The following is a 57,671-nucleotide window of genomic DNA, read 5'->3' as shown; positions in this document are numbered from 1 at the left end:
TTCTGGGGTAGGTCCCGTTGTTGGTAAAGTAGGTTCCCCATCACTGTAAACAATATCCGGAAAATCAGTACCACTACAGTTGAATCCGAGATTTACAGGTGCATAGGGGTGGTTTAATAAATGTTGTTCTACCAAAGGAATATCAACACACAGCCATTCCGCCAGTACTGTGGCATAGAGATCCCTAAAGTCCATCGTAAACTCAAGGTTACCGCGACCATCGGGATTGTCCAAGGTAGGATGTTCCCCAACAAAGGCACTGCCGTTTAGGCCGGAGCCAAAGAAAAGTGTTGGAGCGGCCTTACCGTGATCGGTACCATTGGAACCGTTTTCGAAAATTCGTCTTCCGAATTCGGAAAAAGTCATGCTCAAAACCTTCTCATCCTGTTGGGTAAAGGCAATATCATCGTAAAAATTATCCACGGCAACCGACAAATTGGTCATTAGGCGTTCATGGGTCAAGGGCTGGTTTCCGTGGGTATCAAAACCTCCCATAGAGATCATATATACCTTGGTGCCCAGATTCCCTTTGATCAATCGTGCTAAAATGGCCAATTGCCTAGCAAAACCATTGTCTTGGTATTCCACTTGGTTTTGGCCACGCATATAGGCCTCATGGATTATTCCTGCATATTCATTGGTGACGTTCGATACGCCCCTAAGAAACTTGATTTGATCGGAATACATACAATCATCAAAAAGGGCTTCATCTACGGAATATTGTAGGCCTGTTTCGGCGATTTGCTGTAATTGGTCAACATTATTGGTCACAAAGGCGTAGTTGGTTTCCTCACCTTCAAAAACAAGACTACCATAGTTTCCGACTTGTATGGCAGCAGGGCCATCGGTAGGTCTACTTCCGGGAAAATCGGATAGATAATCGGGATATAGATGTTCAAAATGCCTGCCCATCCAACCCGTGTCCTCTCCTGAGAACCCAGTGGTATTGATATCGGTGCTTCCAAAGATATCAGTTCCCGTAAAGTGGGAAAGGCTTTGATTTTGGTACCCGACACCGTGTACCGCTTTAAATTGGCCATCGCCCCACATGGGCTCCAGCGATTTCATATAGGAAGGTACCCCGAATTCATCGGTTAGTTTCAATACCTTACTTTCAGGAATATAAATATTGGGCCTTGCATTGGCATAGGAATCATATTGTTCCATGGGGATAACCGTACTTAAACCATCATTACCACCATTCAACCTGATAAGGATAAGGATATTGTCGGTTTCAGCCGCGGCTATGGCAGAGGTCAATGGGGATGGGGCAGAGGCTGTTAACATCTGTGATCCCAATAGCATTGATCCAGAGCCTGCTATGCCTAGTGCCTGTAAAAAGGAACGTCTGCTCCAGGCCTTATGTTCGTGATCATGGCCCTCATGTTCTAAGCCTTTAAATGGAGTTTTATCGTGAGTATCGCACATAATCGTAGGTTTATTTTAGTTGAAATTCTGGTTGTCTTGAAAGATGACGTAAAAGCAAGTGTACCTGTGATGGAACGGATGCCGAAATATTCAAAATCCATTGTGATGTTCCACCATCCACGAAATCGGGACTGTAGTACGACATGGGAACTTCAGAAATGGTAAATGCCGATACGGCATTGTCGAATTGTTCCGTGGTATACATGCCTTTGGGGGCAATCTTGTTGACGATAGCGGTCACTACGATTTCGGGGTTACTGGTACCGCTATCCGCAGTTCCAACGGCGTTGGTTGCAAATGCTCGGAATTGTTCAGGGTCGTTTTGATAGAGACCATCAATGATGGTTTCCATGGTAAGCCAACGACCGATCATAAAATTGGTGTTGATCCACGTTCTATTGCGCTGCCACCCTTCAACCTCTACAGGGTTGAACAAGGTCTGTCCCAAGAGATCGCTATAATTGATCATACTGGCCAAAGTGGTGTCAGAATATGTAAAACCGGTTTCGTTTAGAAAGTTCAAATAAATATCGAACGGACTTTTTATGATGACCCCAATGGCTTCATCATCAAAGAAATGTTGACTTTTAAAGAGTTGGGATAAAACCGGTGCGATTTCATAATCGTTTGCCATGAAAGTGGCAGCCATGCCGTCGATAATGACCTGGGCATTGTTCATATCGTCTCTGGAATCCGGGTGCACGAAAAACTCATAAAGCTTCCGGCATATAAAATCGGACAATTGGGCACCGCGTTGCTCAAAGAGGATATCAATGACATCGTCATACCCCCAGTTACCGGTTTGACCAAAAATGGTCTTGTTGTCCGTATTGAATTTGGTAGGATCGAAGGTTACGGGTTCGCAGCCTATCTCGCCCCGTTCTACATAACCTGAAAGGGCCTTGGCCGTTTCCACAATGTCCTCCTCGGTATAGCCATTGCCATCCCCTAGGGTAAAAAGTTCATACAGCTCCCTCGCATAGTTCTCATTCGGGTTGTTACCATTGTTATATACACCATCCAAATAATAGAGCATGGCGCTGGTTAAACCGATCTCACTGACAAAAGTCTTGAAATTCGCGATGGAATTGCGTTGCAGGCAATTGATATAATGATATAGAAAGGAACTACAGTCGTATACAGAGAGTTGGGTTACAAAATGGTTGCTCCAAAAGAAACTCAATCGGTCCCTTAGGTTGTTATTGAGCATGGCATTCGTATAGGTCAAACTCCATTCGTCTATCTGGGCCCTGCGTAGTTGGCCGGCCGCATCATCATCGGCGGGATAGTTGCTATTGTTCCAATCTGCCCAACTCGGTGCTGGGGTCGGTGCCATATTTATGGCTTGGTTAATAAGATTGTCTACCAAAGCACCAGCCGATTGTCCAACGGCTTGATCAATAGTTTCGACTGAGGCACTAAACCCCAATCTCCGGTACAAATGCGCTGCCTTGGATTTATCCAAAGGCGCAGTGTACGGCGCTAATGTAGAGGTGTTACAATTAACGAAGTATTCCATAGTAATTTTAGGCTTTAAGAACGTTCATGTGCGTAGGGGGCAAATTCTTAACGTCTAAACAAATTGGATATTATGTAAATCCAATTATTTTCGTTGTTATACATTTCAAATAACGGTGATACAATCCAAAAAGACGACGAAAGTCATATATTTTCGATGAAATGCATTTTTTTTGATTATAAAGAAGGAAAATATGGGAAAACATAACGAATTTGGTAAAGAGGGAGAGCAAATTGCAGTCGATTTTTTGATTCAAAAAGGCTATGCGATAAAGTATAGGAATTATAGGTATTTAAAAGCTGAGATCGATATCATTGCACAGAAGGATGCGATTTTGGCCATTGTTGAGGTGCGTTCCCGAAGCACCGATTTTGTCGAGAACATAGCAGAGACCATCACCAAACGGAAAATAGACTTATTGGTGATGGGGGCAGATCACTATGTTACGGAACAGGATTTGGACGTTGAGGTGCGCTTTGATGTCATCACGATTTTAAAGAACAATAAGGTCTTTAAGATCGATCATTTGGAAAGTGCTTTTTACCATTTCTGAATTTAATATCCCACAATTTGTTTTATTTATAACATTATGTTATATTTGTAGACATTTTAAGCATTATGAAAACAATATCGTCCGTAGTAGAAGAGTATATCAAGAAGAAACCTTTTCTTCAAAGTGCTTTGGCACAAGGGATTATCAACCTAACATCGCTTTCTAGAATCGTAAAGCCGGAAATTGAGGAGCAATTGGGGAAAGATATTCGTAATGGTGCCATTGTCATGGCCTTAAAACGATTGTCTGATGACCTGGAATTTAGGGCTACCCATAAAATTATCAAGGTTTTAAAGAATATCGGTGAAATAACGGTACGGTCCTCTTTGACCGATTATACCTTTTTGGCATCGGAGACCATTCTTACCCAACAGGCAAAACTCCTTGCGGAAATTCATTCCAACCAGGATGTGTTCTATACGTCATCGAGGGGTGTCAACGAAATCAATATTGTCATTAGTAATATAATGGACAGTACCGTTGAAACTCTTTTTAAGACGGAACGATGCACCCAGAAGGCGAATAACCTGTCTTCCATAACCGTAAAACTTCCCGCTGAGAATGTCTCGGTACCGGGGATCTATTATTTCATTTTCCAACGGTTGGCCTGGGAAGGTATTGTACTCTATGAAGTTATATCAACCACCAACGAGTTCACCATTATCGTAAATGATGACCAGGTGGATATTGCCTTTAAGACCATTAAGGACCTTAAAATGTTATAAGGGATTATTCCTTTTCCAAAAATTCAACAACTTCCTTGTCGTTATCGGGTTTGGCGATAATTCGTTTGTCCTTGTCCAATATAAAATAGGTGGGTGTTTGTTGGATATTATAGGTGCTGGCATAAGCACTTTCCCATTTGCCCAACGCAATGGCATGTTCAAAATGGGATAGATCCGCCGATTCCTTTTTCCAATTTACATCGTCGTTTTCAAGTCCGACCGCCACAACCTTGACCGTGTTGAAATCTTCCAGTTTTTTGTGCAGGGCAGGAAGTTCATGTAAACAGTGGCTACAGGTACTGCTCCAAAAGACGAGCACATAGTTTTCGGCCCCTTTCAAGTTACTTAAGGATTGGGATACGCCGTCTTTCTTCCATTGGATGTCAGGAGCCAATGCATCGATTCGTAATCTATTATGTACTTCCACTTCGTCGATTATGGTTTTGTTTTTTGCTGTCGATGCAAGTTCCTTTAAATAGGTTTTGTAGATATAGTCAGCGGTTATATTGGAAGTAGTTACGGAAGCTTGCGTCCATAAACTGTAAAAAAGATGCATTTTATACGGATCATTGACGGTCTTCAATTTTTCATTGATGGTGTCAACGTTATGGTTCATGGCCTTCTGTTTTTCAATATCGGTCATTGGTTTTAGGGGCAATGCCGTAAAAACATAATTTATCATTTTGTCTGTCAAAAATCCTGAAGCCTGTAAAATGGGGTTGTCAAAATCCAAGGCATCGAAATAATGGGTCTTTTTGTTGTTCACATAGACTTCAACCGGTTCCGCATTTGTGGGAATATAAGGTTTATTGCTTTTGATGAAGTGATAGGCCATGGTGCCTTCCGTCTTTTTTTCATAGGTATCCTGGGTGCTTTGAAGCTGTTTTGTCAGGGCCTTGAATTCTTTTTCATCGGTACTTGAACTTGTATAGTAATTCGTGATCTGTTGTTCCAAGTCGTTGATTTCCTTAAAGTAGGTGTTGAAGAGAATATTTTCGTCCGACGTAAAGAACGAGACCCCATTTGTGGCATCAAAGGCAAAGGTGATATCTTCCTTTCCGTTATAGATGACATCAAAATAGAATTGTTCTTGGGGAACGGCGTAGACCAGTCTATAGGTTCCCGGCAAGGCATTTGCAGGAATCTTTAGATTGAATACCCCATTCTTGACGGCGGTATCGGCGATATAGCTTTGTGTGCCTGGTTTTAGGCGATAGGCAATCAACCATTTGTAATCCTTGGCGGGTGAAAATGTGCCGGAAATGGTATGTTGGGCATGTAGGGGTATGCCGATGATCAGGGCAAGTATAACAACTAGTTTTTTCATAGATCAAGTAAAATCAAAAATCGGTCCAAATTACAAATTAGATCCTGGACCAATAACGGTTCGTATGCATTAATTCTTGATAATCGGTTCTTTTAGGCGTACCACGGGAGGTTGGCAACATTCCGTATTCCCGATCTCTATCTTAGAGGTGCCATATATTTTAATGGTCGATTTGATAAAATCCGATGCGTCGGCCTTGTAAATATTGTCCACATATTTTTGTGGGTTACGGTCAATGTACGGGAACCAGGTGCTGTGTATCTGGATCATGATGCGATGACCCTTTTTAAAGGTATGCAATACATCCTGTAAACGAAAACCAACATCGGTGGGTTGGTTGGGGACAAAAGGTTCGGGTTTGTCGAATCCGTTTCTGAACCTTCCCCTGAAAACCTCTGAACGCACGAGTTGTTGGTAGCCTCCCATGACGATATTTTCTGGATTATGCTCGTAATTGGGATGGTCATTGGGGTAAACATCAATGAGTTTCACGATAAAGTCGGCATCCGTACCGGTCATGGATACCTTGAGCTTGGAAAATAGCTCCCCGGCCAGTTGCATATCCTCCGATAGTATTTCAGATTCAAAGGTAAGGACATCCGGTCTGCGGGAAGCCTGCCTTTGGTCATCGGACATGAATCGTCTGGGGGTGAAGGTCAGCCCCTCAATTTGTGAGGTGTAGGGTACGGGTTTGTTCGGGTCGCTGGTGTACTCAAAGGAAGCGTCCCCATCCGTGGGTTCATTGATCGATAATTTTCCGTTTTCACCAAAATAGAGGGTTATGGGCTCTAAGTCCTTGGGAGGCCATGCATCGAAGGTTTCCCATTTTTTAGAACCGGTATCATACATGTAGGCTTCGGGAAGTGGGTCCGTTTCTTCGTCTTTTAAATAGTGTGCAAAGAATTTTCGTTCTATCTCCTTCTGGTAAAATGTTGAGATACTATCCCCAAAATAAATATGGTTATGAATGGTCTTTCCGTTTTCCCTGGCCCAACCGCCATGTGCCCACGGACCCATTACGATGGTATTTTTAGCCTTGGGGCTGGTCGCCTCAATGGTCTTGTATATGTTCAATGGGCCATATAGATCTTCGGCATCGAACCAGCCACCAACGGTCATTACGGCAGGTTTTACATTTTTTAAATGCGGGAGAATGTTTCTTTTCTGCCAGAACCCATCATAATTGGGGTGGTCAACGACTTGTTTCCAGAAGAAATTGTCGTAATGGTACTTTTCGGTAATATTCTTAAGCGGCCCCATTCGCAAATGAAAGTCATAGCCATCTGCAGGTGGGTTATTATAAAACCTTTGTATCTTATCAATATACCAAGAGTCCCGGGTAAGGGTGTCCTTTTGATACCCAAAAACGGCATATGCCGCAGTGTAGCTCTGTAGAAAAGCTCCCTGATGATGAAAGTCATCAAAGAAAAAGTCTGCAATGGGAGCCTGTGGTGATGAGGCCTTAAGGGCCGGATGTGCGTCGGGTAACGCCGCCGCCGCATAATGACCCGGATATGAAATACCGTATATGCCTACCTTACCGTTGTTTCCTTTAATATTCTTGATCAACCAGTCAATGGTATCCCAGGTGTCGGAACTTTCGTCGATTTCGTTTTTGTTCTTTCTATTGTTCCCAGGAACAATGGGTCGCATATTATCAAAGGTGCCGTCGGACATATACCTGCCCCGGACATCCTGGAAGACGAGGATATAACCGTCTTTTACCAGGTATTTCGAAGGATAACCGTCTACTTGGTAATCGGTGAACTTAGAGGCGTTGTAACAGGTGCGGTTTAATAATATCGGTGCCTTTTCCGAAAGGTCTTTCGGGGTATACACCACCGTAAAAAGTTCCGCGCCATCACGCATGGGAATACGGTATTCCTTTAGGTCGTAGTGCTGATGTATATATTGGGAGCCACTTTCCTGTGCGTAGAAAACACTTGTAAAAAGGACAATAATAAAGGCGTAAAGGTATTTTGACATGGCTTAATGGTTAATCGGCCCGTAAGATAATAATTTTAGGTCATTGGGGTGTTGCTGGGTCTTGGCTTTTGTCCTATGTATTTTCCAAAGAATCATCATTTGTTCACGGCTTTCGTTTCAATATGGAATAAAAAAGGGCCACTGACAAAAGATTGGTTTTTGGTCGTATTTATTTGGGCTCAATACCGATAAAGGAATAGATCTCCAAGAGTAGATCTGATTCTTTTTGATGTACAAATCCATCGGAAATCGCTATTTCATCCAAAATGCTGACCAATTCCAGTTTTTTGTCTTCCGACATGTCCCGTAATATCAATTTTGCCTGTTCTTGGGCGATATTTCGCGCCTGAAGGATAAAATTGCTGTCAAATTCAATGCGGGGCATCATTTCACCCAAGGCATCCAATTCGCCTTTATGAACGGTGCCATCAGCTAATATGACAGAATCCATCGCATGTACAATGGCTAATTTTTCAGCTATAGTGAAACTTGGGCTTGAATTGTTCATAGTGTAGATATCTGTTAATGGTAGTGTTTAATATACGTAATTATGGTGTAAAGGAAATCGTAGGCCACCCTAGTTGGGGGTAACCGCTGTTGTTTTTTGATTATCGAAAGGGGACAAAGCATTCAGTGCTTTTTCCACAGAGGTGATTTTATCAAATGTCAATAACAACCGAAGTCCGTTCCGGGTTTCCTTTTCCTTCATTTTACACAGGCGCGCGTTGGCCTGTACAAATTGGAGTACTTGGGAAAATTTGGCACTTTGGTAAAAAGCCGATTGTTGGTCGCTGATAAAATAACCGATCAATTTGCCTTTCTTCATCACCACCTTTTCAAGACCAATACCGTTGGCAATCCATTTTATACGGACTGAGTTCAGTAGGTCGACCACCTGCGTCGGCAATTCACCGAAACGATCGATCAGTTCTGACTCGAACTTCTGCAAGGCCTCTTCTTCCTTAATCGAATTAAGTTCGGTGTAGAGATTCAATCGTTCTGTAATGTTATTGATATAATCATCGGGGAACAGCAATTCAAAATCAGAATCGAGCTGGGTATCCTTAACATAAACCTTTTCATGGTGGCCCTCAACCTCCTCATATAATTCCTTGAACTCATTTTCCTTGAGTTCTTCTATGGCCTCTGCCAGTATTTTTTGATAGGTGTCAAAACCGATTTCATTGATAAAACCACTCTGTTCCCCTCCCAAAATATCACCGGCACCACGAATTTCCAAATCTTTCATCGCGATATTGAAACCACTTCCCAATTCGGTAAATTGCTCCAGTGCCTGTATTCTTTTACGGGCTTCGGAGGTCATGACATCATACGGTGGGGTAATAAAATAGCAGAACGCCTTTTTGTTGCTACGGCCTACACGACCCCGCATTTGGTGCAAGTCGCTAAGTCCGAAATTATTGGCATTGTTGATGAATATGGTATTGGCGTTTGTGACATCCAAACCACTTTCAACAATCGTTGTGGAAACAAGCACGTCGAATTCCCCATTCATGAAGGCGAGCATCAATGCCTCCAGTTTTTTACCCTCCATTTGACCGTGACCAATACCTATCTTGGCATCGGGCACCAAGCGTTGGATCATACCGGCCACCTCTTTGATGTTCTCAATGCGGTTGTGGATGAAAAACACCTGTCCACCACGTTGTATTTCATAGGTAATGGCATCGCGTATGGTTTCTTCCCCAAAACGTATGACATGGCTTTCGATAGGGTAGCGGTTGGGAGGGGGGGTATTGATGACCGAAAGATCCCGAGCCGCCATTAAGCTGAACTGAAGCGTACGCGGAATGGGTGTTGCGGTCAAGGTGAGCACATCGACATTCTCTTTGATCGATTTAAGTTTGTCTTTTACGGAAACCCCGAATTTTTGCTCCTCGTCAACGATCAAAAGGCCAAGGTCCTTGAATTTCACGTTTTTGTTCACGAGTTGGTGGGTACCGATAATGATATCGACTTGTCCGTTTTCCAGTTTTTCAAGGGTATCCCTTTTTTCTTTGGCCGTTCTAAACCGGTTGAGATAGTCAACGGTCACCGGCATTTCCTTTAAGCGTTCCGAAAAGGTCCTATGGTGTTGAAAGGCAAGAATGGTCGTAGGGACCAAAACGGCGACTTGTTTGCCATTATCCACGGCCTTGAATGCCGCTCGGATGGCCACTTCGGTCTTTCCAAATCCGACATCCCCACAAATAAGGCGATCCATGGGGCGCTCACTCTCCATGTCCTTTTTAATATCCTCTGTGGCCTTACTTTGGTCCGGGGTGTCCTCATAGATAAAGGAAGCTTCCAATTCCAATTGCATATAACTGTCAGGGTCATACTGGAATCCTTTTTGCAGTCTTCGCTTGGCATAAACCTTGATCAGGTCGAAGGCTATTTTCTTGACCCGTGATTTGGTTTTTTGTTTTAGTTTTTTCCAGGCGGCAGAACCCAATTTGTAAATCTTTGGGGCAGCCCCGTCCTTACCATTGAATTTTGATATTTTGTGAAGCGAATGAATGCTGACATAGAGTATGTCGCGATCCCCGTACATGAGTTTGATCGCTTCCTGCTTTTTGCCTTCAACATCTATTTTTTGGAGCCCACCGAACTTGCCGATACCGTGATCGATATGGGTTACGTAATCCCCAATATCCAATTTATTGAGTTCCTTAAGGGTAATGGCCTGTTTCTTGGTATACCCGTTTTTCAGTTGAAACTTATGGTACCGTTCAAATATCTGATGATCGGTATAGCAGACCAATTTCAGGTCATCATCGATAAACCCTTGGAATATGGGAAAAACCACGGTGGTATACTGAATGTCGTGGTCTACCTCGGCAAAGATATCATGAAAGCGTTTGGCCTGCTGCTGCGAAGCGCAGAAGATATAGTTGGTATATCCGTTTTGGCTATTTTGATTGAGGTTGTCAATCAATAAATCGAATTTCTTGTTGAAAGCGGGTTGTGGCCGGGTCTTGAAAATGAGTTCTTCGACCTGGGTGGACTTGGATGTTAAGGTAGTTCCGCCCATTTCCACCAAACCGTAATCATTCAACTGTGTTTTAAGCAGTTTTGAATTTACGAACAGTTCCTCCGGTTGGGCATGTTTTATTTCCTTGGATAATTTGGCAAATGATTCCTGTGCTTTTAGGAAAAATGAATCCAATCGATCAAAGAGTAATTCAAGGTTTTTCGTAAAGACGATGGTCTTGGGTGAAATGTATTTTAGGAAACTCTCCCGGGTCTCATCCAAAAATTTGTTTTCTACATTGGGGATAATGGAGATCTTGTTCACCTTCTCCGTTGATAATTGCGTTTCTACATCGAAGGTTCGGATACTATCTACCTCATCCCCGAAAAATTCGATTCGATAAGGTTGGTCATGGGAAAAGGAAAACACATCGACTATGCCCCCCCTAACCGAGAATTCCCCAGGTTCGGTCACAAAATCCACACGTTTGAACTGGTATTCGAAAAGCACCTCATTAAGAAAGTCCAAAGACAGGGAATCATTGACTTTGATCTTCAGGGTATTCTTGTCCAGCTCTTTTCGGGTGACCACTTTCTCAAAAAGGGCATCGGGGTAGGTAACGATGACTGCCGGTTTCTTTCTTGAGTTGATCCGGTTTAGGACCTCTGCCCTAAGAAGTATATTGGCATTGTCGGTCTCTTCTATCTGATATGGCCTGCGATAACTGCCGGGGTAGAACAATACATCTTTCTCCCCGATCAACAATTCCAGGTCATTGAGGTAATAGGCTGCTTCCTCCTTGTCGCTGAACACCAATAAAAAAGGTTTGTCAGCGTTTTTGAAAACATCCGAAACAACGAACGAAAGGGAAGAACCTGTTAGGCCTTTCAACGAAATCCCATCATTTTGATGGGCACCTTGGATTTGGGAATCGGCAATAGCCTCCTGCAGTTTCCGGGTTTTCGGAGACTGTGCGAACAGTTGTTGGATTGTGGATTGGGTCAACCGTTATATTTTTTAGTGCACCCCTGTTTTGACAACACATAAGCTAAGTGATGTTAGAACAGTTGGTTAAACTAACCTTGGACATATCCAGGCTGGTTTGTTTTTTTACAAGTGCAAATATAGGTTGAAGCCCTTGGTTGCCCAAGGGAAGGGTTATATTTTTATAACCATGCCTTTTGGGTAAGGCCTAGCCTTCGTCCTCTTTTTTTACGTTTTCGGGTGTTGGGAAGCAAGTAAGGCGCGGTTTTTTCCTTGGGGAATTGTGCTTCAAGTGCGCTTTTGAAAAACAAAGGGCTTTTTGCTTTGTCGGTCTAACCGGTCTTCCGCAATTGGGCAAAGTGGGTATCTTGACATTGATCGGTCCGACTTTGATAGGATAAAGTACAAGATAAAATAATCATATGTAGGTTTATATATCACTTTTAAAAAATTATATTTGTTGAAATTAAATGAAGTAAACATGCCTATTTTAGATTTATACGACCATAGTGGGAAACGGAGGAATTTGGCTCATTTTGCCGCAATAGCTTCCTTGGCGGCTGTTGATGGGGACGTGAATTCCTATGAAATGAAACTTTTGGAAAGATTCGCGAATAAGCTGGATATTTCTGAGGCCGATTTTAAGGAGGTGATGAAAACCCCGACTAAATACGCGATTGATCCCCAAAATAGTTCTAAGGAAAGGTTGGAACGCCTATTCGATCTTTTCAAGATTATCTTCGCCGACAATGAAGTTGACGACGACGAAATGGTTTTGTTGAAAAAATATGCCATAGGGTTGGGTTACCCGAGTGATAAAGCGGATAAGATCATTGGAAAATCAATTGCGATTTTTTCCGGACGAATAGACTTTGACGACTATTTGTACATGATAAATAAATAGGCAGGGATTATCATTGCCTTGCAAAGACCTAGGGCTTATTTATATTTATCGAGGAACTCCTGTAGTTTATCCACCATATTTTTGCTTCCAACAAAGAAGGGAACACGTTGATGTAGTTCCGTAGGCACGATATCAAGTATTCTTGTTCGACCGCCAATAGCCTTGCCATTTGCCTGTTCGGCGATAAAAGCCATTGGGTTGCACTCGTACAACAGGCGTAATTTCCCGCTTTCCGAAACACTGCTCTTTGGGTACATGTAAATTCCACCCTTAATCATATTTCTATGGAAATCAGAGACAAGAGATCCTATATATCTTGAGGTGTAGGGTCGGTCCTCTTTTTCTTCCTGACAGTATTTTATATAATCTTTTACCCCCTGTAAAAAGTGAACATAATTACCTTCGTTCACCGAGTATATTTTTCCGTTATCAGGGAATTTCATATCCGGATGTGAAAGGTAAAAAGTACCAAGGGCCGGATTAAGGGTAAAGCCGTTCACACCATCCCCTGTAGTGTAGACCAACATGGTGGAAGTGCCATAGACAATGTATCCTGCCGCGACCTGTTTATTGCCCGGTTGCAGGAAATCCTCCAGTTGTACGGGTGTGCCTGCCGGTGTAATCCTTCTGTAGATGGAAAAGATCGTCCCAACAGAGACATTCACATCGATATTGGAAGAGCCATCCAAGGGATCGATCAATACCACATATTTGTTCTGATGCTTTTCATCATTACTGTTGATGCTGATAAAATCATCTTCCTCTTCAGAGGCGATACCGCAAACGATCTCACGGTTTTTTAGGGTTTGAATAAAAATGTCATTGGCAAGTACATCTAACTTCTGCTGGTCTTCCCCTTGTATGTTGGTATCTCCGGCAGCACCTAGAATATCGATCAACCCCGCTTTGTTCACTTCATGGTTTACAACTTTGGCCGCTAGGCGAATGGCGTTGATAAGCCTTGATAATTCCCCAGAGGAATATTGAAAGGACGATTGGTTTTCGATTATAAACTCTCCAAGTGTTTTGTGTTTTTTGCCTAACATGGTTTTTTGTGTGTTTTGAATACAAATATCGTGTAATTTGTGAAACTACAACGTTTTCGGAATAATTTGATTTTTTAAATTTATAACTTCGTGTTTTATTTGTAACAATTATGGAATTTGCAATTCGAGATGCCGTTGTGGCCGACATGCCCCAAGTGCTTGGTCTAATCAAGGAGTTGGCCAGTTTTGAAAAGGAGGACAATGCCGTAGAGGTTACTGTAGAGGATTTGGTGCGTGATGGTTTTGGGGAAAATGTCCTGTTCCATTGCTTTGTGGCAGAATCTGATGCCAAAGTGGTGGGTATGGCCTTGGTATATCATCGATATTCCACATGGAAAGGACCCATAATCCATTTGGAGGATTTGGTCGTGGCCGAAACAATGCGCGGTACTGGTTTGGGTACGGCACTCTTGGATGCGGTTGTTGCCTATGGGGCCAAGCTCGGTGTAAAACGCATCAATTGGGAGGTATTGGATTGGAATGAGCCTGCCATTGCATTCTATGAAAAGAAAGGGGCACGGGTCATGCGCGATTGGGACGTCGTGCAATTGGACGAAAAAGGAATATGGAATTATTTAAATAAGATATGAGAATTTTCAAATTTGGAGGGGCATCGGTTAAGGATGCTGCCGGAGTACAGAACCTTGTGAAGGTTTTGAAGGAAGTAGGTCATGACAATACATTGTTGGTGGTTTCTGCCATGGGCAAGAGTACCAATGCCATGGAGAAGGTGGTAAATTTCTATTTTGAGGATAAGAATGCCCTTAATTCCGCGGTTCAGGAAGTTGTGGAGTATCACAATGCCATTATGTTGGATCTGTTCAATTCGGACAAACACCCGATTTTTGATAAGGTAAAAGTACTTTTTGATGAGGTTCGGGGTTTCCTGGCTTGGAATAAATCACCCAATTATAATTTTGTCTATGATCAAGTGGTGGGTTATGGTGAATTGGTGTCGACCACGATATTAAGTGCCTACCTGAATGATGAGGGGATAAAAAATTCATGGTTGGATGTACGCGATTTTATTAAGACCGATAACAATTATCGGGATGCCATGGTCAATTGGGAAATCACCCAAGAGCGCATATCAAAGGGCGTGGATAAGGATAAGTTTTATATTACCCAGGGCTTTTTAGGTAGTGATGACAACAACTTTACCACTACCTTGGGGCGTGAGGGCTCCGATTATACCGCGGCTATTTTTGCGTATTGTCTCAATGCCAATTCGGTTACCATATGGAAGGATGTCCCCGGTGTGTTGAATGCGGATCCCCGTTATTTTGAAGAGGCCCAACTACTGAATCAGATTTCATATCGTGAAGCGATAGAATTGGCGTTTTACGGAGCCTCGGTCATCCACCCCAAAACGTTGCAACCACTACAACGCAAAGAGATTCCCTTATTGGTGAAATCTTTTATAAATCCGAAGGGGGCAGGCACCAAGGTGGGTAAGGGAACAACCCTGGAGCCACAGGTCCCTTGTTATATCATGAAGAAGGACCAAGTATTGATGCGACTTTCTTCCCTGGATTTTTCGTTCATCGTAGAGGACAACATCAGTGATCTTTTCAAGATGTTTTATGACCATAAGATCAAGGTAGACCTTATCCAAAATTCCGCTATTAGTTTTTCTGTATGTGTAGACAATAGATTCGGTAGGTTGCAAGAATTATTGAACTTGCTTAAAAGTAGGTTTAAGGTGGTGTGCTACGAAGGTGTTTCACTCTACACCATTAGGCATTTCAATACCAATGCCATAGAAACCTTACAGAAAGGTAAGGAAATCCTGTTGGAGCAAAGGGCGAATGAAACCGTACAATTGGTGGTGAAATAACTGTCGTAAAAATGTATTCTGGACAGTTAAAATGGTGCTTCCAATAGGGATTTTACTATATTTATGCTTCCTAAATGAAAAAGAGCATGGGTTTAGTTACCGCTAAGGAAGTAGCCAAAGCAATCAATCTTGATAAATATGGTTTTTTGGGTACTTTTATGGGGTGGGTCCTAATGAAGATTACCCGGATTTCCGAAATAAACGACTTCTACACTAAGCACGAGCATCTCGAAGGTATCGAGTTTCTGGATGCCATACTCCGGCATTACCAGATAGATTTTGAAGTGCCCGAAGAGGATTTCAAACGGTTGCCGAAAGAAGGGGCCTACATTACCATATCCAATCATCCCTTAGGGGGTATTGACGGGGTGCTGCTATTGAAATTATTGGTTAGCAATAGGTCCGATTTTAAGATTATCGCCAATTTCCTATTGAATAGGATCGAACCGATATCCCCTTATATCCTACCTGTCAATCCTTTTGAGAACCACAAGGATGTACAAAGTAGTATTGCAGGTTTCAAAAGTGCGATGGCACACTTGGGGGATGGGCATCCCTTGGGTATTTTCCCTGCAGGGGAAGTGTCTACCTATAAGGATGAAAAGCTGATCGTTGATAAGCCTTGGGAGGAGTCTGCCCTTAAATTGATCCGTAGGGCGAATGTTCCCGTGGTTCCCATATATTTTCATGCAAGGAATAGTAAGTTCTTCTATAGATTGTCCAAGATCAGTGATGTCTTTAGAACGGCGAAACTACCCTCGGAGATATATTCCCAAAGAAATAGACCCATTAAGGTTAGGATAGGACAACCGATATCGGTAGCAATGCAAAATGAGCAAAAGACCTTGGAGGAATTTACCGAGTTGCTTCGTAAGAAGACCTACCTACTATCCAATGCCTATGAAAAGGAACGTTTGATCGATCAGTTGCCCACCTCCTTGAAACTTCCTAAAATGCCTAAAAAAATTGCTTCTGCCGTTAGGACTGAAGTCATTGAGGGTGAGATTGAAAAGCTTCGGGAGAAGGACTGCAGAATGTTGCAAAGTAAGAACTATGAGGTCTTTTTGGCGAAGGCCAATGACATGCCATTTATCCTGAAGGAAATAGGCCGACAGCGTGAGGTAACCTTTAGGGCCATCGGGGAGGGAACCAACAATTCCATAGATTTGGATAAGTTTGATGAATATTACCATCATTTGTTCCTTTGGGATGACGAGGATAAGGAAATAGTCGGTGCATACCGTATGGGTATGGGTTCTGAAATCTATGAAAAGCATGGGATCGACGGCTTTTATTTGCAGGACCTTTTTCGTTTTGAGCCCGAGTTGCATGGCATGATGCGGCAGTCCATAGAGATGGGCAGGGCCTATATCATTAAGAAATACCAACAAAAACCAATGCCCTTGTTCCTTTTGTGGAAAGGGATTGTGCACACAACCCTACGGCATCCAGAGCATAAATACCTGATTGGCGGGGTGAGTATCAGTAATCAATTCTCCAATTTTTCGAAATCCTTGATGATCGAGTTTATGAAAAGTAACTATTGGGATCCCTATGTGGCCCAATACATAAGCCCAAAAAAGGAGTTTAAGGTAAAACTTAAGGATGCGGACAAGGAATTTATCTTTGATGAGACCAAGGCAGATCTTAATAAATTCGATCGTATGATCAATGAGGTTGAACCGGGTAATCTAAGGCTTCCCGTGTTGATCAAGAAATATATCAAACAGAACGCAAAGGTAGTGGCCTTTAATGTGGATCCACTTTTTAATAATTCGGTAGATGGCTTAATGTATATACGTATTGCCGATTTGCCGGAAAGCACGGTTAAGCCCGTTATGGAAGAGTTTCAGGCCGAGCTGGAAAGGAAGTTTGCGGAGAACCAACAGAATAATGGGGATTAGTGTAATTCCCTAAGAATGAATTTTTGGCAAAATTCCTTTATTTCATCCCTGACCTTTAAAAAGATTTTATGTTTCTCCTCTGCGGAGCCTTCCGCTTTGGAAGGGTCTAGAAAATTATGATGCAGACGTTTTGCGTTTTTGGACGGAATATATGGGCAGTTTTCATTGGCATGGTTGCAGACCGTGATGATAAAGTCGAAATCGATATCGAGGTATTCGGTGACGTGGTTCGAGGTATGTCCTGAAATATCGATGCCATCTTCGGCCATAATGGCCACGGCCCTTTCGTTTAGGCCGTGGATTTCTATCCCCGCACTATAAATATTGGCCAAACCATCTTGTAGTTTTTCCAAATAACCATGTGCCATTTGGCTTCTACAGGAATTACCCGTGCACATTACCAAAATGTTCTTCATCTGTTTTCTCGTTTAATCGGTTTCCGCTACATGGGTGATTGGCCCAAGCAAGTTAATTGTACAGGAAAGATAAGGATTAAGCGCCAACGATTTTACTCCTCCGCTCAAAGAGTAGATTATCTTTCCAAATACCCTCCAATTGACCGATCTTTTTCCGTATACCGATATAGCGAAAACCTGCTTTCCTATGCAGGGCAATGCTTCCTTCGTTTTCCGGGAATATACCCGACTGAAGGGTCCAGTAGCCTTCATTTTCACTGCTTGCTATTAGGGAATGCATGAGTATGGTACCCACACCCTTACCCGTGTAGGCGGTACCAACATAAATACTCACCTCGGCCACGCCCCTATACACATATCTGCTTGATACCGGGGATAGCGCTGCCCATCCCAATATACGGTCGTTTTCCACGGCAACCCATCTACATGACGGGAGATGGGCTTTGTCCCAAGCTTGGTAAGCGGGTATGCTTTTTTCAAAGGTGGCATAACCGGTGGCGATTCCCTCAGCGTAAATTTGAGCTACCGAATCCCAATCAGCGGGATGCATTTCGCGTATGTCCATCGTGGTGGGATTAACAGCATCCCGTTCCGGGGGTGCAACACGCAACTTCCTGTTCGATGTTTTCAACGGGTTGCCCGCAGGTGGCCTTTGCTTTACAATCCGTTCGTTCCACACCCAATCGCAACATTAGTTTCCCGGAGGCAATGGAATGTCCTTTTACATAAAGCTGTGCCGTATGAAAGGAAGGGTTGCTGTATTCAAATTTGATCTCCACTTCCTTCTCCATGGGTTTTATACGGTCAACCTTGTCCAATATTGCCAGGGCCTTATCGGTGGTCATATAGTCCCTTTTACCTTTCTCCTTTGGGCTTTCCCAGAGTTGTACAACGGTTTCTTTCCAAGAATCGGTGTTTGCACCACAGTCGATGGCATCGATGATGGTATTCTTTACCTCTGTAATGTGGTAATTGGCTCCGACAAGATGCCCTTCTTTGTATTCGAAAAGAAGGCTTTTACCTGGGTTGGACCTAAGCAATACCAAGAATTCATTTGTTTTCATAGTTTTCCTTATTATATTTGTACATCGCAATATTACGATAAATAGATGTATAAATAAAGCCGAATGTTGATTTTCGGCTTTTATTATTTTAGAACCAAGGCTTTTTACCTACCTGATAGGTGTTGTAAAACTCCTCATCCGATTTGGTCAAGTATATGATTCCTTCTATTAATCCAATGACACTTGGGATCCAAACGAATAACAAACCTACACCCACACAAGAGAGTACATAAGCAGCTATGGTAACACCCAAAAGGATAAAACCTTCTTTTTGGTATCCGAGAAGAAATTTATGAACCCCCAAGGAGCCTAAGATTATCGCCAGGATTCCAACAAGGATCTTTTTGTTTTCCCCGCCTGCACCACTAAAGGCCTCTTTGGCGCTATCGGTAAATTCTTTAGCGGTCTCTTTGGCATCTTCGGCAAAATCACTTGCTTTTTCCTTTGCATCTTCTGCAAATTCCTTGGTCGCGTCTTTAGCGTCCTCGATTTTTTCGCTGGCTTTATCCCCTAGGTCTTTAGCTTTGTCCCCTAAGTCTTTATTTTCTTCTGACATGTTAAATATTTTGGTGGTTAATACTAAGGTTAAATGTAATAAAAAAACTTAAACAGTCGGAGAAAGGTACCAAACATTATGGAGGCAGAAAACTTTCACTGCCAAATAAATAGCGTTATGGGCTTGGGTATGCATGTGGTTTTTTAAAGAAAGGCTTTGTCAATGGGCTCCCAAAGCTCTAATTTATTCCCTTCGGGATCTAATATCCATCCAAATTTTCCGTATTCATATTCCTCGATTTCATCGACTACCGTCACGCCTTCCTTTTTCAGGACATCCAAGAGCTCCACTAAATTGCTTACCCTGAAATTCATCATGAACTGTTTTTTGCTAGGTTCAAAGTAGGGGGTATCCTCTTTCATTGGGCTCCATTGTGTAGAACAGTCATTGCCTTCCTGGTCCTTCCACCAGAAAGTACATCCATATGGGTCGGTGTTCAGTCCCAAATGGTTTTTATACCATTCTTTTATTTTATCGGGGTCTTTGGTCTTAAAGAAAAAACCACCGAGACCAGTAACTCTATTTTTCATGGATCACGTTTTTTTTATGTTTTTTGTATAGTGGGTAATCCAATCGTCTACGCTCATTTTTGTACAGAGTTCACCGATGAGTCCGTAGGGAATGGTTTCCATGTTTTTGAATCGGATACAGCTTTTGCCCATATCCAACCTTGTTTTTGCATACTTTGGGTATTCTTCGACAAACCAGTCATATAATTCCGTACTGGCATACATACCGGAGTGGTACAAAGCGACAAAATTCTTTTGGGATGCCACATTCATAAAAGGCAAAGGTAATGCTGTATTGCAATGGTATCCTTCGGGATAAAGGTCATGGGGGACCACATACCCCAACATGCCATAATTCATTTGTTCCTTAAATCCCTTCGGTAGATGGTCTAGAATTGTTTTCCGGAGTTTTTGAATGACGATCTTACGGTCATCGGGCAATTCATTGATATATTCTTCAGGTGTGGTGGCCTTTGATTGCATACGGTCATTTTTTACGTTGGAGGACAAGTGAGGATAGTAAACTTATGATCACCCCTATGGTCAATACCGTTACAAACATAATGAATGCCATAAAACCACTACTGTATTCAGGAATTTCCCCTTCATACCCCTCCGCGACCATAACGGCCTTATATTCCTCAAAGAAATCCGGGTTAATGGCAGTGGTATAAATCAAATCGGCAAGGGCTATGCCCAATGCGGAAATGGCCGAAATCGATATCCCGATGATCATGCCTTTGCCAAAGGAGAGTTTACCTTGGTTTTCTTTATCCCTAAAATGTTTTATCCCAAAAAAAACAAAAACCAATGAAGCGATAATCGTTACATACCCAATAACTTCCTGGGTGGAATAAGCAACTCCCTTTCCAATATAAAGTCCTAGGAGGAAAAGCACCGTGGAAAGAACAAATCCGTAACCACCATATTTTAAAACGACTTTTTTCATAATTACTGTTTTAGTTGGTCAAAGCTAATATGGGGGAGGCTTAAGTAGCTCATACTAAAGTACCAAAATGGACATATTTGGTATTCTAGGGTAAAAATTAAATGATCTTGAGCTCATGGGCGATTTGAATGGCGTGTGTTCTTCTTTTTGCGTTCAGTTTAACCAGTAAATTGGATACATGTGTTTTTATGGTGCTTTCCGATAGGAACAATTTATCTGCAATTTCCTTATTGGATAAGCCTAATGCAACTTCCTTCAAGACTTCATATTCCCGAGGACTTATTTCCAGGGATTTTGTTTTTTCACGATTCACTCCCGTTTTGGGGAACTGATCTACATGAAGACTTTTTTTATGCAGGTAAACCCCGACCATAAAAAACACAAAGGCAACAATGGCAATAATGATTTCCGTGTCCATGCTTCCGGTCACCATTGCGTATTTACTGACTTGAAAAAGAAGCAAAAGGGCAAAAACCAATATCCCAAAAACCAGAACTGTTTTTTTCACAATCCTAAAGTTAACAAAATCTTTCCTTTATTTTATCGACGATGGTTTGTGCCAGTTTTTCTTTGCTCTCAACGGTCCAGCCGGCAACGTGGGGCGTAAAGAGTACATTCTTGGCTTTTATAAGGTAATCAAAGGCTTCAGGCATGTTGTGTTCATCGAACATGTCCTCGAACGATGATTTTTCATATTCCAGGACATCCAATCCGGCACCGAGGATTTTGCCCGATTTTAAATTCTTGACCAAATCCGACGTGATCACACATTTGCCCCGGGCGGTATTCAATAACCAGATCGGTTTTTGAAAGCCATTGATGAATTCATCATTGATCATGCCTATGGTCTCCGGTGTTTGGGGTACGTGTAAACTAAGGACATCGGTTTTTTGTTGAAGTTCCATGATACCCACCTGACGGGCGTTTTCATCACCAACACCGCCAACAATGTCATAACATATCACTTCGACGTCAAATCCCCTAAGTTTTTTGGCAAAGGCCTTTCCCATATTGCCGTAACCGATTATACCCACGGTTTTGCCATCGAGCTCGAAGCCCCGGTTGTCTTCCCGGTACCATTTTCCATTTCTTACTTCAAGGTCCGCTTTATTCAGTTTGTTCAAGAGGGAAAGAAGTAGGCCCAGGGTATGCTCACCGACGGCATTTCTATTGCCTTCCGGGGCCGAAGCCAAGAATATGCCTTTGCTTTTGGCGTGGTCGATATCAATATTTTCCAGTCCGGCCCCCACGCGTCCTATAAACTTAAGATTGGTGGCCTTGTCAAGGAATTTGGCGTCAATACTGAACCTACTGCGAATGATGATCCCATCATAGGTATGTATCCTCTTTTCGATCTCTTCCTTGGTTGAGGTATAATCCTCATCATTTTGGAACCCGAGTTCGGCGAATTGCTCGATCATCAACGGGTGATTGGTGTCTAGGTGTAATATTTTCATAAAGTAAAGATATAAAGTAGTTGCGACTCCCGCGAGGGGTTGGGTTCATTTTAATGGGGGATCGATCTGTATTTTTTTAAGTAGGAATCGTCATTGGCATTAAATTTTGGGATAATGTGTCCGTGTTTTTGCATCAGTCACGGTACCCGTATGTGCCGTGGCACATTTTTCGAACAGTAAGATCTGTACTTCTTCCCCGTTTTTGGTCATGGGGTTGTGTTCGGTACCTTTAGGGACTACAATAATTTCACCTTCATTGATCTCAACGGTTTTGTCCCTGAATTGCATGTAGAGTGTTCCTTTGATTACTTGAAAGAGTTCGTCTTCCTGGTCATGGGCATGCCAGACAAACTCCCCTTGTATCTTAGCCAAGAGTACTTGCATGTCATCTACAACGGCAATCTGGTGAGGATGCCATTGGGATTTAAATTCAGCATATTTTTCGTTTAAATTGATTGCTTTCATTCGTACGATGTTAGGTTCAATAGGATATACTTCAGTTCAGGGATTTCCAATCAAATGCCCAAGAGTATTTTAGCAATGGTGAAATAGATTAGAATACCGAAAATATCATTACTGGTAGTAATGAACGGTCCTGTGGCAATTGCAGGGTCAATACCTCTTTTATGCAAGAATAATGGGATAAAGGTGCCTATGAGTCCGGCTACGATAATGACCACGACCAATGATATGGAGATGGCCAATGAGGTTAAGAAATCACCTTTATAGACCCAAGTGAAAATCAGTAGTACGGTCGCTAGGACAACCCCGTTCAACATGGCCAAAAGCATTTCTTTTATCAAACGGCTTCCGACACCCCCTTTTAGATCATCATTGGCAAGTCCCTGTACGATAATGGCACTGGATTGTACACCCACGTTACCTGCCATGGCCGCAATCAGCGGTGTAAAGAAAAAAAGTATGGCATGACTACTGATCATATTTTCAAAGCTGCCCATAATGGCGGCAGCACCCAGTCCACCGACTAGGCCTAGGAACAGCCATGGAAGACGGGCCCGTGTAAGGTTCCAGATACTGTCATCGGCCTCTACATCCTGTGAGATACCAGCGGCCATTTGATAATCCTTTTCTGCTTCTTCCCGGATAACATCCACAATATCATCGATGGTGATTCGACCAACCAGACGATTCATTTCATCCACCACGGGAATGGCCTCCAAATCGTATTTTGACATGATTTTGGCGACCTCCTCCGGTTTTTCATTTACACTGACCGAATCTACCTTGGGGATATAGACATCACTGATATGGCTTTTTGTAGAGGTGGTCAGTAAATCCTTTAACGACAATCTACCTTTCAATTTATCATTGTCATCGACCACATAGATCGAGTGTACCCGGGTTACATTTTCGGCCTGGGCGCGCATTTCCTTGACGCAGGTAAGTACATTCCAGCTTTCACGGACTTTCACCAACTCCTTTGCCATGAGTCCACCCGCCGAATTCTCATCATAACGTAACAGGTCAACAATATCCTTGGCGTGTTCCCTATCCTCAATTTCAGAGATGACCTCATGAATGATTTCCTTGGGAAGTTCCCCAACAATATCCGCCGCATCATCGGTGTCCAATTCTTCGAGCTCTCCTGCAATCTCTTTTGCCGAGAGGTTGTTCAGGATGGCTTCACGAACATCCTCATCGAGTTCGGTAAGGACATCAGAGGTTTTGTCACTATCGAGAAGCTTGATCAGGTAAGTGGCGTGCTCCTCACTGAGTTCGTTGATGATTTCAGCGATATCGGCATAATGCACCTCATTCAGAAGCGATTCCAAACGGGAATTCTTTTGGTCCTCTATCAGGGCCTCTATTTCTGATAGAAGCTCGTCTGTGAGTTTAAATGGAGTCATTCGCAATTTTCTTTGTCAGCCCAATAAAATCAGCTACCGCCAATTGTTCGGGGCGTTGATCAAAGATAGCATCTTCTTTGAGAATATCTGAAAGCTCAAAGCTTTTTAAGCTATTTCGAAGTGTTTTTCTACGTTGGTTAAAGGCTGTTTTTACAATCCTATAAAATAACTTTTCATCACATTCGAGATTGAAATTTTCTTTTCTGGTAAGACGAAGAACGCCCGATTGTACTTTTGGTGGAGGGTCAAAAACCTCGGGTGATACGGTAAAGAGATAGGTGGCATCATAATAGGCCTGGGCCAAAACAGAAAGTATGCCATAGGTCTTATTTCCTTCCTTGGCACAGATACGTGCCGCCACTTCTTTTTGGAACATACCTGAGAATTCAGGAATCTGATGGCGCCATTCCAACATTTTAAAAACAATCTGGGTTGAAATGTTATAGGGGAAGTTTCCTGTAATGGCAAAGGGTTCCGCAGCAAAGAGGGATGATAGGTCATATTTGAGAAAATCGGCCTCAAGAACCTTAAAGGTGCTGTTGTTGCCCAAGATCTCGGGATGCTCCAAAGAAAAACTCTGGTTGAGGTAGGTGACAGACTCCGAATCCAAGTCCATAGCTACCAAATCGATTTCATTTTGTAAAAGGTATTTGGTCAACACCCCGGTACCGGGACCGATTTCCAGAACATTGCGGTATCCTTCAAAAGAGAGGGTATCTGCAATCTGTTTGGCTATGGTCTCATCTTTTAGAAAATGTTGCCCTAAATATTTTTTGGCCTTTACGGGGCCATGATCCTTGTGGAATTTCGGATTCTGGTTATAGGATTTTGAGCCCTTTTTTTTTCTTTTACCCATATTTAGTGTTCGCTTACAACTTCCAGTTCTGTTCGAAATGAAACAAATTTATCGGAAAACAATTTTACGGCTTCCTTCCGTAATGCGGGGGCGTGTTCGTCATAATACGACTGTAGTGTTTTCCTGTCGATAGTTGTGAATTGTACGGCATAGGTGATACCTCCCATGTCCTCTTCCATCATTACCCTGCACATTTTGGCGGAAAGGAATTTCCCGGTAGCCAATACATCCGGAATATGGGTGTCCTTCATCCAAGTAAGCCATTGGTCATGTACCGATTCGTCAATATTCGTTGTAACGTTGTATATATACATTGTCCGCTCTTTTATCCTCCCAAAGGGGAAGTTTAAACTTGTTTAATAATTATATAGAAACCCAACTGTGTATTTTTTCATGAACATAGCAATCATTCCTCCCACATGGAAGGATTTAGGATGGGCCTTTAATTTATACTATCGCCCCTAAGCATCCTGAAATTCTTTCGTGCTTGGGGAAAATAATAACTGTCTTGATAATTGTAAATGATCTTTTCGTACTGTTCCTTCGCTTTTTCGGGTTCGTTCAATACATTTCTATAAAGTTCCCCAAGGGCGAATAAAGCATCGTCGGCTAAAATGTCGTTGGCATAGAATTCCGTTATTTTTTGGTAATTGAACTTGGCGGCTTCATAATCCTTGAGTCCCACGAGGAGTTCTCCCTGTTTAAGAAGTGCCTCATCCTCGATTTTTTCTCCCTTGTGGTTTTGAAGGATGTCGTCTAGCACGGCTATAGCCTCTTTTGTCTTTTTTTGATAGGCCAGAAGGTCGGCTCGCGCATATTTTTTAAGGGCTATTTGTGTCGAATCTTCCAAGGAGTTGTCCGCAATAAGCAAGCTTAATTGCATGGCATCATTGGCTATCAGCTGTGAGGTGGAACTGCGCAGCACTTTCAATTGGGTAAGGGCCCAATCAAAATCCCCTTTGTAAAAACTCGTTTGTGCGACCTTGAATCTCGCATTTTGTCCGAGTACGTCATTTTTGAGGCTTTTTTGTACCTGTGAGAAGTAGATAAGGGCCTCATTGAATTTTTTGTCGAAAACCAGAATATCCCCCAAAGCCAGCTTAACATAGGCTTTGCCCCGTGTGTTCAGGGGTAGTTCCAAGCAGTTTTTAAGAATCCCAATGGCAGGCTCGGGACTGTCCTGTCTAAAAGTCAAGAAATTCGCATAGGCAATTTGAAGTTGCAGCGTTTGGCTTTTGTACCCATGGGTAGCGATGAGGTCTTTGAATTGTTGGTCAATGCCCGTCAAGTTCTTTTTGTCCTCTTCCAACAATTGAATATCGATCAAATTCAATTGGGCATTCAATTGGGTAATCTCATCCACCGATTTTTCTGAAATATATTCAAAGATCGATTTTGCTATTTCGGTTTCATTGTCGTTCAAGGCGAGATTCCCGAGGTTCTCGAGGCGTTGAATGGTTCCCCCATCCATACGTTTAAAAATGGCTTTTTCCTGCCTAAAGGCACTATTGTATTGCTTTTGTTGAACAAACAACCAACTTAGAAGGTCGTTCCACAACAAATTCGGGTCTTGTTGGGCGTGTTTTAGGAGGGCTTTTTTTAGTTTTAGGTTGTTTTCGTTTTCGGGATCGACAGAGATAAAGTCATCGATACTTCGGAGTACATTCGATTTGGAGGTCTTGCCATTGACAAGTAAGTTCAAATAGGAATCGTACATTTTATCAATATTCCCTTGTTCCCCATAAATACGGGCCATTTGATAATTATAATCTAACGTGGGGTTTAATTCCATCGCCTTTCTATAGGCGCTTAACGTATAATCCAAAAGTGAATATTCCTGAAAACGCTGGGCTATCGCATAACCGTGGTTGGGATTCTTCTCAATATCCAAAAGGGCTTGTTGGTAGTACTCCGAAGCTTTCTCCGGGGCATTTTGCAAGGCATGGTTGTATCCCAATTGGATCAGTAGGATGGGATGGGTATTTCCTTGCCCTATTTTCTCGAGCAGAAAATCCTCGACATCCGAATAGCGTTCCAACTGCTGGTAGCAGGCAATTAGTCCATCTGAATAATCGGTTATCCTTGGATTTTTTTTAACTAATTTTTCATAAAAAACCACGGCTTTTTCGAAATCACCATCATTGAAATATTGCTTTGCCAAAAAGTTATCCTGGGCGGAAGCCATTGGCGCACAGCAAAAAACCAAAATGATCAAGATTATTCTCAAAAGCACGTTTTTCCCAAAGATACGTAGAATGGAATAAGCCAATGTTAAGGTTTGCAAAAAACCGATTTAGTCGATCATGTCGAATCCACAATAGGGGACAAGTACATCAGGTATTTTTATACCTTCAGGGGTTTGGTAGTTCTCCAAGATTCCTGCCAAGACCCTAGGTAATGCCAATGAACTGCCATTCAAGGTGTGGGCCAACTGTGTTTTTCCATTTTCATCCTTGTACCTCAGTTTTAATCGATTGGCCTGGTAGGCTTCGAAATTGGAGACCGAACTGATTTCCAACCAACGGTCCTGTGCAGTGGAGAACACTTCGAAATCATAGGTCAGGGCAGAGGTAAAGCTTAGGTCGCCACCGCAAAGTCTCAAGATTCGGTATGGCAATTGTAAATCCCTTAAAATGGTCTTTACGTGTTCCACCATTCCGTCTAAAGCCTTATAAGAGTTGTTGGGGTGTTCCACACGGACAATTTCCACCTTGTCAAATTGATGTAGGCGGTTGAGTCCACGCACATGGGCACCATAACTACCGGCTTCCCTTCTAAAACATGGGGTATAACCGGTTAGGCAAATAGGAAAATCACTCTCGTTGATAATAACATCCCTAAAGATATTGGTTACGGGTACTTCCGCTGTGGGGATCAGATAAAGGTCATCGGCCCCAACATGGTACATTTGCCCTTCTTTGTCGGGTAACTGTCCCGTGCCATAGCCAGATGCTTCATTAACGAGCAGCGGCACCTGCATTTCGGTGTAGCCTGCCTCAGTATTCTTATCCAGGAAGTAGGCAATCAAAGCCCGTTGTAATCTCGCCCCTTTTCCTTTGTAAACGGGGAAACCGGCACCTGTAATCTTCACGCCAAGTTCAAAATCTATAATGTCGTATTTTTTGGCAAGTTCCCAGTGGGGTAAGGCAGAACTATCCAAAGTAGGAATGTCACCTTCGATAAAAATCTGTTCATTATCGTCCTCGGAGTTGCCGGCAGGAACCAAATCGTTGGGAATGTTGGGTATTTGATACAGTAAATCCTGTAATTCCTTTGCAGCAGTGTTCAGTTCGTCACCCAACCGTTTGGAGTCCTCTTTTAAGCCTCCCGTCTTTTCCTTTAGAACATTCGCTTCCTGCGCTTTGCCACTTTTGAAAAGCATCCCGATCTCTTTCGATAATTTATTGGATTCGGCCAAAGTGTTGTCCAATAAAGATTGGGTAGTACGTCTTTTTTCGTCTAATTGAAGTACTTTTTCCAATAATGGGGCAGCATCAATATTTCGCTTTTGTAGTGCAGCGATTATTTTATCCTTTTCTTCTCTTACGACCTGTAACTGTAGCATGGTATTTTGATTAAGAGGCAAATTTAAGGTTAATTGATCAATGTATCAATTGGGGTTCAACTATTTTATTTGGACTTGTTCCCAAAATTTGAAGGCAATATCCATTCGTGATGGCCAAAATGGTCCCATGTTTCATTGGCCAAATCGACTTTTGGGTCAATAAAGGCTTTATAAGGCTTTCCGTTGATACTTACTTTTGAGTTTACGGCATACACCGAAACGCTATTACCCTTCTTCTTTTGTTCTTTTTTTAGGTATTGGGAGAATTGCCAAATAAAATCGGGGTAGGCAGCAATTTTCCGCAATTGTTTTTTAGATAGGTGGTCTTTCAATTTCACCATATAGGCCGCGCCGTCAGCCTTGTTGACGACCTTGAATTGTATTTTGCCCGTACGGCTTCGTAACATCATACGCCAGCTCAAGCGATGCCCCTCCTCGGTCCATAGGACATCATCCTTTATAAAATGGTGTCGAATGGGCAGTAGCGCCTGGATCATAAGATAGATGCCACAACCTAGAAGTATCAAGCTTTTGTTGTGCGGGGCTTCGCAATTGTTTGCTGGATAGCCCTGCTTGCCTTTAAGGAAAATACGACGGATGGTTTCTGGTTCAAAAAAGAACACCGTAAAAGCCAAGGCCAGGTAAGGGAAAATCCCAATTTGGAAAATGATGGAATTAAGGAGATGAAAGAAAATCGATATGATGAAGGCAAACTTACGTGTTGGTTTCCACAGTAATGCCGGTATGATCAAGGCATCGAAAACGATTCCCGATACCCCAATGATCTTATGAACCCATGAAAGTTGTAATACGGGGCCGATCAGCGGGTAGTCCTTACGTTGTTGCATCAGGATGTCAATAATACCGAAATCGAGCCAATCGCCATATAGTTTGGCGATTGAGGCATAGGTGTACACCAAGAAGAGTTGTGCAACGATAATCCATTTCACGTAAGCGAACATGGTGTTGGTGCGTAGGGAAGGGTTTTGTTTGGCAGCTATGGATAATCCTGTGTTCGCCGGAAAAAAACACATTAAAAAGGAAATCAGGAACAACAGATAGTAGTGGTTGTTGTAGGACGATTTTTGCATGAGATATACGCCCAACCAAAGCAGTGTAAAACCGATGATACTAAATCGATATTTATAGCCCAGGGCAATAAAAACGCCAAAGGTCCCCATTACGAGAAAATAGAAATACATACCGTTGCCCGGTAAGGGTTGTAGCCAATCAAATCCAATAAAGTTAAAGGTGAATCGAGGAAGGATCAAGGTTTCATTTACCCAACCGGTAGCGATGGCCCCAAAACTTTCCAAAGCGATTAGAATTCCGAAGAAAACCCTGAAAATCAGTAAAGGTGCATTATCGATTTTGCTAAAAAGTAAACGATCGAACATTATTTGTTGAGTATGGCAAGTGATGCCTCTTTGTCTTTTTGCAATTGGATTCTCAAGGCCGCAACCGATTCGAATTTGTGTTCGTCCCGGATACGGGCCAAAATATCGACCTGTATTTTTTGGTTATAGAGGTCTCGGTTAAAATCGAAAAAATGGATTTCAATGCTTTTCTCCTTTCCCGATACGGTAGGGTTGAACCCGATGTTCATCATACCATAGACCCATTCATTGTCGATCTTGGACTGTACCACGTAAACACCGATTTTAGGTATTAATTTGTAGGATTCCTTGATGGAAAGGTTAGCCGTAGGAAAATCGAGGGTGCGCCCCAAACCTTTGCCTCTTCTTACCACACCTGTCAACATATAATGGTAGCCCAAATAATTATTGGCTGTTTCTATATCGCCGTCTTCCAGGGCTTTACGGATTTTTGTGGAACTTACCGATACCTCGTCGACTTCCTGGGCCGGAATTTCATCAACCTCGAAATCCAAGGCATTGCCAAAAGCTATTAAATCGTTGATATTGGCATCCCTGTTTCTTCCAAAGCGATGGTCATAACCGATGATTATCTTTTTTGCGTTTAGTGAGTTCACCAAAATGTCGCGCACAAATTCCGTGGCCGATAACCTTGAAAATTCTAAGGTAAAAGGATGTATTATTAGAAAATCAAGTCCTAAATTGCCAAGGATCATCATTTTTTCATCAATGGTGTTCAGTAATTTGATATCCGTGTCCTTTTGCAATACCATTCTCGGATGGGGAAAGAAGGTAAGTACGGTTGATTTTAGATGGAGGTCCTTGGCATTGCCAATAAGTTTGTTCAAGATTTTCCTATGCCCGATATGAACCCCGTCAAAGGTTCCTATGGTTATGGCCGTAGGGTGTTTTTTATCATATTTATCGATGCTTTGGACTGTTATCACTTATAATAAAAAATAAAAAGACTTATATTTGAATTTGATTAAAAACCCCTTAATGGTTTCAAAATTACGTCTTGTTTTTTCAATATCCATATTATTTCTTTCCTTTTACGGATATTCCCAACGTGATTATTGGAAGCAGGAATCTGCACAGACGTACTTAAAGGCATCGATTTCCAATCGGTTCAATGTTAAGAAAGCGAGCGTTTTTTCCTTTGATGATACCGTTTTCAAGCGGCAATTCAAACTCGGAAGGGAAGGTAAGTCCAAAACCATAACCGTGGGGTTTCCCAATGAGAAGGGTGAGCTTATTGATTACGCCATTAAGGAAACACCCGTATTTTCCAAGGCATTGGCCGACAAATACCCGAACATAAGTTCCTACACAGGTTATAGCTTAAAGAACGGTGAGGATAAGATACGGGTCAGTGTTTCGCATAAGGGCATTCAGGCCATGATCATCCATGCCGATAAAACGGGGAACACCTATATACAAAAAACCACAGGTAATGATTATATCGTTTATTCCCGTGAAGGGATTTCCGATATGGATACCTCTTTTGTCTGTGAGACCAAAAGTTCCGTAATCCAATCCATGCCTTCGCTTACCGCAAAGCAGGTAGATGATCAAAAGTTGCGGAAATTCAGGCTTGCCATCTCCGCGACAGGGGAATATACCACTTTTCACGGGGGTACGGTGGCAGATGCATTGGCAGCCATAAATGCCACGGTAACCAGGATCAATGAGGTGTTCGAATCCGATTTAGGGGTTACTTTGGAGCTGGTCGCCGATACGGATAAGGTCATTTATACCGATGGGGATACGGATCCCTACGGGAGTGATTTGAATTCGGAGGCGCAGAGTACGATCACGGATAGTATTGGGGCGGCTAACTTTGATATAGGCCATTTGTTCCATAAGGTTGAGAATAGTGATCAGAATGGAGGTAATGCGGGTTATATAGGGGCCGTTTGTGTCGACAATAAGAAGGCCAGTGGGTATTCTTCCAAAGAAAATCCTGAGGGCGATACGTATGATTTGGATTATGTTGCCCATGAGATGGGGCATCAATTCGGGGCAAACCATACTTGGTCTTTTGAATCCGAAGGCACCCAAGTCCAGGTAGAGCCGGGAAGTGGTACAACGATTATGGGTTACGCAGGTATTTCCGGTGTGAACAATGTCGCTATGAACGGTGATGATTATTTTCATTATTACAGCATATTTCAAATCTCCGAGTATTTGGATACGGTGGATTGTGCGGAAACCATAAATATTACCAATACCCCCCCTGTAATCGTTCCTGTGGCGGATTATGTCATACCGAAGTCGACCCCATTTGTGTTGACCGGTAATGCTACGGATGCGGATGTGGGTGATGTGTTGACCTATACTTGGGAACAGATTGATGATGGTGTGGTGACCCAATCCACTTTTGGGCCCACAAATCCGAGTGGGGCCAATTTTAGGTCGCAAAAGCCGTCAACGGAGCCCACCCGGTATTTCCCTAAGCTTTCAAGTGTGTTATCGGGGGACTTAACAGAAACCAGCCCTACCGTGGATTCGTCATGGGAGACCTTGTCCGAAGTGGAAAGGGAAATGAATTTTGCTTTAACCGTGAGGGATAATGCCGTGGGTGGTGGTCAGGTGGTGTTTGATTTGATGAAGGTTTCCGTCGTGGATCATGCCGGTCCCTTTCGAGTGGTTTCACAAGCCACGAGTCAAATTTATACGGCAGGTACGGTGCAGAATATTGTTTGGGATGTGGCCGGGACCAATATGGCCCCAGTGAATGTGCAGTCGGTCGATATCCTTTTGTCGATTGATGGGGGACTTACCTTTACCATACCCTTGGCAGAGGATGTACCCAATGATGGGGACCATAAAGTGGTTTTGCCGGGAACACCGACAACAACCGCCCGTATTATGGTGAAGGCTAGGGATAATATATTCTTTGCTGTGAACAAAACGGATTTTACCATAGAAGAGGCCGAAATAGTCTTGAATTTTACAGAGTTGGAATATGAGGTTTGTCAACCCAATGATCTGATTACCACATTCAACTATGAGACCCATTTGGGTTTTGATGAGGAGGTGACCTTTAGTGTGCAGAATCCGCCGTTGGGCCTGGATATTACCTTTTCCCCTGAAACAACTAGTGTTGATACCCTCGTCACCGTTACCTTTTCGAATACGGCAAGTGTGCCAGAGGCCCTGTACGACGTTGAGATTGAGGCGAGCTCCACCAGTGTCACAAAGAGTATTATCTTGGATTTAAGGGTGTATGACGACGTCTTTCCAGATGCTACGCTGTTGGCCCCTGCCGATGGAGCAATCGACATTTCCGCCAAGACCTTTTTGGAATGGGAGGATGCAGCTTCCTACACTTCGTATGAGGTGCAGATCGCTACTGATTTATTATTTACGGATATCATTGAGACCAGTACGGTTTTAGAGAATACCTATTCCCCCTTGAACCTGGATTATGAAACCGATTATTACTGGAGGGTAAAACCTATTAATAGTTGTGGGGAGGGTTCCTTTTCGGCCCCATTCGGCTTTTCTACGATTGAGTATAACTGTACATCGGTGGTGGCCGCCAAGGATTTGGAGATCTCTTCCATAGATACCCCAACCGTAACCTCGAAAATCGCATTTTATGATGATATGGCCTTGGCGGATATCAATGTTCATGTAGAATTGGACCATACCTATTTGGCCGATTTGGTGGTTAAATTGATTTCCCCTGCCGGGACCTCCGTGGTCTTGCTATCGAATTCATGTGGGGACCTGCAGAACATTAACGCCACTTTTGACGATGATGCCCCCAACTTCATTTGTAATGGCGACCCTGCCATCAGCGGGACAATAAAACCCATAGGGTCTTTAGGGACTTTTATAGGGGAGTCGCTTTTTGGGGAGTGGACATTGGAAATCAATGATACGGCAGCGTCGGATGGAGGCGTTTTAAAGGCTTTTTCGTTGGATGTCTGTATAGAGGGTGCTTTTAGGCCCGATGATGATCAGGACGGCGTTTTTGACGATGGTGACGATTTGTGTTTAGGAACACCCATAGGTGCCGAGGTGGATATAAACGGATGTCCCGTGTATCGATTTCCGAGCAATAACTTCACCGTTTCGTTACAAAGTGAGGCCTGTCGCGATAGTAACGACGGCGCCATCGCTATCACTGCATTGGAAACCCTTGATTACGACATTAGTGTGCGTGGTAATGGCGTGGATGTGAATGACGATTTTACCGATTCCTTTACTTTGGGGAATTTAATGGCGGGTACGTATAATGTGTGTATAGGAGGAACGGACGGTTTACAGCAATATGAGGAGTATTGTTTTGAGGTGGTCATTACACAGCCCGATGACCTGTTTGTGAGCTCCAAAACCTCCTATGAAAACGAATTGACGGTTTTGACCCTTCAAGGGTCTGACAACTATACCGTTGAATTGAATGGGGAGGTGTTGCAAACAAAGGCATCGGAGATAACCCTCGAACTGCAAAAAGGCAATAATTCGCTCAAGGTGTATACCGATCTACCTTGCCAGGGTGTTTATGAGGAGGCTATATTTTTGAGTGCGAAACCCGTGGTGTATCCTAATCCGTTTGTATCTTCCACTACTGTTTTTCTGGGTACGAGCGATACGAATGTACGTGTTGAGGTATTTACGGTGGATGGTAGATTCGTATGGGCCGAGACACATCGGTTCAACGGGTCGGAAGTACCCCTGGACCTGTCAACATTACCATCTGGGGTATATATTGTCAAATTCTCGGGTGAGCATATAAAAGGAACATCTAAAGTCATAAAACTATGAGGGTAGTTATACTGTTATTCTGTTTCTGTAGTGTCCTTCTGTTGGGGTGTAAAAAGAAAAGTACACCAAAATCCCCGGAGGCGGCCCTTTTGGTTTTCCCCGATAAAGATTCTGAATGCACCACTGGACGTGATTTGAATGATACAACAAGCGAGGTTGAGTTTAAATGGATGGCATCGGACCATACAGAGAGTTATGAACTTCGGGTGACCAATTTAAATTCCAATATAACACAAACCACTATTACAAAAAGTACATCCGCTAAATTGCCGATTGCCAAAGGAGAGCCATTTTCTTGGTTGGTACGGTCAAAGAACACCAATGTTAATGAAACGGCCACCAGTAGTACATGGAATTTTTATAATGCGGGGTCCATAACCACCTATGTCCCCTTTCCGGCCCAGTTGGTCAATCCCCAGAATGGGGCTTCACTTTTTAAGGATATCAATAATGAAATAACCTTGGAGTGGACTGCCGCCGATCTTGATGATGATATTATCGGATTCGATATTTATTTCTCTACGGAAAACCCGCCTGAGATCCTGGAAGCGTCCTTGGCCTCCACCAAAAGGGAAGAAACCGTCAGTGTAGGTTCCAATAATACCTATTACTGGAAAGTGGTTACAAAGGATGCGGAAGGCAATAGTTCGGATTCCGGTGTCTTTGCCTTTAAGGTGCTTTAGGTATTGTTGAAGTGGTTCATCGTAATTTTAACTCCGGAAAGAACAAAGGAAATAATTAGTTGGGATGACCTTTCCAACCGTTCGGGGAGCGCTTCCCTTTCTTTTTCGTTCCATTCCCCAAGTACATAGTCTACTTGTCTGCCCTTGCTGAATTCGGCACCTACACCAAAACGGAACCTGTTGTAGTTGACAGAGTTCAGATAAAGTTGGATATCCTTAAGTCCGTTATGGCCTCCGTCGCTACCTTTTGTTTTTAGGCGTATCGCACCAAACTCCAGGTTAATGTCATCGGTTACCACCAGGACATTTTCCAAGGGTATTCTTTCTTTGTCCATCCAATATTTCAAAGCTTTTCCACTTCGGTTCATATAGGTCGATGGTTTAAGGCAAAGTATATTCCTGCCTTTCACCTTGAACGATCCCACGTCACCCAATTTGACGGTTTCAAAGGTAAAATCCTTCTCCTTGGCCAATTGGTCTAAAATCTTGAATCCGATGTTGTGCCTCGTTTCGGCATATTCGCTTCCGATATTGCCGAGGCCTATGATCAAGTATTTTTTCATAGGTTCTGTTTCCTCCAAAAATGATTTTTTGTTACCAAATAGGGTCCTTAAAAACTGTATCATAACAATCTGTGAATTGTTATAAAAATACAAAAGCATCCCGAATATTCGGGATGCTTTAGACTTAAGGGTAAACCCAATTTATTCGTTGCTTTCAGCAGCTTCTGCAGCTGGGGCTTCAGCTCCTTCTTCTTCAACTTCATCCTCATCGTCAACCGTAACTGCGGTACGTGCAGTCTTAACTTGAACGACAACAGTGGTGTCGGGGTGTAAGATGGAGAATTTATCACTTTGCAATGACTCAACGGAGATGTTATCCGCGATTTTTAATTTGGATATATCAACATCAAAGAAATCAGGAAGATTGTCAGGCAATGCCTTAATCGTAAGTTTTCTTTTTCTAAAGAGCAAACGACCACCGTTTCTAACCCCTGGGGAGTTTCCTTGCAAACGTACAGGGATGTCCATGGTAACCTCTTTGTCTTTGAAAAGTTGATAAAAATCGATATGAATGATTTTATCGGTAACAGGGTGAAACTGTATGTCTTGCATAACAGCATCGATCTTGTCGCCATTGTCCAACTCAATCACAGCAGTGTGCGCGTTTGGAGTGTAAACCAATTTTTTGAATGATAATTCATCCGCTGAAAAATGTAATGGTTTTTCCCCTCCGTATACTACGCAAGGAACCTTTCCAGCATTACGTAAGGCTTTCGTTGCTTTCTTACCCACGCTTTCTCTTTCTGATCCTTTAATTGTAATTGACTTCATCGTTATATTTAAGATTAATAAAATACTCTTTTTTGTCTACATCAAGAACTTAGAACTTATTGATGTATTATGGTGTACCCTATGCATGACATCCGCGAACAAATCGGCACAACTGATTACTTGTACCTTGTCGCTCTTGATCTCTAAAGGAATTGAATCGGTGATGATCAACTCTTTCAATTGTGATTTTTCTATTTTTTCGTAGGCATTGCCCGATAATAGTCCGTGGGTGGTAATGGCCCTTACACTTAGGGCACCACGCTCCATCATCAAATCTGCCGCTCTTGCCAAGGTTCCGGCCGTATCTACCATATCATCTACCAAAACCACGTTTTTGCCTTTAACGTCCCCTATAAGTTCCATATGGGAAATGACATTGGCTTTGGCCCTTTGTTTGTAACAGATGACCACATCGCAATCCAAGGCTTTTGAATAGGCGTAGGCCCTTTTGGAGCCGCCCATATCCGGGGAAGCTATGGTCAAATTATCGAGGTTCAGTTTTTTCAAATAAGGCAAGAAAAGGGTAGAGGCGAATAAATGGTCTACCGGTTTCTCGAAAAAGCCTTGGATTTGATCGGCATGAAGATCCATGGTTATAATACGGGTCGCTCCTGCCGTTTCAAGCATTTTGGCAATCAATTTGGCCGCAATGGGAACCCTAGGTTTGTCTTTTCTATCTTGTCGTGCCCATCCGAAATAGGGCATTACAGCGGTAATATGTCGTGCCGAGGCACGTTTGGCGGCATCGAGCATCAACAACATTTCCATCAGGTTATCAGAACCCGGATTGGTTGATCCGATAATGAAGATACGGGCTCCACGAACGGATTCCTCGAAAGAGGGTTGAAATTCGCCATCGCTATATTTGGAAAACTGTACCTTACCTAAATGCGTACCATAGGACTTTGCAATTTTTTCTGCAAGTTTTGTACTCTGTGTACAAGCAAAAATCTTAGGTTCAGGTCTTTGGTAAGCCATGTTTAACGCGTTGTTTTTCAAATTATTAAACTCCTTTTGGTCGAAGGAGGTGCAAATTTAGAAATTTATTTGGGTTGCTAAAGGATAAATCTTGTTATTTTTTGTTCTTGAAAAGAAAAATTTTTATAGTTTTGCAGTCCTATTAAAATGCTCGAGTGGCGGAACTGGTAGACGCGCTGGATTCAAAATCCAGTTCCTTTGGAGTGCGGGTTCGATTCCCGCCTCGAGTACAAAGCCTTCAACGTTTGTTGAAGGCTTTTTTGTAAAAGATAATCTTGTGCGGGTTCCCCCGAAGTATCGGGGCCGCCTCGAGTACAGAAGAAAACCTCAACACACCATTAACGTGAAAGTTGAGGGTTTTTTATGAAGGATAATCTTGTGCGGGTTCCCCGAAGTGTCGGAGCCGCCTCGAGTATTGATACAACCGTAAAGACTTGGTTTTAAGTGTTTGCTGTTTTTTTATGGCCTTTTTGAATCAATTTTTAGAAAAAACCATACTGTAAACGAAAATGAACCTTTTGGCATTGCACGTTGGGAGAATTGGGGGCTTGGGTTAGCCTTGGTTTTTATAATGTCCTAAAGAGATCATTATTAAATTCACGAAATTTCCAAATTATCGATGATGTTAAGAAATTTCTCCTCCGTTATAGGTTTGACCAGATAATTTGAAACTTCCTCGATTTGTTTAGAAGCTATTAGGTCGTCTGGGTTTATCGATGAACTAAAAATATAAATCGGTATATTTTTATTGATTTTAGGTTTCAATAATTTGAACATATCCAAAAATTGCCATCCATCTATGATCGGCATATTCAAGTCCAGGAAAATTATGTCAGGCAGGTTGTGGGGATGCCCTAGGTTTTCTTCAAAAAAGTTGATGGCCTTTTCGCCATTAGAGTACGTCTGTATGTTTTTAGTTCTGTTCGTAGCATTTATGATCCGCTTTGATGCGAATCGATAAATATCATCATCGTCGATAATGGCTATGGTTTGGATCATACTCATTTTAAAAGATTATTTCAAAGGTTGCTCCTTTATTTACTTGGCTTTGCACGGTGATTTCCCCACCCATCGCCTCAACTTGTGCTTTGGTTATAAAGAGTCCAACCCCCTTTGCATCCGGATGTTTATGAAACGTCTTGTGTAATCCAAATAGTTTATGTCCATGTAATTCCAGGTTGATACCTAGACCATTATCGACAACTGAAAGTTCAATTTTATCGCTGTGGTTTTTGGATTTAAAGTGAATTTCCGGGGCTCTGTCTTTTGACCTATATTTTAATGCATTGCTTAAAAGATTGTGCATGATGCTCTCTAGGTACATAGAAGAATACTCTATGGTTGGGGCCTCAGAAAAATCCGATGTTACAACTGCACCGGACTCAATTATCTGACCCTGGAAATTTTCTTTTAATTTTGAAAATATATTATCAAAAACCAATGTGGTCTTTTCCTTCTTGGAACTATGCCTTATGGTAACCACTTGCATCAAGTCTTCCAGGGTATAGGAAAGGTTATCAACTGTATTATGGAAATAATCCATCAACTGATCTTTTCCTTCAATTGATTCTTCTTCCCTATAGAAACCCAATAAGGATTTGAGATTTCCCAAAGGACCCCTAAGATTGTGTGATATGATATATGAAAAATCCTCTAATTGCTTATTTTGGGTCGTTAGATACTTGGTACGCTCCCTTATTTTCGACTCTAAATTAATATTGTCTTTTTTTATTTTGTGTTGGGCCGCCTTTCTTTCATTGTCGATCTTGTTGAGCAATTCTTTTGTAGACCATAGCGCGTACAGCAAGATCAAGGTAAAACAGGTGGAGAATAAGGCTATTCCGAAATCGACCGTGATTATCGCTAATCTTGATAAGATTAGTTGGATAAAACCGAGTACTAATATTGCTGGCAGAATTTTTCGGAATAAATTCAAGGCCATGACATTTCCGATCTGTTTTTCGGTAAACATCCCGGTTATTCCCAATTTTGGATTGAACATGGTCGTAGAGACGGACATGATAAAAAGTGTAACCGAGGTATGTAGTGCCATTGAAGTAAAGAATGACAACTTGTATAAGGAAGGTACATTGAATAGATACCCTATGATTGCAACAAAGGAAAGAAACGAAATTAGGTGTAATCCGTATTGCGATATTTCCCTATTTCCTATCCTGTTAGATCGAATAAGAAAGAAAACCAATCCGAATAAAATGAAACAAAAGGAAGTTATAGGGGATGGTCTTCCCGGTGCCGTATCATCACGGAGTAACGCTACCTCATCATTAATAAAAAACTGATCGATCCCAAGGTCAATGATCAAGATGTCCTGTATTAGGGAGATAAATGCAAAAACAGCTAAAAGGATTGAAAAAAACCTTATCGTTTTATAAGATTTGTATTCAATCAAAGAAATTGTAATCCCGCCGGAAAGTATAAAGAACAAGGCGGTATTGAACTTCATGGAAACATAACCGGGAATAATGGTCATGAGAACTTCAATATCAAATGCCCATCCTAAGAGAACGACCAATCCAAGGAGGATTGCAATTAGTCCCACCCAAAATTGAATGGTGTAATCCTTAAGTTTGTTTACGGTTTTGATCAATGATGGTTATTTGGGTTGAACTTTCTGGTGTTGGATTTTAAAAACATCGGATGTTTATTTCCCAGTGTTCTTTAAGTCATTTTCTTAAGAACGGTTTCGCATGGATTAAATTGTAGGAATATTCATATAATCTGTTTCTAACCAACTGCATCGGAAACAATTCTTACTATAAGGGTTGTGCCTGTTTTGAATGAAAGGGTACAATTAAACAGTTCCCATATGAAAACCAAAGGGGTGTTCTTATTTTGTAGGAAAAATAGAATGCTTCCCCTTCATAGGTGTAAAAAATGCAACAAAAAAGGCAGGGAAGCCATACCCCCGTTGTGTTATAAGCTTGGAACTTTGAGGGATAATGAACTAACCTATCGCTGCAGTTAATGCAGGTTGCCTTTTTCCAGTCAAGGTTATCATTTATAAGATTAAACCATATCCCATTTTGGCAGAACCTCAATAGGTATGGTATTTGGTTTTACGGTTAAAAAAAATACTGACCACAAGAGGCTGTAATGTCTGATATAAACATTATGGCAATTGTCCTAATTCTTACCGTAGCTGACCTGCACGCTAAAAGTAGGGATAATCGTTACCTTAAGGGGTATCGTAAAACCCCAACACACTGTTAATGCGGTAGTCGGGATTTTTTGTTTGATTTTTTCCCAATATATCTTCTTATGAAAACAATAGGACAATGGTTTCCTTAAAAGTCTGTAGCCCAACGGTGTAGAATTTCCTTCGGGTGGGATTTTTAACTGGAAATCCCTGAAATCCATTATCTTTAGTGAACAGGTGGGTGTTTTCCTTTGGAAAAGTCAGCAACGGGACCGTAAACAAAACCATTGGGAAGAACCATTTAAAAGTTGAATATGATTGATAAACTTGGAAAAAAACTAACGCATCTATTTTTAACATATATACCCAATGCATTTGTTTTTGCAATACTCTTAACCTTTATAACCGCTCTTGGGGCTTTTCTTTGGTTAGACACCACCCCAATGAAAATCATAACCGCATGGTATGATGGATTTTTTGATTTATTGGGGTTTGCGATGCAAATGGTCTTGATTATCATTACAGGATTCAGCATCGCATTGTCGCCTATAATCAAAAGAGGGATAGATTCCATTGCGCGACATATCAATTCCCCAAAACAGGTATACTTTTTAGTTGTCTTAATCGGTTTGTCATTAACCCTTGTAAGTTTTGGATGGGTCGTTATTACCTGTGTTTTAGCAAGGGAATTGGCACTACGGGTTAAAGGGGTTAACTATCCTTTTTTGATTGCTTGTGTTTACATTTCAGCGGGGGGCTGGGTTTCAGGGTTATCAAGTTCGATACCCCTACTTTTGAATACGGAAAATAATTTTTTGATTACTTCCGGGATATTGTCGGAAGTTATCCCAACCTCCTATACCTTGGGGTCAATCTTAAATATCACAATGATTGTTACCCTGCTTATTGCAACACCATTGATTTTACTTTTTCTACGACCCAGGGACGCACAGAATAAGGAAATAACCGATTTGATGACCGTTAAGGAAACTTCAAATAACCAAACTATAAAAGAAGAGGCTTTAAGTTTAAGATTGCCTTTTAAATCATATTCCGACAAGTTGAACAATAGCGTCATCCTTCAGATGATCATTGTTGTAATGGGCTTTGTCTATATCTTTTATCACTTTATGACAAAAGGATTCGATTTGAATCTTAATATCATGATTTTCATATTCCTTATTCTTGGTTTACTTCTACATCAAACACCGATGCGTTATGTCATTTCGATGAAACAGGCAAGTAGTAATATTTCCGGAATATTGTTTCAGTATCCTTTTTATGCCGGTATTATGGGTATTATGTTATATACAGGGTTGGGTGAAGAACTTGGACAACTATTGGCATCGCAAGCGAGTGTGGATTCCTATCCTTTTTTCGCTTATTTAACTGGAGGCATCGTCAATTTCGCAATTCCATCGGCTGGAGGTGAATTTGCCGTGGTTGGCCCAAGCATGATCAATGCCGTAAAAGAAATAGGTGCAGGATTACCGGCAGATGAAATTACTGCAATGATTGCAAGGGCCTCCTTGTCTGTAGCCTATGGAGAAAGTTTAAGTAATATGTTACAACCTTTTTTCTTGTTGCTTGTATTGCCAATAATGGCAAAAGGCATTAAAATACAGGCACGTGATATTATGGGTTATTTGGTTTTACCGTTTCTTATCCTTTTTGGTATTCAATCTATTATGGTTACTTTCTGTCCGATATAAAAATCCCATTGTCAACCCCCTATTCAAATAATAATAGGCAATACCAATGAAAGCACTACAATGTATCCTATGAAAAGTACGGGTGTAGTTTTCTGGCGTTGAATAAAAATCCTTTCAAAGGTTTCTATTCCGTTACATTCCACAAGGTGATCCCTTGTTGCTATTTAGTACAGTATCCCATAAGCAAATGCCCGGGAACCGGATTAGAAGTTGTTCTCAACTTCAGCAGCTTCCAACATCAAATAATGCAAGTCTGTGTTTTTAATAAAAGGTTTCAATAGATCACTTCCCGGACCGAACATCGCAAGCTCCACATAATCGCCGGAATGGTTCATGCTGATCCACCCAACGGAATTGTGTTGTTTCTGAATTTGGGCCAATTCATGAAAAGGCAGCTGTTTGGGGTTATACAATCCTTTTTCGGTATTTATGTTGTTGTAGTAACTTAAAAGTACATTGGCTTCTTCCTTCGTAATGCTGATATTGTTGGCGTATTCGATTCTTTCCTTTAATTGGGAGATTGAAGTTTCTTTTCCAAAACCATTTAAAATCCACTCATTGGTGTGTTTGTATTGTTGGATGCTGTCGAATTTTTTGTTGGCCTCTTTATCATAGATGACCCCGGGGTTTGCATTACCGTGGTCTGTTGTCATGATCACCAGTGTGTTTTCATCCTTTTCCGCAAAATCTATCGCCACCTTTACGGCTTCGTCATGTGCTGTTTGGTCGTATATTAAACCGGCAATATCATTACCGTGGGCAGCCCAATCCACTTTACCGGCTTCTACTTGTAACACAAAACCTTCTTCATGGTTTTTCATGCGGTCAATTGCTTTTTGTGTCATTTCAGCCAACGTCGGGATTTTTTGGGCGAGTTCCTTATTGTTATTTCTATCCACGGTATACGGCAAGCCATCATTATGGAAAACACCTAGAATGGGTTTGTCCGTAGTTGCTTTCAGCATCTCGTCCCTGCTTTTGACCACTTGATAGCCTTCAGCCTCAAATTTTTGGTACATATCTACCTTGTCCTTGCGATATTCTGCGGAAAAATAATTGTTTCCCCCACCCATCATAACATCAAATTTCAGCTTTAAATACTTTTCGGCAATGCCTGCTTGGTCATTTCTACTTTTACTGTTCACACAAAATCCGGCAGGTGTTGCGTGTGTTATGGGTACGGTGGTCACACACCCCGCCATTTTGCCGGCCTTTTTGAATTTTTGCCATATCGGGATGTATGCTTCTCCCTTGGTTCCTATATTCAGTCCTCCATTGTTTATCCTAAAACCACTTCCCCAAGAAGAACTTGCGGCAGCGGAATCCGTAACAATGGAACTTGCGGAAGCCATATCCATTAAGGCCCTATTGACCCTGTTGTCCTTATACAATTGAAGCCAGTTACTTCCCTTTCCCGTTTTTCTTGAAAGGTATAAATCGGCCATGTTCAAAGTTCCGGTACTCATGCCGTCACTCACCAGGATGATTATATTCTTTGCTTTTTTATTTCTGTTTATCGCATCGGGCGCTAAGGTTGTTGCCTTTAGATCAAAAGGACTCAATAAGGATGAGCCAAGTGCAAAAAGAGATCCGTTTCTGAAAAATTTTCTTCTATTCATAAAATATTATTTTACATAAAAAAACAGTCTTAAATACACCCCATTTACAATGGATCCATACAACAAATCAATGCCGATAAGCCACTGAATGGTTTCGTGGCCTATCAAAAATCCCGTTAATTCAATACCATCGATATGGATATAAGGAATATTCAAAACAGTTGGGTTTGGAAAGGTTGGAACAACATGGAAATCTGAAATACGGTAACAAAGGCGCTAAAAATGCATAACTCGATCAACCAGAAGGGAAGATCCTTGAAGTTGTTTCGTAGGAAATGATATGCTTTGACCATATTACTTTGTTTAATCCAAGAAATTAAACCCATACAATAACCAAAAACACAATCAAAAATGGTTGTGGTCAATCCTTGATCGGACTAACACCATAAAGGTACAAAAACGTGTTTGATCCAAGTGCAAATATCCGTGATAATAGGGGGTGATTTTGGGCCGTATATTCCCATAGTGGCACTACCTGTTTATTTTTTCAATGAGACAGGATTAATCATGGTGTAGCCCTTATGTATGGTTGTTGGCCACAGTTCAAATAAACAATGGAATCAAAACATGGAATCAAAACATAGAATCAATACCTATATGTCGTCAAATAGTTGGTGTGGTCTATTTTCTTAATCCAACAATTCTGGCGTATCAAGGATGAGTTCTATTTTCTTGATAATGACGGTGATTTGACTCATTTGTGTTTCTATATTCCTGAAATAGAGACTAATATCCCTGTTGACCCAGCTTTCGGAAATCACCCTTGCGCCCAGGCTGATTCTTAAGACAGCACTTTCGATATCATTGCCATATTTTACATTGACCGCTTGCCCTATATGGCATTTTTGGGCAGCAAGTCGGATTGTTTCCAAAGAGGAATCCTGAAATTGGTCAGATAAGTCGGAATTCAACAAGGTGTAGAGCTTTTTTACCTTATCAATAGGCAATGCCTCATTGTTCTTAAGGATAAAGAAAGGGAAAATAGTACGTATATTCCGAATTCCGAATTCCTTACTGTTGTAACTGTTTGTTTTTGTTTCGTCCCCATATATCGGTTCTAAAAAACTGGCGTCTTTTATGGAATCCTCAACAAAATTGCAAAACATCTCAATACCCATGTTCCTATAAAGGATCGGTGTTCTGTAATATCTGTCCATTTCGACCATAGCAGCGTTCCAGCGCATATAGGAACCGTAATTATACCCGCCGGGCAGATCTTTTGAACAGAACCACGACGTTGGCCAATCGGAATGATTGTAATATTTGGTTAAACCTTCTGGCAGTTTGTTTTTTACGGAATGGACTAATTCACCAACACTTTTGGGCAGGATCAAGGCACCGGAGTAAGGAGGGCCGGTAAAGTATTTACTTCCTGTTATGGTAACAATGTAGCCTTTGTTCAGATAATTCTTAATGTCTTTGGGGTCCAATCGAAGTTGCGAACCATCCACGATTATCTGCATCGACAATTTATCGAGGGTGTTCAGTCGTTGAATGAGTTCGTCACTGGGGGACTGGTAACCCAATTTCGATTGATCCATGGTATGCAATACGACATGCCTACCCAATTCATTGGTTTTGGAAATGGCATTGAAAACCTCATCGTCCAATTGTTTGGTCGATTTCAACGCACCTTTTTCATCCCTAAAAGTGATTTTGATGACATCAACATCCCTAAAGCCTTCGATTTTATCGCCTTTCTTAACCGGATGGTTCAAAGCGGTGGTATTCTCAAAATGACATCCTTTCAAAGCCGCAGGTACACCACTGCCCGTTTCATCGGAAGCCACTAAGACATGGGTAATGTCATTCTGGGAAACAATTTGGGTAATGGCCGCTATCTGCAATGCGGAATCGGTGCCCGAGGGTGAAAAAATGATTTCACACCCATCATATAATTTAAATACTTTTCTAAGATTGTTTTTCAATAATTCGGAAAACTCAATAGTGGTCTTTTCAAAACCATTTTTCAGGCTATTCCTAATGAGTATACTTCTAACTTTATCCGTTTTATCAAAAGCATAATTCGAAACGCTGGTTGCTGTAGAAGAGGCAAAAGTAAATGCTTCGGGCCTGGGAAAAGGTCGGCATCCATATTTGTTCAACAAATCAATTTCGTCGATGTTCAATCGAAGATCACCACCGTCCATCAATAAATACTCAGTGGGCTTTGCCAGATTTTCAATTATGGGTTTCCAAGATTCCTTAAATTCCTTGTTCGTGTTCTTTAATCCATGAAAAGCCTGTAATGCTTCATTTTTCAATATTGATTCGGCATTGTGGACTTCCTCACTTTTAATCAGATCGATTAAAAAATAATCAAGGGATTTTAATTTCTCCTTATCATCCTTAGGTAACAGCTTGTAGAATATCTTGGTGACCTCAATCGCAGCCATATCACATAAAACGGTATCCTCTTTTTCGCCACTCAAAGCTTTGTACCAAAGTTGCCATTCGATACCATATCTTAAATACACCAAGGCCAAAACAGGTTGTTCTAAAAACAACGAACCAATGACAATCGATTTATTGGGTACGATCTTAAAGACATTGGGCTCATTGTTGGAGGTAATGATGTTGATGTTGTTTATCTTCGGTACCGTATTGAATCTTTTTAAAACGCGAACCAGGTAATTCACATTTTCCTTTTCAAATAAACTTGTTCTTTTATATTGATTTTCAATAAGTATATTATTTGTCATAGGTGTTTTGATTTAAAACGTTCGTTAGAACGAAGTTCGCATTCGGGAATATTTTCCCAACCATCCGGATTTTGTATTTCTTCTGTTCCCAAACTTCGAAAAGAACGCCTTTATAGCTATTAAGGGGGATTCCAACATATCAACCATTTTTATATGGACAGCATTGTTTTCAATGCATTGAATTTTTCGCCGATAAAGGTCTTAATATATTCGGACAATTAGGTGGTTTAGTGGCAAATAATACAAATTATCCATAAAAGGTTCTACCATTATTTCGTCTCCATTTGTTTTATGCAAGTGATATTGTAGTGTAATGTATGAAAATCGGGGTAAAATTGCCAAATGAAACAACCCCAAAGGGGGAATCCCCGGCATAACTTCTTTTTACCCAAATTCAGCACTGCAAAAAAAAGCATTTAAAAACAAGTTTGAAATAGTTTTAACGAAATTACAACTAACTGGGCACACTACTTAAGTAGCGATATCCAGTCCTCCGTATATTATGGGAAGACGATGAGGTTCCCTTTATCTTTTTAAGGTTGATGCAATCACCACCACGTCTTCATCGGGAATCCATGGGTATAATATGATGTAAAGGTGCAAAAGCACCAAAATGGTAGTGCCTTAAGCCATGACCGAAGGCTTCGAAAAAATCGGTGGCATGACCTAGGTCATGACCATTGGTGGGGATTCTCCTGAACTTTGAGGTTGGAAATCTTAGTCGTGAATGATCTTTTTAAAATATAAGGCAATGAAAAATTACATTCGACATTTTAATGAAATAAACATCAACGATGTTCCTATCGTAGGAGGGAAAAATGCTTCATTGGGAGAAATGTTCCAAAATTTGACATCAAAAGGGGTACAGGTTCCCGATGGTTTTGCAACCACTTCCGAGGCCTATTGGCATTTTTTACAGGAAGTTCATATACAGGATGAAATTTTCAGTCAATTGGCTAAATTGGATACCAAAGCATTCTCCAATTTAAAGGAAATAGGCGCCTCCGTTCGGAAGGCCATTCTAGATACCGAACTTCCGGATGATCTTAAGGATGCCATTGGGGAAGGGTACGATGCCTTATCGAAAAAATACAAGGGTGATATTTCTTTGGCTGTGCGAAGTAGTGCTACGGCCGAGGATTTGCCCAACGCAAGTTTTGCAGGGCAGCAAGAGAGTTACTTAAACGTTAAGGGAAAAGAAGGACTAATTGACGCATGTAAGAAATGTTACGCATCACTTTTTACCGACCGGGCCATCAAATACAGGCAAGACAATGGTTTTGACCATACAAAAGTAGCTCTGTCGATCGGTATCCAAAGGATGGTACGATCCGATTTAGCGGCTTCCGGGGTGAACTTTACCCTCGATCCCGATACTGGTTTTGATCAGGTAGTAATGGTTTCCAGTATTTATGGACTTGGTGAGAATATTGTGAAGGGTACCGTTAATCCCGATGATTATTTCGTCTTTAAGCCCAGTTTGGAAAAAGGCGTTTCCCAACCCATTATCTCCAGAAATTTGGGTAGCAAGGAAAAAACCATGGTCTACGATACATCGGGTAGCGGTACGGTAAACCTTGAAACCCCCTTAGGGAAACAGGAGCAATTTGTACTGACGGATGCCGAAGTGATACAACTCGCCCAATGGTCATTGATCATTGAGGAACACTACAAACGCCCTATGGACATCGAATGGGCCAAGGATGGTAAGACGAACGAACTCTTTATCGTTCAAGCAAGACCCGAAACCGTGCAAAGCGCAAAAAAAGACAAATTAAAAATCAGCACCTATACGTTGTTGGATAAAGGAAAGGAAATTACCAGGGGTATGGCGTTGGGTAATAAAATATCGGCAGGGAAAGCTAGGATATTACATAGTCCTGAAGAATCGGATAAACTACAACACGGGGAAATACTGGTTACGGAACGTACCAATCCCGATTGGGACCCCATTCTTAAAAAAGCAGCTGGAATCATAACGGATCAAGGGGGGCGTACCAGCCATGCTGCCATTGTTGCCCGTGAAGTGGGTGCTGCGGCCATAATAGGAACGAACAATGCGACAAAACGGATTAAGGACGGACAGGAAATCACCATTTCCTGTGCTGAGGGGGATACCGGTATTGTTTATGACGGTCGCTTGAAATGGGATGAAAAGGTGGTGGATATTTCAGCCTTGGATAAGCCACATACCCAGCCGATGTTGATCCTTGCCGATCCAGACCAAGCCTTTAAATATTCATTCTATCCAGCGGAAGGCGTTGGGTTGATGCGATTGGAGTTTGTTATCAATAATTCCATTCAAATCCACCCTATGGCCTTGAAGCATTTTGATCGACTAAAAGACACTGCCGTTAAAGAAAAGATCCAACAATTGACCCATCACTATCCTAATAAGTCCGATTATTTTGTACATAAACTGGCAGAGGGCATCGCCATGATTGCCGCAGCCTTTTACCCTAAGGATGTTATCGTACGTACCAGCGATTTCAAATCGAATGAATACGCCAACCTTATAGGGGGTACGGAGTTCGAACCCAAGGAATCGAACCCTATGCTTGGTTTTAGGGGTGCGTCGCGATATTATAGTCCCAAGTACCAGGAGGCTTTTGAATTGGAGTGCAAAGCACTGAAAATGGTTCGGGAAGATATGGGATTGGACAACGTAAAAATCATGATACCCTTCTGCCGAACATTAAAAGAAGCTGCAAAGGTTGTAGAAGTATTGGAAGAAAATGGTTTGAAACGGGGCGAAAAAGGTCTTCAACTATATATGATGACCGAAATACCCAATAACATTATCCTGGCGGAACAATTTGCTGAATTCTTTGATGGATTCTCAATCGGTTCCAACGATTTGACCCAATTGACCTTAGGCGTGGATAGGGACTCTGAATTGCTGAGCGATATCTTCGACATTAACGACCCTGGGGTCAAACAAATGATTGCAATGGTCATTAGATCGGCCCATATGACCCACACCAAGATCGGGCTTTGCGGACAGGCACCCAGTGACTATCCCGAATTTGCCCAGTTTCTCGTGGAAAAGGGAATCAATTCCATCTCCTTCAATCCAGATGCATTGATTTCGGGAATACGGAACATAAATAAGGCAGAGAAAAACGAAATACATTTTGGGATGGCAGAAAGCGGGAATTGAAAAGGAACACCCATTACATGAAGGCAGTAATATGCAACGAACACAATGGGTAGAAGGTGGCGATGCCATCTCCATATTTACGGAGGATGATGTTTCGATTGAAATCCTGGATTATCTGGAAGAAGGAGAAACATTGGGAAATAAAATAAAAATAAAATGGGAAAATTAATATTGGTCAGGCATGGGAAGAGTTTATGGAATGTAAAAAACGTATTCACGGGATGGACGGATGTCGACCTTGCCCCCGAAGGGATCGAGGAGGCAAAAAAAGCGGGGAAGCTCATCAAATCGAACCTTATCGATGTTGATGTTTGTTTTTCCTCCTACCTGAAACGGGCCATCCGTACCGCTTGGATCATATTGGAGACTGCGGATATGATGCATGTTGATTGTCATTATAGTTGGAAATTAAACGAGAGGCACTATGGGGATTGGCAAGGAAAGAACAAAGATGGGGTGCTCAAGGAAGTGGGGGAGGAACGCTTTTTAAGTGTACGAAGGGGCTATGACACCCCACCTCCCAACTTATCCGAAGGGGACAAACGTAATCCCCGATTCGATTCGAATTATAAATTACTGAACCCTTCGGTTTTGCCGCTGGGCGAATCATTGAAGGATACCTCAAAAAGGGTCGTTAATTATTTTTTCGAAGCCATTGCCCCCGAACTGGCAAAGGGAAAAACCGTTCTTGTTTCGGCCCATGGCAATTCATTGCGGGCATTGATCGAATATTTAGAGCATATATCCTCAGAAGATATAGCAAAGGTCGAAGTCGCTACAGGGGTACCACATCTCTATGAATTTGACGGTAAGCTTAATGTCATTGACAATTACCAATTGGAATAGATAAAGAATGGAATGTAATATTGAAGAAGGACGATACGGTTAAGACCTACGATGGGATAAAAAAAACATATTAATAACACATTAAAACAGAAGAAATGCAACTTGAAAAATATTTAAAAGACGAAACATCCTATTTGTTAGATCACGTATGTGGCACCATACCCAAAGATAAAATCAACCTGCCAGGTCCTGATTTTACCGATAGGATCATGGCGTCATCCGATCGTTCGAACAGGGTATTGGGAAGTCTACAACAGATTTTTGATCATGGTAGGCTGTCAGGTACGGGGTATCTTTCACTTTTGCCCGTGGATCAAGGTGTAGAACATTCAGCAGGGGCCAGTTTTGCCCCAAACCCTGAATATTTTGATCCAGAGAACATTGTAAAATTGGCCATTGAAGGGGGGTGTAATGCCGTAGCCTCTACTTTGGGCGTACTTGGGGCGGTTTCGCGAAAATATGCACATAAAATCCCCTTCTTGGTAAAATTGAACCATAACGAATTATTAACCTATCCCAACACCTTTGACCAGATCTATTTTGCCCAGGTAGAACAAGCCTGGGATATGGGTGCGGTAGCCATAGGGGCCACTATTTATTTCGGTTCCCCGGAATCGGACAGACAGATAATGGAGACCAGCAAGGCTTTTAGGCGTGCCCATGAATTGGGAATGGCGACAGTATTATGGTGTTACCTGCGTAACGATGCCTTCAAAAAGGATAAGGATTATTCCGTTAGCGCCGATTTGACCGGACAGGCCAACCACCTTGGCGTGACCATTGAGGCTGATATCATCAAACAAAAACAACCGACAAACAATGGTGGCTTTCTTGCCTTTGATAATTTCGGGAAAACCAATGAATTGGTGTACAGTAAACTCACTACCGACCACCCTATTGACCTGACGCGATACCAAGTTGCCAACTGCTATATGGGTCGTGCCGGACTCATTAATTCCGGTGGTGCTTCAGGCAAGGATGATTTTGTCGGTGCTGCTCGTACGGCAGTCATCAATAAAAGGGCAGGAGGTATGGGACTGATTTCAGGAAGGAAAGCATTTCAAAGGCCTATGAAGGAAGGTGTTAAATTACTACACCTTATTCAAGATGTTTATTTGGATGAATCGATCACAATCGCTTAGGCCGAACAGACTTAATCCAATATATGGTTCCCTGTCCATGGACAGGGAACTTTATTCCCCATGCACCGTCAAATTGCCTGATTTGCTAACCCCTAGAACGAATTTCACGCTTCATAAAGAGCAGGTACGAAAACAAAAAACACAATAAGGTCAATGCCAGTAACCCCGTAAACTGCGGCCAAACCAATAGGATACTCTGTCCTAGGGGCAAACTACTTGGAATGGCTCCTTGCATCTGTTCGGTGGTCAGTGGTCCCAAACTACGTACGGAAGGTACCAAAATGGCAGAGGTGATTTCATCAAATAGTTCATTGGGCATTATTTGAACCAAATAAAATTTCAACTTTTCATAGAAATAGATGGCCTTCGGTGAGGCGTATTTAGAGGGTTCATATCCCTTGATTATCAAATTGGCGATCAATGGGTAGAATATGGTGAAAAACAGCCATACCGCTATACCAGACAAAGCGGAGGTGGCCGATTGCCTAAAGCGGACCGAGAACAATATGGAAAGGTTCAACCAAAAAGAAACATATACGATGCTCAATACCGTATAAACCATAATGCGTATAAATTCTTCCGCTGTGGGAGGAATACCCAAAGCCAAAAGTCCAGCCCCGAGGACCAAGAAGCTTAAAGCGAAGAACATCACACTGATTACAATGATCCCCGCCAAAAATTTGGCGTTAAGTATACTGTCCCTTGGGATGGGCTGCGCCAATACACGACTCAAGGTACCCCGATTCTGTTCCGAACTAATGGCATCAAACCCTAGGCTTATCCCGAACAAGGGGCCAAGGAATCCCACAAAGACAAAATACGCGGGCAAGGTGCCATCAGATTTAGTGAACAGATTCAAGAAAAAGAAGTTGTTTTCTGTAGTATCGTTCACTAGGACCTTCATTCCATCTGAGAGTGTAGCGAATAGTGTTCCCATACAGGCCAATGAAATAAGGGCGAATAGAATAATAAAACGCCAGTTTCTAATATGGTCGGTGATTTCCTTTTGTACCATTACTTTGAAAGGACTCAATGCCAAGGAACTATCACTACCCAGATTCCCGTTATTAAACAATGAAAAGGAATTTATATGGGAGATCCATTTGGGTAATTTTATAGCGGTTAATTTTGATGTTGCCCTTTTAACTATTTTATTCTTCATATCCTTTTTTCTTCTTCTTGAAAATATTGATGATAAATGTCGTCCAAACCATATTTCTTCTTGCTTAGATAAGCAAGACCGTATCCGGAGTTAACAATAAGCCGGGACAATTCGGCCGATACATCCTTTTTGGATTCCACTACAAAGTGGTCTTTGTCGACCTCCACAAGGGAAACCTCCTTTATCCGTTTCATTTTGTTGACGACCTCCTCCAAGGAATCGGAAGCTTGGTTTGGATTTTCGTCCATGGGGGTGATTCCCCCCTCTAGGGTAAAGGTGTTCTTGGAAAACAACTGTTCTGCCAGCGAGCTGATTTTTCCTTCGGCCAATAATTTTCCTTTCACAAAAATGCCCACACGATCGCAAAGTTGTTGAACCTGATGCAGGTGGTGGGACGAAAAAAGAACGGTAATCCCTTTCTTTCTGCTTAGTTCGACAATCAGTTGAAGGAATTTTTTAACGCCCTCTGGGTCGAGCCCCAAGGTTGGCTCGTCCAATATTATTACCTCCGGGTTTTTTATAAGTACATCCGCTAGGCCCAAGCGTTGGCGCATTCCCCTGGAATAGCTGGCCACTTTCTTGTCCATTTCCTCCTCCAGACCCACCTCGGCTAGTGTTCTCAAGGCTGTTTTTTGGGCCTGTTCCAAGGGGATATTGTTTAAGCGGGCTACGTACAAAAGATTCTGTAACCCGGTATAATCGTTGTAAAAGCCAACATCCTCCGGTAGATACCCGACCTTTCTTTTGACCTCAAGGGGATGTCTGGTGGTGTCTATCCCGCAGACCTTAACACTCCCCGAATCTACTTCGGTAAGCCCTAAAAGCATTAATATTGTGGTTGATTTCCCCGCCCCATTGGGCCCCAACAGACCAAAAATCTCACCTTTATCAATAGACAGTGTTAAATTATCCACTGCCACATGTTGGCCGTACTTTTTGGTCAATCCGTTTATTTCTATACTCTTTTCCGCCATTACCTTCTACCGTATTTTTGAAACAGGTAATAAATGGCCCCCAATGTTCCCAGTATGATGAAGATTCCCAACCATCCCCATAATAAGGGAGTCTTTACTAAAAGCCTTAAGGCTGCGGTAGAGGAGGCCTCTGGTGTTTTGGCCGTTATCTTGGATACATAGTCTCCGGGGACCGACTTGTCGGCTGCTGTTATGGTTGCCTGAACCTTTGTGCTGGCGCCGGCCTTTATGAGTGGAATGCTATCGGGTTCTATCGATATTTCCCAATTTTTGGGTTTGTTATGGGTGAAGGTGATATTCCGCAATTCACTAGAGCCGGTATTCCTGACTAAAAGCTCCAATTTCTTTTCCCTTCCTGAGGTTATACTGTAACTCAATAAACCATTGGGTGTGGTAAGTTCCATTTCATAGCTCCCTTTGATAACCACTTCCAATTCCAATTCGGCCGTACTGTATTTATTGGCCGCCTTAATGGGGATTTTATAGGATCCGGCTTTCACAAGGGGAGAGGGTTTTACCTCAACCGTGATGTTCGTTGTTTTTCCGGGGGTGATCTCCACTGCGGTGGCTTGTCTGCCATTGGGTTTGAAAGCTACGTTCCAACCCCGTGGTGGTGCCGCCAACAAGGAGTATACTTGCTTTTCGCCAGTGTGGTTTTTTAATTTTGTCGAAAAGTTGAAGTTGGATTTCGAATGTCCTTCCATATTGATTTGGTCGGAAGTGAATTCGGTCTTGAAGGTTCCTTCCTCAGAGACGTTGATGACCAAGGGAAGTACATCGTAGTTCTTGGCAATTAGCTTAATATCGTATTTACCTTTCTCTACCTTTAGCGGTACATTCACCGTAAATGACAGGGTTTTTTTCTCACCCGGAAGTACGGCGATTCGCTTAATGGTATACCCTCCGGCTTTAAGGGATGAATTCCAATCTTTGGGCAATCCCGACAGAAGGATTTCCACATCCTTCAACTGACTTCCATTGTTTTTGACCTCAACGCTATAGTCAATGGATTCCCCTGGGGGTACTGAGATATTCGTATAAGGGGTGTATAAAATAACACCGTTACCCGCCTTGGCAACCGCGCTATACAGGAATAAAAAAGTAAACAAAAACAGTACGTTCTTTAAATGGGATTTAGTGGGTTTCATATATAATGGTTTATAATTCATAAAATGCTCAAAAGTTCGGGTCGTTATAACCTCAGGTTCAATATATGGCTCATTTTTTATCGGCCTTGAAATACTTCTTGTCAACAAAAAGGCGTTTAAACATGCCTGCGGAATCGCTCTCGATAAAAACATCCGGATGTTGGGACGAATTAAGGATGTATTTATTCCCTAAGGTATCTGCATAGGCCTTTACAATAAGCTCATCCATAGATGCGCCACGAACGGTTAAAGTGCGGAGGGCTTCCTCATTTGGCACAAATGTGTCCGCAAATAGGGAGCTGTTCTGGCTGCGGAGGATATTTAAATAACGGGCTACCTTGGTACTGTCGGTTTGGGAACCGGGGATAGTCCATAGGGAGTTGTTTTTCCTTAGAATAAAATTCTCTTGGTCGGTACTTTCAAATCTCAGCTCGGTAATCCGGTCCTTATCCAACTGTATGAATTTTGGATTCCTCCATGCGTTGAACTTGTGGTTGAACGCATCCGCGATTTGGTTATTCAGGGCATAGGTTTCGGGTTTGTCGTTTATTCGAAAGTAAGTGGACCCGGTCAATGATGCCCTACCGTATTGGGATGCCGCTGTCTGTTCATATGAGGTTTTACCGAAGTAAATGGTCGTAGTCCCTCCACTGCCTTTTTCTTGAATCTCCAGTTTTCTCGCCAAGGAATCCGTGAGTCCATAGCTTTGCCATTTGTCTTTTGTCTTGGCTACCAAGCGTTGGGCCTTTATATCCTGCAGTTGACCCAATGCACTTCGTACCCGTGTTAGGTTTGCTTTCGATTTGATATTGGCCTGTGTAACCTCCCAATCCTTTTCCGATCTTGAGATTAGGATAGGTTCCTGTTCCGTTTCGCCCGGTGGGTATATAGTCACTTTTTCCACCTTCGAGGAATCCAATTGTATTATTTCAGGATTGAAAGTAGTGCTGCCATTACTCTTAAAATAACGGGAGGAAAAATAGAGTAGTACCAAAATGAGCAGTACCGCGAGCAACAAGTTGTTTTTCTTCATGGCGTATTCTTCGTTTTAGTGATCATTCATAATTTTCTTCCAATCTTCGACTGCGCTTGTTTTTGTTCATTTGCATCCGTACCATGCCGTAAACGATTACCAGGACAATGGGCAATAAAAAATTGGCATATTTCAAAGTGGTCTTGGTTCCTTCTTCCAATTTGGCTATTGGTCTATAGCGTATTCCTTTGGTCCTAAGGTCGATCAGACCCGTATCGTCGCTCAGCCAATCGATGGCATTGACCATCAGGTTCACGTTGTCGGCCTGTAGCGACTGCTGATTGCCTCCAACCGGGAAATCCCCATCGGCAACCACGTAAATGCGGGAACGGTTACCGTTGGGATGGGTCTGCTCCAAAACCCCGGAAACAATCCGGTTGGGAGCGTTGAAATCGTTATCGGTCCATTCCTTTTGGATATTAAAAAACTGGGGAGCCGGTATACTTCCCGATTTTTTGGAAGAAAACGCCAAGGGTGTAAAAGTGGAAAGGGAATCCTTGGCCGTAAATTTCAGCGAACTCGCAAACTGCATCACTACGGCATCCAAGCCCTTGGTACTGGGGTGGTCTGCAAATTCATTGATGATGGGGATGTATGGGAAGGCAACGTTGGACGTAATATTAAAGAAACCCTGTCGCTGTTGTACGGCAATGGTGGCACATTGGGCGTCGATGACAAAATCTTCATGTACTTCCAACCCTTTTTCATGTAGCCATTTCTCGACCCCGGTAGTTAATCCGGCTCCGTAAGAGTTGTTAAGGTCTCCGTTGACCCTATTCAGGGCAATGAACAAATTCCCCCCGTTTTCCAAAAAGGTGTCCAGTTGGCCGAGGGTAGCGTTATTGATGGTGTCGGTTGGGCGCACCAAGGCCAGGGTCTTGATTCCTTTGGGGACGGCTACACTGTCGTTTACGGTTACCGCCTTAAAATCGTACAAAACATCCAAGGCCGTTTTTACTTGGGAGAGGTCGGTAATGGAAGCTTGGCCGTGGCCTTGCATCAAACCTACCTCGGGTTTATCGGTTATGGCCATTTTTTTTATGGATGAGGACAACAGATATTCCAATGGTGCCCCGGGCTGTACAAACGGAATGGTTTCCTTGCGGTCTTCCAATTGCAAAACAGCTCCCAAAAAGGCCTTTTGTTGCTTCATCTGATCCTTTTCGCGAACATTGATCATTACGGGATTGATTCCCGCTTCCATGGCCTCTTGTTCAAGGGACTCGTTTTCGTTCGGATTGATAAAGGTGTAGAACAGATTGTCGTCGGAGTGTCGCGCATACTCGATCAGGTATTCCTCAAAATCGTTTTTGGTCTTGGCGATATCGGGCGGAAGGTTTTCCGAAAAATAGGCCTTTACGGTAATCGGGTTTTCCAAGGATGCCATGATGTTTTCCGTGGCATCACTTAGGGTGTACTGTTTGTCTTCTGTAAGGTCTAGC

At 42.2% G+C, this 57,671-nt stretch carries 50 protein-coding genes and 1 tRNA gene (2 of these 51 running past the window's edge); 14 read left to right on the top strand and 37 right to left on the bottom strand.

What is annotated here, in order from left to right; genetic code table 11:
- Positions 1-1,428, bottom strand: the 5' portion of a protein-coding gene (locus LX92_RS13765; RefSeq protein ID WP_109651579.1) for a DUF1501 domain-containing protein. Its footprint begins 288 nt before the window's first position; the window shows 1,428 of its 1,716 coding nt (coding positions 1-1,428); it begins with the start codon at positions 1,426-1,428; the stop codon falls past the left edge of the window.
- Positions 1,429-1,438: 10 nt separating this feature from the next.
- The gene (locus LX92_RS13760; protein ID WP_109651577.1) at positions 1,439-2,947 is read right to left on the bottom strand and encodes a DUF1800 domain-containing protein; all 1,509 of its coding nucleotides are present in this window, start codon (positions 2,945-2,947) and stop codon (positions 1,439-1,441) included.
- 193 nt (positions 2,948-3,140) lie between these two features.
- Here LX92_RS13760 and LX92_RS13755 point away from each other — a divergent pair, with 193 nt between their 5' ends.
- A complete protein-coding gene (locus tag LX92_RS13755; protein ID WP_109651575.1) occupies positions 3,141-3,500 on the top strand; it encodes a YraN family protein in 360 nt (119 codons plus the stop codon).
- 65 nt (positions 3,501-3,565) lie between these two features.
- Positions 3,566-4,225 (top strand): aspartate kinase, encoded by a 660-nt coding sequence (locus LX92_RS13750; protein WP_109651573.1) that lies wholly within the window; start codon positions 3,566-3,568, stop codon positions 4,223-4,225.
- A gap of 4 nt (positions 4,226-4,229) precedes the next feature.
- On the opposite strand, the gene LX92_RS13745 is transcribed toward LX92_RS13750, so the two are convergent.
- From LX92_RS13745 to mfd, 4 genes are all read right to left on the bottom strand, one after another.
- A complete protein-coding gene (locus LX92_RS13745) occupies positions 4,230-5,552 on the bottom strand; it encodes a TlpA family protein disulfide reductase (RefSeq protein WP_109651571.1) in 1,323 nt (440 codons plus the stop codon).
- Between the two features lie 69 nt (positions 5,553-5,621).
- A complete protein-coding gene (locus LX92_RS13740) occupies positions 5,622-7,538 on the bottom strand; it encodes a CocE/NonD family hydrolase (protein WP_109651569.1) in 1,917 nt (638 codons plus the stop codon).
- Positions 7,539-7,707: 169 nt separating this feature from the next.
- Positions 7,708-8,046 carry a TerB family tellurite resistance protein gene (locus LX92_RS13735; RefSeq protein WP_109651567.1) on the bottom strand — a complete coding sequence of 113 codons (339 nt, stop codon included), beginning with the start codon at positions 8,044-8,046 and terminating at the stop codon, positions 7,708-7,710.
- A 69-nt stretch (positions 8,047-8,115) separates the two neighbouring features.
- Positions 8,116-11,517, bottom strand: a complete 3,402-nt coding sequence (gene mfd, locus LX92_RS13730) for a transcription-repair coupling factor (RefSeq protein WP_109651565.1) — start codon at positions 11,515-11,517, stop codon at positions 8,116-8,118.
- A gap of 460 nt (positions 11,518-11,977) precedes the next feature.
- Between mfd and LX92_RS13725 the strand changes: the two genes are divergently transcribed.
- Entirely contained in the window at positions 11,978-12,400 is a 423-nt protein-coding gene (locus tag LX92_RS13725; RefSeq protein ID WP_109651563.1) for a TerB family tellurite resistance protein, read from the top strand.
- Between the two features lie 35 nt (positions 12,401-12,435).
- Here the strand turns inward: LX92_RS13725 and fbp are convergent, their stop codons facing one another.
- On the bottom strand, positions 12,436-13,446 hold the full coding sequence (gene fbp / locus LX92_RS13720; protein ID WP_109651561.1) for a class 1 fructose-bisphosphatase: 1,011 nt from the start codon (positions 13,444-13,446) through the stop codon (positions 12,436-12,438).
- A gap of 110 nt (positions 13,447-13,556) precedes the next feature.
- On the opposite strand from fbp, the gene LX92_RS13715 reads away from it, so the two are divergent.
- From LX92_RS13715 to LX92_RS13705, 3 genes are all read left to right on the top strand, one after another.
- Positions 13,557-14,036, top strand: a complete 480-nt coding sequence (locus LX92_RS13715) for a GNAT family N-acetyltransferase (RefSeq protein WP_109651559.1) — start codon at positions 13,557-13,559, stop codon at positions 14,034-14,036.
- Positions 14,033-15,283, top strand: a complete 1,251-nt coding sequence (locus LX92_RS13710; protein ID WP_109651557.1) for an aspartate kinase — start codon at positions 14,033-14,035, stop codon at positions 15,281-15,283. The genes LX92_RS13715 and LX92_RS13710 overlap by 4 nt, the downstream gene beginning before the upstream one ends.
- An 86-nt stretch (positions 15,284-15,369) precedes the next feature.
- Positions 15,370-17,187, top strand: a complete 1,818-nt coding sequence (locus tag LX92_RS13705; RefSeq protein WP_109651899.1) for a GNAT family N-acyltransferase — start codon at positions 15,370-15,372, stop codon at positions 17,185-17,187.
- Here LX92_RS13705 and LX92_RS13700 read toward each other — a convergent pair.
- The 17 genes from LX92_RS13700 to LX92_RS13620 form a co-directional block, all read right to left on the bottom strand.
- Positions 17,184-17,603 (bottom strand): arsenate reductase ArsC, encoded by a 420-nt coding sequence (locus LX92_RS13700; RefSeq protein WP_109651555.1) that lies wholly within the window; start codon positions 17,601-17,603, stop codon positions 17,184-17,186. The two genes, LX92_RS13705 and LX92_RS13700, sit on opposite strands and share 4 nt — an antisense overlap.
- A gap of 76 nt (positions 17,604-17,679) precedes the next feature.
- Positions 17,680-18,168 (bottom strand): GNAT family N-acetyltransferase, encoded by a 489-nt coding sequence (locus LX92_RS13695; protein WP_109651553.1) that lies wholly within the window; start codon positions 18,166-18,168, stop codon positions 17,680-17,682.
- 10 nt (positions 18,169-18,178) lie between these two features.
- The gene (locus tag LX92_RS13690) at positions 18,179-18,667 is read right to left on the bottom strand and encodes a DUF6428 family protein (RefSeq protein WP_109651551.1); all 489 of its coding nucleotides are present in this window, start codon (positions 18,665-18,667) and stop codon (positions 18,179-18,181) included.
- A gap of 88 nt (positions 18,668-18,755) precedes the next feature.
- Complete coding sequence (locus LX92_RS13685; protein ID WP_109651549.1) at positions 18,756-19,223, bottom strand: NINE protein; 468 nt, start codon at positions 19,221-19,223, stop codon at positions 18,756-18,758.
- Positions 19,224-19,366: 143 nt separating this feature from the next.
- A complete protein-coding gene (locus LX92_RS13680) occupies positions 19,367-19,753 on the bottom strand; it encodes a VOC family protein (RefSeq protein WP_109651547.1) in 387 nt (128 codons plus the stop codon).
- A gap of 3 nt (positions 19,754-19,756) precedes the next feature.
- Entirely contained in the window at positions 19,757-20,215 is a 459-nt protein-coding gene (locus LX92_RS13675; RefSeq protein ID WP_109651896.1) for a DUF1801 domain-containing protein, read from the bottom strand.
- Positions 20,216-20,219: 4 nt separating this feature from the next.
- Positions 20,220-20,681 carry a DUF4199 domain-containing protein gene (locus tag LX92_RS13670; RefSeq protein ID WP_109651545.1) on the bottom strand — a complete coding sequence of 154 codons (462 nt, stop codon included), beginning with the start codon at positions 20,679-20,681 and terminating at the stop codon, positions 20,220-20,222.
- A gap of 97 nt (positions 20,682-20,778) precedes the next feature.
- Positions 20,779-21,189, bottom strand: a complete 411-nt coding sequence (locus tag LX92_RS22980) for a response regulator transcription factor (RefSeq protein WP_109651543.1) — start codon at positions 21,187-21,189, stop codon at positions 20,779-20,781.
- 10 nt (positions 21,190-21,199) lie between these two features.
- Complete coding sequence (locus LX92_RS13660; protein ID WP_109651541.1) at positions 21,200-22,138, bottom strand: 2-hydroxyacid dehydrogenase; 939 nt, start codon at positions 22,136-22,138, stop codon at positions 21,200-21,202.
- 99 nt (positions 22,139-22,237) lie between these two features.
- The gene (locus LX92_RS13655; protein ID WP_109651539.1) at positions 22,238-22,603 is read right to left on the bottom strand and encodes a cupin domain-containing protein; all 366 of its coding nucleotides are present in this window, start codon (positions 22,601-22,603) and stop codon (positions 22,238-22,240) included.
- A gap of 50 nt (positions 22,604-22,653) precedes the next feature.
- On the bottom strand, positions 22,654-24,006 hold the full coding sequence (gene mgtE / locus LX92_RS13650) for a magnesium transporter (RefSeq protein WP_109651537.1): 1,353 nt from the start codon (positions 24,004-24,006) through the stop codon (positions 22,654-22,656).
- Positions 23,993-24,862, bottom strand: coding sequence for a 16S rRNA (adenine(1518)-N(6)/adenine(1519)-N(6))-dimethyltransferase RsmA (gene rsmA / locus LX92_RS13645; protein ID WP_109651535.1), 870 nt, complete (start codon positions 24,860-24,862; stop codon positions 23,993-23,995). Before rsmA ends, mgtE begins: the two co-directional genes overlap by 14 nt.
- A 2-nt stretch (positions 24,863-24,864) precedes the next feature.
- Positions 24,865-25,176: a DUF4286 family protein gene (locus LX92_RS13640; RefSeq protein ID WP_109651533.1), complete on the bottom strand. Its 312-nt coding sequence runs from the start codon at positions 25,174-25,176 to the stop codon at positions 24,865-24,867.
- A gap of 128 nt (positions 25,177-25,304) precedes the next feature.
- A complete protein-coding gene (locus tag LX92_RS13635; protein WP_109651531.1) occupies positions 25,305-27,047 on the bottom strand; it encodes a tetratricopeptide repeat protein in 1,743 nt (580 codons plus the stop codon).
- Between the two features lie 108 nt (positions 27,048-27,155).
- A complete protein-coding gene (gene serS / locus LX92_RS13630) occupies positions 27,156-28,427 on the bottom strand; it encodes a serine--tRNA ligase (protein WP_109651529.1) in 1,272 nt (423 codons plus the stop codon).
- A gap of 65 nt (positions 28,428-28,492) precedes the next feature.
- The gene (locus LX92_RS13625; protein WP_109651527.1) at positions 28,493-29,824 is read right to left on the bottom strand and encodes an HTTM domain-containing protein; all 1,332 of its coding nucleotides are present in this window, start codon (positions 29,822-29,824) and stop codon (positions 28,493-28,495) included.
- Entirely contained in the window at positions 29,824-30,750 is a 927-nt protein-coding gene (locus tag LX92_RS13620) for a bifunctional riboflavin kinase/FAD synthetase (RefSeq protein WP_109651525.1), read from the bottom strand. The genes LX92_RS13625 and LX92_RS13620 overlap by 1 nt, the downstream gene beginning before the upstream one ends.
- A gap of 52 nt (positions 30,751-30,802) precedes the next feature.
- On the opposite strand from LX92_RS13620, the gene LX92_RS13615 reads away from it, so the two are divergent.
- Positions 30,803-34,579 (top strand): reprolysin-like metallopeptidase, encoded by a 3,777-nt coding sequence (locus LX92_RS13615; RefSeq protein ID WP_109651523.1) that lies wholly within the window; start codon positions 30,803-30,805, stop codon positions 34,577-34,579.
- On the top strand, positions 34,576-35,262 hold the full coding sequence (locus tag LX92_RS13610; RefSeq protein WP_109651521.1) for a hypothetical protein: 687 nt from the start codon (positions 34,576-34,578) through the stop codon (positions 35,260-35,262). Before LX92_RS13615 ends, LX92_RS13610 begins: the two co-directional genes overlap by 4 nt.
- On the opposite strand, the gene pth is transcribed toward LX92_RS13610, so the two are convergent.
- The 3 genes from pth to LX92_RS13595 form a co-directional block, all read right to left on the bottom strand.
- Positions 35,259-35,888: an aminoacyl-tRNA hydrolase gene (gene pth / locus LX92_RS13605; protein ID WP_109651519.1), complete on the bottom strand. Its 630-nt coding sequence runs from the start codon at positions 35,886-35,888 to the stop codon at positions 35,259-35,261. The two genes, LX92_RS13610 and pth, sit on opposite strands and share 4 nt — an antisense overlap.
- 78 nt (positions 35,889-35,966) lie before the next feature.
- Positions 35,967-36,596 carry a 50S ribosomal protein L25/general stress protein Ctc gene (locus LX92_RS13600; RefSeq protein ID WP_109651517.1) on the bottom strand — a complete coding sequence of 210 codons (630 nt, stop codon included), beginning with the start codon at positions 36,594-36,596 and terminating at the stop codon, positions 35,967-35,969.
- A 36-nt stretch (positions 36,597-36,632) separates the two neighbouring features.
- On the bottom strand, positions 36,633-37,574 hold the full coding sequence (locus LX92_RS13595) for a ribose-phosphate pyrophosphokinase (RefSeq protein ID WP_109651513.1): 942 nt from the start codon (positions 37,572-37,574) through the stop codon (positions 36,633-36,635).
- Positions 37,575-37,723: 149 nt separating this feature from the next.
- On the opposite strand from LX92_RS13595, the gene LX92_RS13590 reads away from it, so the two are divergent.
- Positions 37,724-37,804 (top strand) — tRNA-Leu (locus tag LX92_RS13590).
- A gap of 367 nt (positions 37,805-38,171) precedes the next feature.
- On the opposite strand, the gene LX92_RS13585 is transcribed toward LX92_RS13590, so the two are convergent.
- Complete coding sequence (locus tag LX92_RS13585; protein ID WP_109651511.1) at positions 38,172-38,579, bottom strand: response regulator; 408 nt, start codon at positions 38,577-38,579, stop codon at positions 38,172-38,174.
- Between the two features lies 1 nt (position 38,580).
- Entirely contained in the window at positions 38,581-40,182 is a 1,602-nt protein-coding gene (locus tag LX92_RS13580; RefSeq protein ID WP_109651509.1) for a sensor histidine kinase, read from the bottom strand.
- Between the two features lie 863 nt (positions 40,183-41,045).
- On the opposite strand from LX92_RS13580, the gene LX92_RS13575 reads away from it, so the two are divergent.
- A complete protein-coding gene (locus tag LX92_RS13575; RefSeq protein ID WP_109651507.1) occupies positions 41,046-42,443 on the top strand; it encodes a short-chain fatty acid transporter in 1,398 nt (465 codons plus the stop codon).
- A 203-nt stretch (positions 42,444-42,646) separates the two neighbouring features.
- Here the strand turns inward: LX92_RS13575 and LX92_RS13570 are convergent, their stop codons facing one another.
- From LX92_RS13570 to LX92_RS13565, 3 genes are all read right to left on the bottom strand, one after another.
- Positions 42,647-44,062, bottom strand: a complete 1,416-nt coding sequence (locus LX92_RS13570) for an alkaline phosphatase (RefSeq protein ID WP_109651505.1) — start codon at positions 44,060-44,062, stop codon at positions 42,647-42,649.
- 6 nt (positions 44,063-44,068) lie between these two features.
- Positions 44,069-44,218 carry a hypothetical protein gene (locus LX92_RS22450; RefSeq protein ID WP_170117851.1) on the bottom strand — a complete coding sequence of 50 codons (150 nt, stop codon included), beginning with the start codon at positions 44,216-44,218 and terminating at the stop codon, positions 44,069-44,071.
- 473 nt (positions 44,219-44,691) lie between these two features.
- Positions 44,692-46,764 carry a hypothetical protein gene (locus LX92_RS13565; RefSeq protein WP_109651503.1) on the bottom strand — a complete coding sequence of 691 codons (2,073 nt, stop codon included), beginning with the start codon at positions 46,762-46,764 and terminating at the stop codon, positions 44,692-44,694.
- A gap of 751 nt (positions 46,765-47,515) precedes the next feature.
- Between LX92_RS13565 and ppsA the strand changes: the two genes are divergently transcribed.
- The 4 genes from ppsA (at position 47,516) to LX92_RS13550 (ending at position 51,912) form a co-directional block, all read left to right on the top strand.
- Positions 47,516-49,924: a phosphoenolpyruvate synthase gene (ppsA, locus tag LX92_RS13560; protein ID WP_109651893.1), complete on the top strand. Its 2,409-nt coding sequence runs from the start codon at positions 47,516-47,518 to the stop codon at positions 49,922-49,924.
- A complete protein-coding gene (locus tag LX92_RS22290) occupies positions 49,899-50,093 on the top strand; it encodes a hypothetical protein (protein WP_146197835.1) in 195 nt (64 codons plus the stop codon). The genes ppsA and LX92_RS22290 overlap by 26 nt, the downstream gene beginning before the upstream one ends.
- Positions 50,081-50,770, top strand: a complete 690-nt coding sequence (locus tag LX92_RS13555) for a 2,3-bisphosphoglycerate-dependent phosphoglycerate mutase (protein WP_109651501.1) — start codon at positions 50,081-50,083, stop codon at positions 50,768-50,770. The genes LX92_RS22290 and LX92_RS13555 overlap by 13 nt, the downstream gene beginning before the upstream one ends.
- Positions 50,771-50,865: 95 nt before the next feature.
- Positions 50,866-51,912, top strand: coding sequence for a class I fructose-bisphosphate aldolase (locus tag LX92_RS13550; protein ID WP_109651499.1), 1,047 nt, complete (start codon positions 50,866-50,868; stop codon positions 51,910-51,912).
- An 85-nt stretch (positions 51,913-51,997) separates the two neighbouring features.
- Here LX92_RS13550 and LX92_RS13545 read toward each other — a convergent pair whose 3' ends face one another.
- The 5 genes from LX92_RS13545 to LX92_RS13525 form a co-directional block, all read right to left on the bottom strand.
- A complete protein-coding gene (locus tag LX92_RS13545) occupies positions 51,998-53,074 on the bottom strand; it encodes an ABC transporter permease (RefSeq protein WP_109651497.1) in 1,077 nt (358 codons plus the stop codon).
- On the bottom strand, positions 53,071-54,048 hold the full coding sequence (locus tag LX92_RS13540; RefSeq protein WP_109651495.1) for an ABC transporter ATP-binding protein: 978 nt from the start codon (positions 54,046-54,048) through the stop codon (positions 53,071-53,073). Before LX92_RS13540 ends, LX92_RS13545 begins: the two co-directional genes overlap by 4 nt.
- The gene (locus LX92_RS13535; RefSeq protein ID WP_109651493.1) at positions 54,048-55,196 is read right to left on the bottom strand and encodes an NEW3 domain-containing protein; all 1,149 of its coding nucleotides are present in this window, start codon (positions 55,194-55,196) and stop codon (positions 54,048-54,050) included. The genes LX92_RS13540 and LX92_RS13535 overlap by 1 nt, the downstream gene beginning before the upstream one ends.
- Before the next feature lie 70 nt (positions 55,197-55,266).
- Positions 55,267-56,229 carry a DUF4340 domain-containing protein gene (locus LX92_RS13530; protein WP_109651491.1) on the bottom strand — a complete coding sequence of 321 codons (963 nt, stop codon included), beginning with the start codon at positions 56,227-56,229 and terminating at the stop codon, positions 55,267-55,269.
- A gap of 22 nt (positions 56,230-56,251) precedes the next feature.
- On the bottom strand, positions 56,252-57,671 hold the 3' portion of the coding sequence (locus tag LX92_RS13525) for a GldG family protein (RefSeq protein WP_109651489.1). Its footprint extends 83 nt past the window's final position; only the last 1,420 of its 1,503 coding nucleotides appear in the window; its start codon lies off the right edge, out of view — the gene reads right to left on this strand; its stop codon occupies positions 56,252-56,254.

The organism is Maribacter polysiphoniae (genome assembly GCF_003148665.1).
In the GTDB taxonomy this organism is placed as follows: Bacteria; Bacteroidota; Bacteroidia; order Flavobacteriales; family Flavobacteriaceae; genus Maribacter_A; species Maribacter_A polysiphoniae.
The sequence above is the reverse complement of the archived record's forward strand: the minus strand, read 5'-3'. Positions and strand labels throughout refer to the sequence as shown.

Excerpts from the sequence above, each read along its gene's own strand:
- LX92_RS13760 (WP_109651577.1), bottom strand. The coding sequence starts at position 2,947 with ATGGAATACTTCGTTAATTGTAACACCTCTACATTAGCGCCGTACACT.
- LX92_RS13755 (WP_109651575.1), top strand. The coding sequence starts at position 3,141 with ATGGGAAAACATAACGAATTTGGTAAAGAGGGAGAGCAAATTGCAGTC.
- LX92_RS13750 (WP_109651573.1), top strand. The coding sequence starts at position 3,566 with ATGAAAACAATATCGTCCGTAGTAGAAGAGTATATCAAGAAGAAACCT.
- LX92_RS13745 (WP_109651571.1), bottom strand. The coding sequence starts at position 5,552 with ATGAAAAAACTAGTTGTTATACTTGCCCTGATCATCGGCATACCCCTA.
- LX92_RS13740 (WP_109651569.1), bottom strand. The coding sequence starts at position 7,538 with ATGTCAAAATACCTTTACGCCTTTATTATTGTCCTTTTTACAAGTGTT.
- LX92_RS13735 (WP_109651567.1), bottom strand. The coding sequence starts at position 8,046 with ATGAACAATTCAAGCCCAAGTTTCACTATAGCTGAAAAATTAGCCATT.
- LX92_RS13725 (WP_109651563.1), top strand. The coding sequence starts at position 11,978 with ATGCCTATTTTAGATTTATACGACCATAGTGGGAAACGGAGGAATTTG.
- fbp (WP_109651561.1), bottom strand. The coding sequence starts at position 13,446 with ATGTTAGGCAAAAAACACAAAACACTTGGAGAGTTTATAATCGAAAAC.
- LX92_RS13715 (WP_109651559.1), top strand. The coding sequence starts at position 13,557 with ATGGAATTTGCAATTCGAGATGCCGTTGTGGCCGACATGCCCCAAGTG.
- LX92_RS13710 (WP_109651557.1), top strand. The coding sequence starts at position 14,033 with ATGAGAATTTTCAAATTTGGAGGGGCATCGGTTAAGGATGCTGCCGGA.
- LX92_RS13705 (WP_109651899.1), top strand. The coding sequence starts at position 15,370 with ATGGGTTTAGTTACCGCTAAGGAAGTAGCCAAAGCAATCAATCTTGAT.
- LX92_RS13700 (WP_109651555.1), bottom strand. The coding sequence starts at position 17,603 with ATGAAGAACATTTTGGTAATGTGCACGGGTAATTCCTGTAGAAGCCAA.
- LX92_RS13695 (WP_109651553.1), bottom strand. The coding sequence starts at position 18,168 with ATGGACATACGCGAAATGCATCCCGCTGATTGGGATTCGGTAGCTCAA.
- LX92_RS13690 (WP_109651551.1), bottom strand. The coding sequence starts at position 18,667 with ATGAAAACAAATGAATTCTTGGTATTGCTTAGGTCCAACCCAGGTAAA.
- LX92_RS13685 (WP_109651549.1), bottom strand. The coding sequence starts at position 19,223 with ATGTCAGAAGAAAATAAAGACTTAGGGGACAAAGCTAAAGACCTAGGG.
- LX92_RS13680 (WP_109651547.1), bottom strand. The coding sequence starts at position 19,753 with ATGAAAAATAGAGTTACTGGTCTCGGTGGTTTTTTCTTTAAGACCAAA.
- LX92_RS13675 (WP_109651896.1), bottom strand. The coding sequence starts at position 20,215 with ATGCAATCAAAGGCCACCACACCTGAAGAATATATCAATGAATTGCCC.
- LX92_RS13670 (WP_109651545.1), bottom strand. The coding sequence starts at position 20,681 with ATGAAAAAAGTCGTTTTAAAATATGGTGGTTACGGATTTGTTCTTTCC.
- LX92_RS13660 (WP_109651541.1), bottom strand. The coding sequence starts at position 22,138 with ATGAAAATATTACACCTAGACACCAATCACCCGTTGATGATCGAGCAA.
- LX92_RS13655 (WP_109651539.1), bottom strand. The coding sequence starts at position 22,603 with ATGAAAGCAATCAATTTAAACGAAAAATATGCTGAATTTAAATCCCAA.
- mgtE (WP_109651537.1), bottom strand. The coding sequence starts at position 24,006 with ATGACTCCATTTAAACTCACAGACGAGCTTCTATCAGAAATAGAGGCC.
- rsmA (WP_109651535.1), bottom strand. The coding sequence starts at position 24,862 with ATGGGTAAAAGAAAAAAAAAGGGCTCAAAATCCTATAACCAGAATCCG.
- LX92_RS13640 (WP_109651533.1), bottom strand. The coding sequence starts at position 25,176 with ATGTATATATACAACGTTACAACGAATATTGACGAATCGGTACATGAC.
- LX92_RS13635 (WP_109651531.1), bottom strand. The coding sequence starts at position 27,047 with ATGGCTTCCGCCCAGGATAACTTTTTGGCAAAGCAATATTTCAATGAT.
- serS (WP_109651529.1), bottom strand. The coding sequence starts at position 28,427 with ATGCTACAGTTACAGGTCGTAAGAGAAGAAAAGGATAAAATAATCGCT.
- LX92_RS13625 (WP_109651527.1), bottom strand. The coding sequence starts at position 29,824 with ATGTTCGATCGTTTACTTTTTAGCAAAATCGATAATGCACCTTTACTG.
- LX92_RS13615 (WP_109651523.1), top strand. The coding sequence starts at position 30,803 with ATGGTTTCAAAATTACGTCTTGTTTTTTCAATATCCATATTATTTCTT.
- LX92_RS13610 (WP_109651521.1), top strand. The coding sequence starts at position 34,576 with ATGAGGGTAGTTATACTGTTATTCTGTTTCTGTAGTGTCCTTCTGTTG.
- pth (WP_109651519.1), bottom strand. The coding sequence starts at position 35,888 with ATGATACAGTTTTTAAGGACCCTATTTGGTAACAAAAAATCATTTTTG.
- LX92_RS13600 (WP_109651517.1), bottom strand. The coding sequence starts at position 36,596 with ATGAAGTCAATTACAATTAAAGGATCAGAAAGAGAAAGCGTGGGTAAG.
- LX92_RS13595 (WP_109651513.1), bottom strand. The coding sequence starts at position 37,574 with ATGGCTTACCAAAGACCTGAACCTAAGATTTTTGCTTGTACACAGAGT.
- LX92_RS13585 (WP_109651511.1), bottom strand. The coding sequence starts at position 38,579 with ATGAGTATGATCCAAACCATAGCCATTATCGACGATGATGATATTTAT.
- LX92_RS13575 (WP_109651507.1), top strand. The coding sequence starts at position 41,046 with ATGATTGATAAACTTGGAAAAAAACTAACGCATCTATTTTTAACATAT.
- LX92_RS13570 (WP_109651505.1), bottom strand. The coding sequence starts at position 44,062 with ATGAATAGAAGAAAATTTTTCAGAAACGGATCTCTTTTTGCACTTGGC.
- LX92_RS13565 (WP_109651503.1), bottom strand. The coding sequence starts at position 46,764 with ATGACAAATAATATACTTATTGAAAATCAATATAAAAGAACAAGTTTA.
- ppsA (WP_109651893.1), top strand. The coding sequence starts at position 47,516 with ATGAAAAATTACATTCGACATTTTAATGAAATAAACATCAACGATGTT.
- LX92_RS13555 (WP_109651501.1), top strand. The coding sequence starts at position 50,081 with ATGGGAAAATTAATATTGGTCAGGCATGGGAAGAGTTTATGGAATGTA.
- LX92_RS13550 (WP_109651499.1), top strand. The coding sequence starts at position 50,866 with ATGCAACTTGAAAAATATTTAAAAGACGAAACATCCTATTTGTTAGAT.
- LX92_RS13545 (WP_109651497.1), bottom strand. The coding sequence starts at position 53,074 with ATGAAGAATAAAATAGTTAAAAGGGCAACATCAAAATTAACCGCTATA.
- LX92_RS13540 (WP_109651495.1), bottom strand. The coding sequence starts at position 54,048 with ATGGCGGAAAAGAGTATAGAAATAAACGGATTGACCAAAAAGTACGGC.
- LX92_RS13535 (WP_109651493.1), bottom strand. The coding sequence starts at position 55,196 with ATGAAACCCACTAAATCCCATTTAAAGAACGTACTGTTTTTGTTTACT.
- LX92_RS13530 (WP_109651491.1), bottom strand. The coding sequence starts at position 56,229 with ATGAAGAAAAACAACTTGTTGCTCGCGGTACTGCTCATTTTGGTACTA.